At 39.9% G+C, this 57,350-nt stretch carries 61 protein-coding genes, 4 pseudogenes and 2 riboswitches (2 of these 67 running past the window's edge); of the genes and pseudogenes, 17 read left to right on the top strand and 48 right to left on the bottom strand.

What is annotated here, in order from left to right:
• The 3 genes in view from LBYS11_RS10645 to LBYS11_RS10635 are tightly spaced (at most 23 nt apart) and all read right to left on the bottom strand, a layout consistent with a single transcriptional unit that may run on beyond the window.
• Positions 1-601 carry the start of an ATP-binding protein gene (locus tag LBYS11_RS10645; RefSeq protein WP_103118090.1) on the bottom strand. Its footprint begins 2,192 nt before the window's first position, so only the first 601 of its 2,793 coding nucleotides appear in the window; its start codon is at positions 599-601; its stop codon lies beyond the left edge, outside the window.
• On the bottom strand, positions 594-956 hold the full coding sequence (locus LBYS11_RS10640; RefSeq protein ID WP_054548630.1) for a response regulator transcription factor: 363 nt from the start codon (positions 954-956) through the stop codon (positions 594-596). Before LBYS11_RS10640 ends, LBYS11_RS10645 begins: the two co-directional genes overlap by 8 nt.
• 23 nt (positions 957-979) lie before the next feature.
• Positions 980-2,611 carry a diguanylate cyclase gene (locus LBYS11_RS10635; protein ID WP_103118089.1) on the bottom strand — a complete coding sequence of 544 codons (1,632 nt, stop codon included), beginning with the start codon at positions 2,609-2,611 and terminating at the stop codon, positions 980-982.
• A 243-nt stretch (positions 2,612-2,854) separates the two neighbouring features.
• Here LBYS11_RS10635 and LBYS11_RS10630 point away from each other — a divergent pair, with 243 nt between their 5' ends.
• Together LBYS11_RS10630 and LBYS11_RS10625 are read left to right on the top strand one after the other, a co-directional pair.
• Positions 2,855-3,334: a DUF6530 family protein gene (locus LBYS11_RS10630; RefSeq protein ID WP_016994140.1), complete on the top strand. Its 480-nt coding sequence runs from the start codon at positions 2,855-2,857 to the stop codon at positions 3,332-3,334.
• A gap of 88 nt (positions 3,335-3,422) precedes the next feature.
• Positions 3,423-4,730, top strand: coding sequence for an MATE family efflux transporter (locus LBYS11_RS10625; RefSeq protein WP_103118088.1), 1,308 nt, complete (start codon positions 3,423-3,425; stop codon positions 4,728-4,730).
• 274 nt (positions 4,731-5,004) lie between these two features.
• Here the strand turns inward: LBYS11_RS10625 and LBYS11_RS10620 are convergent, their stop codons facing one another.
• Complete coding sequence (locus LBYS11_RS10620; protein ID WP_103118087.1) at positions 5,005-5,799, bottom strand: PhzF family phenazine biosynthesis protein; 795 nt, start codon at positions 5,797-5,799, stop codon at positions 5,005-5,007.
• 156 nt (positions 5,800-5,955) lie between these two features.
• Between LBYS11_RS10620 and LBYS11_RS10615 the strand changes: the two genes are divergently transcribed.
• Complete coding sequence (locus LBYS11_RS10615; RefSeq protein WP_103118086.1) at positions 5,956-7,113, top strand: Ger(x)C family spore germination protein; 1,158 nt, start codon at positions 5,956-5,958, stop codon at positions 7,111-7,113.
• Positions 7,114-7,145: 32 nt separating this feature from the next.
• Here LBYS11_RS10615 and LBYS11_RS10610 read toward each other — a convergent pair whose 3' ends face one another.
• A complete protein-coding gene (locus LBYS11_RS10610) occupies positions 7,146-7,670 on the bottom strand; it encodes a GNAT family N-acetyltransferase (protein ID WP_054548635.1) in 525 nt (174 codons plus the stop codon).
• Between the two features lie 283 nt (positions 7,671-7,953).
• Here LBYS11_RS10610 and LBYS11_RS10605 point away from each other — a divergent pair, with 283 nt between their 5' ends.
• Positions 7,954-8,259 carry a hypothetical protein gene (locus LBYS11_RS10605; protein ID WP_048392961.1) on the top strand — a complete coding sequence of 102 codons (306 nt, stop codon included), beginning with the start codon at positions 7,954-7,956 and terminating at the stop codon, positions 8,257-8,259.
• Positions 8,260-8,725: 466 nt separating this feature from the next.
• Positions 8,726-8,923 (top strand): hypothetical protein, encoded by a 198-nt coding sequence (locus tag LBYS11_RS10595; RefSeq protein ID WP_009371305.1) that lies wholly within the window; start codon positions 8,726-8,728, stop codon positions 8,921-8,923.
• A gap of 8 nt (positions 8,924-8,931) precedes the next feature.
• On the opposite strand, the gene LBYS11_RS10590 is transcribed toward LBYS11_RS10595, so the two are convergent.
• Complete coding sequence (locus LBYS11_RS10590; protein ID WP_054548636.1) at positions 8,932-9,417, bottom strand: hypothetical protein; 486 nt, start codon at positions 9,415-9,417, stop codon at positions 8,932-8,934.
• A gap of 134 nt (positions 9,418-9,551) precedes the next feature.
• Between LBYS11_RS10590 and LBYS11_RS10585 the strand changes: the two genes are divergently transcribed.
• Positions 9,552-10,229, top strand: coding sequence for a hypothetical protein (locus tag LBYS11_RS10585; protein WP_231595642.1), 678 nt, complete (start codon positions 9,552-9,554; stop codon positions 10,227-10,229).
• A 52-nt stretch (positions 10,230-10,281) separates the two neighbouring features.
• Here the strand turns inward: LBYS11_RS10585 and LBYS11_RS10580 are convergent, their stop codons facing one another.
• Positions 10,282-11,301 (bottom strand): serine hydrolase domain-containing protein, encoded by a 1,020-nt coding sequence (locus tag LBYS11_RS10580; RefSeq protein WP_103118085.1) that lies wholly within the window; start codon positions 11,299-11,301, stop codon positions 10,282-10,284.
• Between the two features lie 160 nt (positions 11,302-11,461).
• Here LBYS11_RS10580 and LBYS11_RS10575 point away from each other — a divergent pair, with 160 nt between their 5' ends.
• Positions 11,462-12,160: a DUF421 domain-containing protein gene (locus LBYS11_RS10575; RefSeq protein WP_103118084.1), complete on the top strand. Its 699-nt coding sequence runs from the start codon at positions 11,462-11,464 to the stop codon at positions 12,158-12,160.
• Positions 12,161-12,196: 36 nt separating this feature from the next.
• On the opposite strand, the gene LBYS11_RS10570 is transcribed toward LBYS11_RS10575, so the two are convergent.
• The 4 genes from LBYS11_RS10570 to LBYS11_RS10550 all read right to left on the bottom strand — a co-directional run bounded on the left by LBYS11_RS10570 (position 12,197) and on the right by LBYS11_RS10550 (position 16,551).
• Positions 12,197-13,951 (bottom strand): collagen-like domain-containing protein, encoded by a 1,755-nt coding sequence (locus tag LBYS11_RS10570; protein WP_103119078.1) that lies wholly within the window; start codon positions 13,949-13,951, stop codon positions 12,197-12,199.
• Positions 13,952-14,194: 243 nt separating this feature from the next.
• Positions 14,195-14,827: a DUF2306 domain-containing protein gene (locus LBYS11_RS10565; protein ID WP_048395672.1), complete on the bottom strand. Its 633-nt coding sequence runs from the start codon at positions 14,825-14,827 to the stop codon at positions 14,195-14,197.
• Between the two features lie 120 nt (positions 14,828-14,947).
• Positions 14,948-15,361, bottom strand: coding sequence for a GNAT family N-acetyltransferase (locus tag LBYS11_RS10560; RefSeq protein ID WP_103118083.1), 414 nt, complete (start codon positions 15,359-15,361; stop codon positions 14,948-14,950).
• Between the two features lie 608 nt (positions 15,362-15,969).
• Positions 15,970-16,551 carry a group-specific protein gene (locus LBYS11_RS10550; protein ID WP_103118081.1) on the bottom strand — a complete coding sequence of 194 codons (582 nt, stop codon included), beginning with the start codon at positions 16,549-16,551 and terminating at the stop codon, positions 15,970-15,972.
• Positions 16,552-16,634: 83 nt separating this feature from the next.
• Between LBYS11_RS10550 and LBYS11_RS23235 the strand changes: the two genes are divergently transcribed.
• The gene (locus LBYS11_RS23235) at positions 16,635-16,778 is read left to right on the top strand and encodes a hypothetical protein (RefSeq protein WP_167444844.1); all 144 of its coding nucleotides are present in this window, start codon (positions 16,635-16,637) and stop codon (positions 16,776-16,778) included.
• Between the two features lie 5 nt (positions 16,779-16,783).
• Here LBYS11_RS23235 and LBYS11_RS10545 read toward each other — a convergent pair whose 3' ends face one another.
• The 5 genes from LBYS11_RS10545 to LBYS11_RS10525 form a co-directional block, all read right to left on the bottom strand.
• Positions 16,784-17,338, bottom strand: a complete 555-nt coding sequence (locus LBYS11_RS10545; RefSeq protein ID WP_103118080.1) for a hypothetical protein — start codon at positions 17,336-17,338, stop codon at positions 16,784-16,786.
• A gap of 69 nt (positions 17,339-17,407) precedes the next feature.
• Positions 17,408-17,923 (bottom strand): NUDIX hydrolase, encoded by a 516-nt coding sequence (locus LBYS11_RS10540; RefSeq protein WP_233732709.1) that lies wholly within the window; start codon positions 17,921-17,923, stop codon positions 17,408-17,410.
• A complete protein-coding gene (locus LBYS11_RS10535; protein ID WP_103118078.1) occupies positions 17,920-18,294 on the bottom strand; it encodes a hypothetical protein in 375 nt (124 codons plus the stop codon). Before LBYS11_RS10535 ends, LBYS11_RS10540 begins: the two co-directional genes overlap by 4 nt.
• 172 nt (positions 18,295-18,466) lie before the next feature.
• The gene (locus LBYS11_RS10530) at positions 18,467-18,976 is read right to left on the bottom strand and encodes an O-methyltransferase (protein WP_103118077.1); all 510 of its coding nucleotides are present in this window, start codon (positions 18,974-18,976) and stop codon (positions 18,467-18,469) included.
• Positions 18,977-19,138: 162 nt separating this feature from the next.
• Positions 19,139-19,648 (bottom strand): GNAT family N-acetyltransferase, encoded by a 510-nt coding sequence (locus LBYS11_RS10525; RefSeq protein ID WP_233732707.1) that lies wholly within the window; start codon positions 19,646-19,648, stop codon positions 19,139-19,141.
• A 148-nt stretch (positions 19,649-19,796) separates the two neighbouring features.
• Between LBYS11_RS10525 and LBYS11_RS23070 the strand changes: the two genes are divergently transcribed.
• A complete protein-coding gene (locus LBYS11_RS23070; protein WP_158651948.1) occupies positions 19,797-19,943 on the top strand; it encodes a hypothetical protein in 147 nt (48 codons plus the stop codon).
• A pseudogene (locus LBYS11_RS10520) lies at positions 19,871-20,830 on the top strand (beta-propeller fold lactonase family protein); the annotation flags it as partial. The gene LBYS11_RS23070 and the pseudogene LBYS11_RS10520, both read left to right, overlap by 73 nt.
• Positions 20,831-20,936: 106 nt before the next feature.
• On the opposite strand, the gene deoD reads toward LBYS11_RS10520, so the two are convergent.
• Positions 20,937-21,644: a purine-nucleoside phosphorylase gene (gene deoD / locus LBYS11_RS10515; RefSeq protein WP_103118075.1), complete on the bottom strand. Its 708-nt coding sequence runs from the start codon at positions 21,642-21,644 to the stop codon at positions 20,937-20,939.
• A gap of 111 nt (positions 21,645-21,755) precedes the next feature.
• Entirely contained in the window at positions 21,756-21,974 is a 219-nt protein-coding gene (locus LBYS11_RS10510; protein WP_048395688.1) for a YozE family protein, read from the bottom strand.
• A 248-nt stretch (positions 21,975-22,222) separates the two neighbouring features.
• Here LBYS11_RS10510 and LBYS11_RS10505 point away from each other — a divergent pair, with 248 nt between their 5' ends.
• The gene (locus tag LBYS11_RS10505) at positions 22,223-24,064 is read left to right on the top strand and encodes a methyl-accepting chemotaxis protein (protein ID WP_103118074.1); all 1,842 of its coding nucleotides are present in this window, start codon (positions 22,223-22,225) and stop codon (positions 24,062-24,064) included.
• Between the two features lie 318 nt (positions 24,065-24,382).
• On the opposite strand, the gene msrB is transcribed toward LBYS11_RS10505, so the two are convergent.
• The 5 genes and pseudogenes from msrB to LBYS11_RS10480 form a co-directional block, all read right to left on the bottom strand.
• Entirely contained in the window at positions 24,383-24,811 is a 429-nt protein-coding gene (gene msrB / locus LBYS11_RS10500; protein WP_103118073.1) for a peptide-methionine (R)-S-oxide reductase MsrB, read from the bottom strand.
• A complete protein-coding gene (gene msrA / locus LBYS11_RS10495) occupies positions 24,804-25,337 on the bottom strand; it encodes a peptide-methionine (S)-S-oxide reductase MsrA (protein WP_103118072.1) in 534 nt (177 codons plus the stop codon). The genes msrB and msrA overlap by 8 nt, the downstream gene beginning before the upstream one ends.
• A 12-nt stretch (positions 25,338-25,349) precedes the next feature.
• Complete coding sequence (locus tag LBYS11_RS10490) at positions 25,350-25,931, bottom strand: YpmS family protein (RefSeq protein WP_048395694.1); 582 nt, start codon at positions 25,929-25,931, stop codon at positions 25,350-25,352.
• Positions 25,932-25,935: 4 nt separating this feature from the next.
• Complete coding sequence (locus LBYS11_RS10485) at positions 25,936-26,865, bottom strand: GDSL-type esterase/lipase family protein (RefSeq protein ID WP_233732703.1); 930 nt, start codon at positions 26,863-26,865, stop codon at positions 25,936-25,938.
• A gap of 400 nt (positions 26,866-27,265) precedes the next feature.
• Positions 27,266-28,107 (bottom strand): annotated as a pseudogene (locus LBYS11_RS10480) (DegV family protein).
• 275 nt (positions 28,108-28,382) lie between these two features.
• Here LBYS11_RS10480 and LBYS11_RS10475 point away from each other — a divergent pair.
• Positions 28,383-29,018 (top strand): PAQR family membrane homeostasis protein TrhA, encoded by a 636-nt coding sequence (locus tag LBYS11_RS10475; RefSeq protein WP_048395699.1) that lies wholly within the window; start codon positions 28,383-28,385, stop codon positions 29,016-29,018.
• A 43-nt stretch (positions 29,019-29,061) separates the two neighbouring features.
• Here LBYS11_RS10475 and LBYS11_RS10470 read toward each other — a convergent pair whose 3' ends face one another.
• Complete coding sequence (locus LBYS11_RS10470) at positions 29,062-29,538, bottom strand: dihydrofolate reductase (RefSeq protein WP_048395701.1); 477 nt, start codon at positions 29,536-29,538, stop codon at positions 29,062-29,064.
• Positions 29,539-29,698: 160 nt separating this feature from the next.
• Here LBYS11_RS10470 and LBYS11_RS10465 point away from each other — a divergent pair, with 160 nt between their 5' ends.
• Both LBYS11_RS10465 and LBYS11_RS10460 read left to right on the top strand, forming a co-directional pair.
• A complete protein-coding gene (locus LBYS11_RS10465; RefSeq protein ID WP_048395703.1) occupies positions 29,699-30,616 on the top strand; it encodes an alpha/beta hydrolase in 918 nt (305 codons plus the stop codon).
• A gap of 62 nt (positions 30,617-30,678) precedes the next feature.
• Positions 30,679-31,874 (top strand): annotated as a pseudogene (locus tag LBYS11_RS10460) (class I SAM-dependent rRNA methyltransferase).
• Between the two features lie 174 nt (positions 31,875-32,048).
• Here LBYS11_RS10460 and LBYS11_RS10455 read toward each other — a convergent pair.
• The 3 genes from LBYS11_RS10455 to LBYS11_RS10445 are packed head-to-tail and all read right to left on the bottom strand — an operon-like array spanning position 32,049 to position 35,829.
• Positions 32,049-34,037 carry a S9 family peptidase gene (locus tag LBYS11_RS10455; protein ID WP_103118070.1) on the bottom strand — a complete coding sequence of 663 codons (1,989 nt, stop codon included), beginning with the start codon at positions 34,035-34,037 and terminating at the stop codon, positions 32,049-32,051.
• Between the two features lie 55 nt (positions 34,038-34,092).
• Positions 34,093-34,785, bottom strand: a complete 693-nt coding sequence (locus LBYS11_RS10450; protein WP_103118069.1) for a precorrin-3B methylase — start codon at positions 34,783-34,785, stop codon at positions 34,093-34,095.
• Between the two features lie 51 nt (positions 34,786-34,836).
• Positions 34,837-35,829 carry an ABC transporter substrate-binding protein gene (locus LBYS11_RS10445; RefSeq protein ID WP_103118068.1) on the bottom strand — a complete coding sequence of 331 codons (993 nt, stop codon included), beginning with the start codon at positions 35,827-35,829 and terminating at the stop codon, positions 34,837-34,839.
• Positions 35,830-35,991: 162 nt separating this feature from the next.
• Positions 35,992-36,179: riboswitch (cobalamin riboswitch) on the bottom strand.
• A gap of 182 nt (positions 36,180-36,361) precedes the next feature.
• On the opposite strand from LBYS11_RS10445, the gene LBYS11_RS10440 reads away from it, so the two are divergent.
• A complete protein-coding gene (locus LBYS11_RS10440) occupies positions 36,362-38,299 on the top strand; it encodes an elongation factor G (RefSeq protein WP_103118067.1) in 1,938 nt (645 codons plus the stop codon).
• Positions 38,300-38,415: 116 nt separating this feature from the next.
• Here LBYS11_RS10440 and LBYS11_RS10435 read toward each other — a convergent pair whose 3' ends face one another.
• A complete protein-coding gene (locus tag LBYS11_RS10435) occupies positions 38,416-39,171 on the bottom strand; it encodes a hypothetical protein (protein ID WP_048395717.1) in 756 nt (251 codons plus the stop codon).
• 225 nt (positions 39,172-39,396) lie between these two features.
• A riboswitch (cobalamin riboswitch) is annotated at positions 39,397-39,581 on the bottom strand.
• A gap of 211 nt (positions 39,582-39,792) precedes the next feature.
• On the opposite strand from LBYS11_RS10435, the gene LBYS11_RS10430 reads away from it, so the two are divergent.
• Complete coding sequence (locus LBYS11_RS10430; protein ID WP_048395722.1) at positions 39,793-40,560, top strand: GNAT family N-acetyltransferase; 768 nt, start codon at positions 39,793-39,795, stop codon at positions 40,558-40,560.
• Between the two features lie 163 nt (positions 40,561-40,723).
• Here the strand turns inward: LBYS11_RS10430 and LBYS11_RS10425 are convergent, their stop codons facing one another.
• On the bottom strand, positions 40,724-41,104 hold the full coding sequence (locus LBYS11_RS10425) for a PH domain-containing protein (protein WP_048395723.1): 381 nt from the start codon (positions 41,102-41,104) through the stop codon (positions 40,724-40,726).
• A 110-nt stretch (positions 41,105-41,214) separates the two neighbouring features.
• On the opposite strand from LBYS11_RS10425, the gene LBYS11_RS10420 reads away from it, so the two are divergent.
• A complete protein-coding gene (locus LBYS11_RS10420) occupies positions 41,215-41,604 on the top strand; it encodes a YhfM domain-containing protein (protein WP_233732778.1) in 390 nt (129 codons plus the stop codon).
• A gap of 36 nt (positions 41,605-41,640) precedes the next feature.
• Here LBYS11_RS10420 and LBYS11_RS10415 read toward each other — a convergent pair whose 3' ends face one another.
• From LBYS11_RS10415 to LBYS11_RS10325, 19 genes and pseudogenes are all read right to left on the bottom strand, one after another.
• Complete coding sequence (locus LBYS11_RS10415) at positions 41,641-42,375, bottom strand: ABC transporter ATP-binding protein (protein ID WP_233732699.1); 735 nt, start codon at positions 42,373-42,375, stop codon at positions 41,641-41,643.
• A gap of 6 nt (positions 42,376-42,381) precedes the next feature.
• The gene (locus tag LBYS11_RS10410) at positions 42,382-43,131 is read right to left on the bottom strand and encodes an ATP-binding cassette domain-containing protein (protein WP_103118064.1); all 750 of its coding nucleotides are present in this window, start codon (positions 43,129-43,131) and stop codon (positions 42,382-42,384) included.
• Positions 43,124-43,936, bottom strand: a complete 813-nt coding sequence (locus tag LBYS11_RS10405) for an ABC transporter permease (protein ID WP_054549248.1) — start codon at positions 43,934-43,936, stop codon at positions 43,124-43,126. The genes LBYS11_RS10410 and LBYS11_RS10405 overlap by 8 nt, the downstream gene beginning before the upstream one ends.
• Complete coding sequence (locus tag LBYS11_RS10400; RefSeq protein ID WP_103118063.1) at positions 43,933-44,901, bottom strand: ABC transporter permease; 969 nt, start codon at positions 44,899-44,901, stop codon at positions 43,933-43,935. The genes LBYS11_RS10405 and LBYS11_RS10400 overlap by 4 nt, the downstream gene beginning before the upstream one ends.
• Positions 44,891-46,477, bottom strand: a complete 1,587-nt coding sequence (locus LBYS11_RS10395) for an ABC transporter substrate-binding protein (protein ID WP_233732696.1) — start codon at positions 46,475-46,477, stop codon at positions 44,891-44,893. The genes LBYS11_RS10400 and LBYS11_RS10395 overlap by 11 nt, the downstream gene beginning before the upstream one ends.
• Before the next feature lie 28 nt (positions 46,478-46,505).
• Complete coding sequence (locus LBYS11_RS10390) at positions 46,506-47,312, bottom strand: urease accessory protein UreD (RefSeq protein ID WP_103118062.1); 807 nt, start codon at positions 47,310-47,312, stop codon at positions 46,506-46,508.
• Positions 47,305-47,934 carry an urease accessory protein UreG gene (ureG, locus tag LBYS11_RS10385; RefSeq protein WP_103118061.1) on the bottom strand — a complete coding sequence of 210 codons (630 nt, stop codon included), beginning with the start codon at positions 47,932-47,934 and terminating at the stop codon, positions 47,305-47,307. The genes LBYS11_RS10390 and ureG overlap by 8 nt, the downstream gene beginning before the upstream one ends.
• A gap of 17 nt (positions 47,935-47,951) precedes the next feature.
• A complete protein-coding gene (locus tag LBYS11_RS10380) occupies positions 47,952-48,692 on the bottom strand; it encodes an urease accessory protein UreF (RefSeq protein ID WP_233732693.1) in 741 nt (246 codons plus the stop codon).
• Complete coding sequence (locus tag LBYS11_RS10375) at positions 48,634-49,080, bottom strand: urease accessory protein UreE (protein WP_103118059.1); 447 nt, start codon at positions 49,078-49,080, stop codon at positions 48,634-48,636. Before LBYS11_RS10375 ends, LBYS11_RS10380 begins: the two co-directional genes overlap by 59 nt.
• A 53-nt stretch (positions 49,081-49,133) precedes the next feature.
• Entirely contained in the window at positions 49,134-50,849 is a 1,716-nt protein-coding gene (ureC, locus tag LBYS11_RS10370) for an urease subunit alpha (RefSeq protein WP_036080661.1), read from the bottom strand.
• Positions 50,846-51,214: an urease subunit beta gene (locus tag LBYS11_RS10365; protein ID WP_054549253.1), complete on the bottom strand. Its 369-nt coding sequence runs from the start codon at positions 51,212-51,214 to the stop codon at positions 50,846-50,848. Before LBYS11_RS10365 ends, ureC begins: the two co-directional genes overlap by 4 nt.
• A gap of 15 nt (positions 51,215-51,229) precedes the next feature.
• The gene (gene ureA, locus LBYS11_RS10360; protein WP_036080666.1) at positions 51,230-51,532 is read right to left on the bottom strand and encodes an urease subunit gamma; all 303 of its coding nucleotides are present in this window, start codon (positions 51,530-51,532) and stop codon (positions 51,230-51,232) included.
• A 468-nt stretch (positions 51,533-52,000) separates the two neighbouring features.
• On the bottom strand, positions 52,001-53,245 hold the full coding sequence (locus LBYS11_RS10355; protein ID WP_048394485.1) for a methyl-accepting chemotaxis protein: 1,245 nt from the start codon (positions 53,243-53,245) through the stop codon (positions 52,001-52,003).
• Between the two features lie 159 nt (positions 53,246-53,404).
• On the bottom strand, positions 53,405-54,823 hold the full coding sequence (gene aspA, locus LBYS11_RS10350; RefSeq protein WP_004230240.1) for an aspartate ammonia-lyase: 1,419 nt from the start codon (positions 54,821-54,823) through the stop codon (positions 53,405-53,407).
• 155 nt (positions 54,824-54,978) lie between these two features.
• Positions 54,979-55,608 carry an NAD(P)-dependent oxidoreductase gene (locus LBYS11_RS10345; protein ID WP_103118058.1) on the bottom strand — a complete coding sequence of 210 codons (630 nt, stop codon included), beginning with the start codon at positions 55,606-55,608 and terminating at the stop codon, positions 54,979-54,981.
• A gap of 70 nt (positions 55,609-55,678) precedes the next feature.
• A pseudogene (locus LBYS11_RS10340) lies at positions 55,679-56,091 on the bottom strand (Rrf2 family transcriptional regulator).
• A 105-nt stretch (positions 56,092-56,196) separates the two neighbouring features.
• Positions 56,197-56,403 (bottom strand): hypothetical protein, encoded by a 207-nt coding sequence (locus LBYS11_RS10335; protein WP_036080672.1) that lies wholly within the window; start codon positions 56,401-56,403, stop codon positions 56,197-56,199.
• 45 nt (positions 56,404-56,448) lie between these two features.
• Positions 56,449-56,670: a hypothetical protein gene (locus LBYS11_RS10330; protein WP_233732688.1), complete on the bottom strand. Its 222-nt coding sequence runs from the start codon at positions 56,668-56,670 to the stop codon at positions 56,449-56,451.
• 148 nt (positions 56,671-56,818) lie between these two features.
• Positions 56,819-57,350, bottom strand: partial view of a thymidylate synthase gene (locus LBYS11_RS10325; protein ID WP_048394494.1) — the 3' portion only. 446 nt of this gene lie beyond the right edge of the window; only the last 532 of its 978 coding nucleotides appear in the window; its start codon lies beyond the right edge, outside the window; its stop codon occupies positions 56,819-56,821.

Raw genomic sequence — 57,350 nt, 5'->3', positions numbered from 1 at the left:
AAATGAGACCGCTAATCATGAGCGAAATAAAAGTAAATAATTGCCCCTGCTCCACTGTCTTGCTAAAAATTTGGTTTAAGGAGTGGTCTGTTTTTTTCTTATAGGATTTTGTATAGGCAATAAATTTATTGACAAGGTCATTTGCGCCACTATTCGAAAGCTCTCGCAAAGCCTCATAATCCCCCATCTTCGCAAAGCTTAACCCTTTTGGGAGAGTAACCGTTTTATAATTATAATGAAAATCAACTAGCTCATTATAGAGCCCTCGTTCTTCTTCCGTTAAATCCAGTTGCGAAAACTTCTGTAATAGAACTTCGAAATTCTCCAAATTTTCATACAATAACTTTAATTCCTGCTCATTTTGAAAGGCATAGTAGCCCCTTGCTCGAAAAAATATGCCATTAAAATTTTCTTCCAATTCATCCACAAGCATTGATTTTTCATACATTTGCTCTCTCTTCTGCTGTAAGGCATTTTGACTTGCATTGACTACGACAAGAAAGGCAGCAATGATGATTAAAAAGCTAACAACTAGAAAAAGCAGCATTTTAAAGAATTGGCTGCGTATACTTTTATTCAGCAAGGGTGTCGACTTAATCATTTAAGATGTCCTCCACCAGGTTCATTAGCTTAATGGGACTAAACGGTTTGGACATAAAGTAATCTACCCCTAAGTCAAATACCTTTTGACGATCACTTTCCTGTGATTTTGCTGTCAGCATGAGAATAGGCATTGACATTTTAATCTCTTGTGGGAGAAGCTCGATCACCTCAATTCCTGTTAAATTCGGCATCATATAGTCGAGTATCATTAAATCATAGGAGCTTTCCATCATTTTTTTGAGGGCTTCTTCGCCATCCTCTGCCTCATCAATATCAAATTCTAAATCTTCTAATGTTTCACGTATTAACATGCGTAATATTTCTTCATCATCTACTACTAAAATTCTAGCCATCCTGTCTTTTTCTCCCTTTCCCATTAAAGAAACATTTGATGAATTAAACGAACAATACGTTCCGATACTTCAGCCACATTAAACGGCTTCACAATATAATCATCCGCCCCATTAATGAAAGCCTTCATGACGTATTCTTCCCCCACACGTGAAGTTAGCATGGAGACGATTACATTACTTGAAGCATGCTGCTCTCTTATCTTACTCAGCACCTCGATGCCGTCCATTTGCGGCAATATCCAATCTAATAAGATAATGTATTTGCATGCAGGGTCATACCAATTGGATTCCAGAAAACTAATGCCATCAGGAAATGATAATGTTTCAATCCTATAATCGTCATTTTCCTCCAAATGCTTAAAATGATTGGTAATCAGATCACGAATAATATACACATCATCAATGACAACGACCTTAATTTTCACCTTTCTTTTCTCCACAGCAGCTACGTTATCAAAGATGATCGTTTGATTTCTCCCTAATTGCTTGGCCGTATAAAGTGCTTGATCTGCCTCTTCTAGCATCTTTTTAGGATGTAAATTGGTAGAAGTGGCTTCCGCAATTCCACTCGAAAATGTAACATGGAAGCTAGTTCCATTTGCTGTAAATGTCTTTTTCTCCATGGAGGTACGAAGTTTTTCAATAAAAATAAATGCCTCTTTTTTAGTTGTACGAGGCATTAAAATTACAAATTCTTCTCCACCATAGCGACAAGCAATTTCTTCAGCTCCTTTTAGCTCCTTCACCAATGAAGCGAAACCCTTAAGCACCTCATCCCCCACTAGGTGACCATATGTATCATTTACTTTTTTAAAATAATCTAAATCGATCATCGCAATTGAAAAATGTTCTTTGTTTTGCTGATGGTGTTTAATGAAAAGCTTCATTTGCGATTCCATAAATTTACGATTATAAATTTGGGTTAATTCGTCAATGACGATAGCCTGTTCTAATTCTCTTTTATAGGCTAAGCGATTGGAAACATAAGCGATTAATAGCTCTTCATCAATGGGCTTTGCCATAAAATCCATAGCACCCATTTCCAATGTGCGAATACGATTTTCTTTACAATCATTACTACTAATCACTGTCACAAACATGAGCTCTTTTTTCGTCTTTTTAATATTGTCTAAAATAGAAAAGCCATTAGAATCTGGAAGCATGATATCTAGAAATACGATGGATGGTTGCAATTCATAAATTAACGCTAATCCTCGTTTACCATTATGAGCTGCAATGACAGAGTAGCCCTTTTTCTCTAAAACATTTTTTAAATAGGAAATAAATACAACATCATCATCTATTATCAGAATAAAATCTTGTTTTGCTGGATTTTTAATGATGGTTGTAGGATGTTCCATATGTTGTGTCATTGAATCATTTTCTTTATAAAAATGAACGCTTTCAATAAATGGAGCAAGAAACTTTTTCCATTCTGATTGGGTCCATTGCTTGTTACTATCTTCATTCAAAAGCTCTAGCTTTTCACGAGCAATCGACGTTAATTCATGTAAACCGATTGATCCAGCGGTGCCTTTTAACGTATGTAAAAATGAATAGAGCTCGTCTTCTCTAACAAAGTCACTATTATCCCATTTTTGTAAATTTTCACATATACGTGTATAAACCATTCGGTGATATTTAGCTGTTTCCATCCTATTTCTCTCCAATCAATCATACTTCTATAAATTATAACTTACTATTTTGTAAAAACCACGGCAGATTTTGAACGTTTATTGTAATGAATCCCTTACTCTAAGCCCATCTTTAGCTGGTCTTAAAAGAAAGGGTTCAAACTTTGCTCTTTTGGATTGACTTATAGAAACGTTTAATGTTAAATTTACTAAAGCAGTAATTTACTAAATTACTAAATTCGAAATGATAAGGAGTACGGATACATGAAAATTCCAACACATTTAAAACATAAACCTGTCATCGTGGCAGAAAATTATGCCAATATTGATGGGCGCACGGCTTATCAAACAGATGCACAAGGGCTTTCCCTTGGTCTGGCACAATGGAATGATCGAGGAAAGGTTGATATTTCTGCGAAGGTTTGGCGGCATACAGGTGGCAAGTGGTCTCGCCAATCAGAAGAACTTCCCCTACACCGCGTACTTGATCTCGCTATTTTAGTGTGTGAAACGGAACTTTATTTTAAGGAGGCTTATCGTCATGAGCATTTATATGATGAAGAAAACCCTGTAATTAATCGTGTAGGCTTACAGGGAGATGCCATGACAGTGGAAGTTTGCACAGAAAATGAACAGATTAAAGAGGATATTCAGCTTTTTCAGCAAGCACTTAATAATGATGGTGAGCTAATTGGTGAACGCCTACGCACACTTTCAAGAATCTTAAAAGAAATGGGTTATTAAAACTCAAGAGGAACTTAATGATGAACGAACAAATGTTACAGGATGATCAACAGCTACGCAAAGCTTTTTTAATTTCTTAATTCCCGTGATGCTAGCGAATGTGCTGCAATCTGTTGGCCAAGTTTTTGCTATGTTTATCGTCGGACGCAATTTAGGGGTCGATGCCCTAGCAGCCATTTCGGCATTTTTTCCATTTTTCTTCTTTTTAATGGCCTTTGCAATTGGCATTGGTTCAGGAAGCTCTATTTTAGTCGGGCAAACATTTGGGGCTGGTAATCATGCCAAAATGAAAGAGGTTGTTGGTGTAACACTCGCCTTTACAACTATTTTATCCATCGCTGTCGCGATTTTTGGTGGCTTTTTCATCGAATGGATTTTACGTTTTATGCAGACACCTGCGAATATTTTAGACATGAGTATTAGTTATGCCCAAATACTTTTCTTCACGTTACCGATTATGTTTTGGTATTTGGTGTATACAACCTTTATGCGAGGAGTCGGCGATTCCAAAACACCTTTTCTATTTTTAGTAATTAGTGTTGTGTTAAATATCGCCTTCCTCCCCCCTTTAGTATTCGGATGGTTGGGGTTGCCTGCGTTCGGCTTAAATGGGGCTGCCTATGCTTCTGTGTTATCAAACCTGGTGACAATGATTCTGTTGTTAGCCTATTTGCATAAGACAAAGCATTTACTACGTTTTGATAAAATAATCTTACAGCATTTTAAATTAAAGAAAGATATTTTAACGTCCTTATTAAAGCTAGCCATTCCATCCAGTATTAGCATGGTTGCCATTTCAGTAGCCGAAATTGCCGTTATTGGCTTTGTGAATGGCTATGGTTCGGATGCTACTGCCGCTTATGGCGTTGTCAATCAGGTAGCTAGCTATGCACAAGTCCCAGCAATGAGTATTGCCATTGCAACATCTGTCTTTGTAGCACAGGCGTTAGGGGCTAATTCTACAGAGATGATTAAAAAAATCCGTCAAATGGGTGTGCGCATTAATTATCTTCTAGGTGGCGCGATCATACTCATTATGTATCTGTTTGCAGAGCCTATTTTGGCTTTCTTTATCGATTCACATGAGACTGTGCTTATTGCCAAGAATTATTTATATATCGCCTTTTGGAGCTATTTAATTTTCGGACACACACAAACTGTTTCTGCTACAATGCGTGCCACTGGTGTCGTATTATGGCCAACTATCTTCTTAGTCATTACGATTTGGGTTGTACAGGTACCATTAGCGTTCCTATTATCTCACCATACGTCACTAGAACTAAATGGCGTTTGGTTAGCCTATCCAATCACCTTCTGCGTCCACTTCATTATGCAATATGCATACTTCAAGCTAGGCTGGCAAAAACGAACATTAAAAGCTATGCTGAGCGAATAAAATGGAAGAGGGCATGCCATATGTGCGTGCCCTCTTTTTATTATGGCAACAAAATAACCAGGCACTCAAAATTGAGCCCTGGTGATTTTGTGAAAAGTGAATGTTACTACTTGCTTTAGTTCTTTTGTATTCTACTAATAGAGTAGTCGTTTAACATTGAAAAAGGTTACAACCAATTTCAATTTTTTTCTCGCTTTTTAGCAGTTACCAAAATAAGGCGAAATATAGAAAACGAACTGTATACTTTGAATACAAATCTCCTTCTAAACCGTATCTAGATGTTTAATTCTCCTTGCAATGCTGTAACTGCTGCGCCTGCAATCAATACCTTGTTGTGATGAGGGGCCACATAGATTACACCTCCACGTTTAGAAAGCTGCTTGCTGACAAGCTGTTGTTTAGATAATTTCTCACACCAATAAGGGCCTAGTGCGCCATGACTTGATCCATTTACCTGATCCTCATCAATGCCTTGTGCTGGAGAAAAAAAGCGAGATACGATATCGATGTCTTCTTCCTTCGATTGACTAGTTAGGCATATACCTCGAACAGGAAACTGCTTCATCGCAGAAAAGTCAGGTTCAAACTGTACAATTAGGTCTTCATTGCCTACTTCCACGATATAATCCAATTCGGTCCTCCCTACAAAGATGGGCTTACATCCTAACCAGTCCTCCAATGCTGAAGGACATTCCATTTCAGCAATTGTATACGTTTTGATGGCGATTTCCACTCGTTCATGTTGCCACTTGGCATGTAAAGGACCACTTGCTGTATGAAATGTAATTGTGTGCTCCTTTGGCACAATTCCTTGTTGCCAAAGGACAAAGGCACTAGCAAGGGTGCCGTGACCACAAATGGGTATTTGCCTATTTGGCGTAAACCATTTCAGCGTAAATTCAACCTGTCTTTTTTCAATAAATGCTGTTGTCGGGACAGGTATCTCCTGTGCAATTTTTTGCATGGTCTCCTCAGAAACTTCTTCATCTAATAGACATATTGCTGCAGGATTCCCTTTATATAGCTCATTCGTAAATGTATTAATTAGCCAATATGAAATACTAGTCACCGTTCTCCCCTCCTTGCCTCATCATACCTGAAAATTGTTTCATTGGATATAATTTTCCAAATACTATTTCCTCAGCTAGCACTTTATAAAAAAGCCATCTTTTGTCTAAGCTAACACTATAAAATACAACTGAAGAGCAATTCGAGTGGAGAAACCATGAAAACTTATTTCAAATTTTTATTGATCATCGGATTGACGACATTACTCGCAGGATGCTGGGATATTACGGAGCCGCAAAGAATGTACTATATAAATGCAGTAGGTGTAGACTACGAAAACGACGAGTATATTGTCTATTTACAAGTGATTAATTTCGCTGATGTCGCGAAATCTATACAACCTAGCGCAACGGTGGCGCCTGCTGAAGTAGGACGTGCCACTGGTAAAACAATAGAAGAGGCAATTTACAAATTATATCGCTCCTCGGATCAAGAAATTTTTTGGGGGCATATGCGATATATGATTTTTTCAGAGCAGGCTATGGAAAATGAACACATTATTCCTGTCATCGATACATTCATACGCTTTCGTGATACTAGGTATCAAATCTGGGTGTATTGTACAAAAAACCCAGTTGAAGATATATTGCTTGTCACACCAATCTTAAGAAATTCGTTATCCTCATCAAAATTAAGTAACCCAATCAACCCAACAGAACAGGAAACATTTATCGAACCAAAAGACTTAAGAGATGTTGTCATTGGCTTAAATGAGCCAAGTTATGAAGTAACAATTCCTTATGTGTCCATTAAAGACGATTGGGAAACAGATGAGGAGCAAGTTGAGGAAACCTATTTTTCAGGGGTTGGTGTCCTATCGAAAGATGGCTTTAAGGGGTTCGTGCAAGACACTGCGGCTCGCGGCAGTCAATGGATGCATAACTATACTAATCGCGGGGAGATTACCTTTCAATTAAACACAAGTGACCAGGAAGAACTAACGGTTAGTATTGAGAAAATACATGTCGATGTGGAACCACTTGTCAAACAAGAGGCTGTTACATTTGAAGTCAAATTGAGAATCAATGCGACCATCAATGGTTTTAAAGGAAAAGTAACCGAACAGGAGCTGAAAGAGCTTATTGTTAAAGAAGTGAAAAAGGAAATCCAGGAAACCTATAAAGAAGGCCTAAAATTAGATGTGGATATCTATCGATTGTCAGAATATCTCTACCGCGATAACGTCAAGGCTTGGAAAAAGCTTGAGAAAGATGGAAAAATCCCATTATCAGAGGATTCAATTAGTAAAATTGATGTGGATGTAGCCAAAATCAATCCAGGTCGAAAAACTTTTACAGAAACAATAAAAAAATGACCAGATGTCCTCATAGGAATCTGGTCTCCCTATTATTTTATAAGTGAGTATATATAAGTATCATGGGGCACATTATGTTGATGCATATATTTTTTTAATAATCCTTCTTGTTCGAAGCCTATTTTTTGCAATAGTAGATTGGAAGCTTCATTTTCTTTAAATACAATGGCTCCAATACGTACTAAATCCATTTCTTCAAAACCATAGGAAATAGCTCGTTTAACAGCTTCCTGAGCATAGCCATTTCCCCAATATTCAGGAAAAAGGGCGTAGCTGATTTCCGCTCTTCGATGCTCTATTGACCACTCTTGAAAGCCGATTGTACCAATAATTCCTTCTTGATCCTTTAATGCAATGCCCCATTTAATACCACGTTTTTCAGCAAAATTGTTGGCAAAATTTTGAATGATTTGCTGCACTTGAACTAAGCTGGTTAAAGGTTGTTGGCCATAATGGCGCAAAACTTCAGGATTCGAAAAGCACGCAAGAAGAGCTTGTCCATCAGAACTCGTCAATTCCCTTAACACTAATCGTTCAGTATGTAAAATTGGAAACATCATATACCTCTTTTATTGTAGATTTATTAATCAAATTTTACATTTGTCAACTAGCTATTGCAATCCCTATTTCCATTTGATGCCACTTTGTTAAAAGGACAAGGCTAGTTGCCCTGTCCTTTTTGTGCGTGTTAGTTTGCTTGTGCATCCCGACAGAGTAAGTCTACCAGAGCTATCTATACATTCTCTCTACAAATCCTCCATGATTTCTCAATACACTACTGCATAAAATTTTCCTTTATGTCCACAATAAGTTCTAAATAGTCAATGAGAGGTGAATGGAATGGAACACTTTCCACTCATACATACAAATTTTTGGGATGCCGTCGTTGCAGTACCTGTAGTTATGATGATTACCCAACTCATTAAGAAAATGTGTCATATAAAGCCTTTTTGGGTTCCAACCATTGCACTAGTTGTCGGCTTATTCATTTCTATTTTCATCAGCCACCGACATAATCTTCTTGCAGGACTATTCATGGGCTGGTTTTATGGCTATGCAGCAATTGGAAGTTATGCTTCCTTAAAAACTTCTTATCTTACCTATAAGCAAAAGAAGAGAAGAAAACAGAAGTATACTGCTCCTTAATGGTGACTATTACACCTACATGTACAAAAGCTTATACTAAATTTCAACAAAAATACTTTATAAATTTCATACTTGTTACATTACCTTTTGACAAACAATGAATTGGAGAGGAGGAAAAAATATTTCTGAACGAGATCTTACACCTAAAGAAAACAATGCTATTTGAGCTAGACAGAAAAAATTCAAGCGCCCTGCAAGCCAATTAGATATACTAAATATGACGGCAGCAATCACTCTTGAACTAGCAAAAGAACAAAAGCTGAAACACCGAATGAACAAATAATCTAACCGTTAAAACAATTGCTAGAAAATTATGCTACTTACACTGTCTCTATTCATGATAATTCAGCCGACAGCATTTTCTATTCTTTTTACCCAAAGATAAATAATTTACAAATATCAACGACATTCAATTTCTAATAATTGGCTCATAAATGTACACGCTAGAAAACGGAGGAAAATCAACGTGTCTAAACTCATTACGTTTACCTTTAATACGAAATATACCGATCAAATTCAGGAAACATTTTCGTTTGAACAATTAGGGATTAATGAGCAATTACCTAGCGATGAAATAAAAAAACAAATTGATCATCTATTTAAAAATTGGGTATGTGATCGTCTCAACCTATCCTATAGCATCGTTGTAGAAGAGAATGAATGACCGTTGTATCACCTTTTACTTTTGAATTTCTTTACTTGTTCTCGCAAAGTGGTAATGAAGACTCGGATTTGTTCCATCGTCACAATAATACATAATGCAGGCCCACATTCTCTTGCACCATGATGATTCTTCTCATAAGCATCTAGTACAAACACTAATTTATAACGTTGCTCTGCTTCCTCCCTCTCCTCTTCAGGAATTTGAAAGATACCGTATCCAGGAAAAAAATATTCACCATAATGAGGGATATGATAGATGCATAGGCCAGGATCATGCGGCTCCAGCATACTTAAATAAGCAGGCTCCAATTGTGTTATGTCTTCTAATAATTGAAGGAAATCTCTTTTTAAACAATAAATCTCAGTATTTATCGCTGGGAAAGCTGGCCCAAAGCGAAATTCAATACGAAACTTTACACTTTCCTCGTTCACCATTAAAATATCTAGCTCTACCTCACAACTCGGATGACTCGAATCATCTTTTAAAATTGCCACTATACCGCCCCTTACACTTGCTTAATCGTTGTTCTCTCTACAATATACTAGGAAATTATCATTTTACCAAAAAAACGAAATTATACATATTTATGTATGGTATAATAGATTTTATTCATTTTTGGGAGGTGAAGGTGTTGAAAAGATATTTGGTGACAAGCATTGTAGTAGGAGCCATCTTCCTAACAGGCTGTGAAAAGGATGACAAAGCAGCCTCACCACTATCTACATCAGTAGATAAACAAATAATAGCAATGGAATCTGTCATGGCACCTGTTCCATTAGTTTTAACGCTACCACAGAAAGAATACTACTATAAAGAATATTCGGCTATTGTCAATAAACTAAATGAAGAATATGGTACAGGCTTTAAGCTAGATCCCATTACAACATTTTCAGCAAATTATTGGCTTGAATTAAAAGATTTTGAAGACATGTTAAAAGGCAGAATAGACACTTCTTATGTCGTGGCCGATAATAAGGAAGTTTTTTCTCCAGTTAAAGTACCAAAATTCGTTGAATTACATATGGGGGCACATCGAACAATCATTCGAGTTGATGGTTCATTTGACACCCAACTAAGCATGGACATTCCTGGTGGAAGACAGTTATTTTCGGTTATGCATTCCTTGTCTTCTAAAATTGAACAGGGTAAAGGCTACTGGACGCAAACGGGGTATGACCCTTCCATTAAAGATCATGGCAGTGCTTACAATATTGCAATCGGTGGTTACTATTCATATAATGGTGTATCCTCACCTCATATTATTGAGATCGAGTATTATTGTAATATACATGGTGGCATTACTTAATAACTAGCAATAGGCTTGCCTGTAATCTTTTTCACAGACAAGCCTTATTCTTTTATAGGATAGCCTCTATTCCTTTCATCATATCAAGAGCGCCCTTAGATTTATTGGAACATACGACAACTTTGATGGAAGAAGCAGGATAATAGGCTGAATGGAAGCACACGCCAGGATCATACCCCATCACATGGTATTTCAGTATTGCTTGTTCACTATTCTTCTTAATCCATACACCATAGCCATAACAATCATTTTCATTCAGTTCGACATGAGGCATTAACAGTTGATTCGTTAACTCTTCATTTAAAAGTTCGAAATTCATAAGTGCACTCCAGAACTTTGCCATATCCTTCCCTGTTACGAATGCTCCCCCATCAGAACCCCCTTTTACAGGTAAAGAATAGATATTTGTTTTCCAAGTTCCATCTGGGTTATCTATGTACCCTAATGCTGTATTAGCTGGCAAAGAATCTAACGAAAAATAGCCTGATTCCGTCATATTCACCTGATCGAAAAGATGTTGTTGAATGTAAGCGGAAAAATCCATACCAGTTGCATGCTCTACAATTAACCCTAATACAATATATCCTGCATTATTATAGTGAAATCGCTCACCAACTTTATACTTCATTGGACGATTCTGAAATAATGGTAAAAAATCTCGCAATGTTCGAAGCTGGTACATCGGATTTTCAACCCATAACGCTTCAAAATTCTCCATTTCTTCCTCATCAAAATAATCGGGTATTCCTGACGTATGTGTTAGCAGATGAGCGATGGTTACTTGCTTATCAAAGTGCTTAAATAGTTGAGGCAAACAATCGCATAATTTCGTATCAAATGCTAGCTTCCCTTTTTCAATAAGCTGACAAATAGCGACTGCAGTAAAAATTTTACAGCCAGAGGCAATGCCAAAACGAGTTTTGGCATGATTGTCGATTTGTTCTGAGCGATTCGCATAGCCAAAACTTTGGCTGACTAAGGCAACCTTCTCCTGATTTTCCACTAGCACCGTTCCTGAAAAATTAACCTTCTCTTGTATGTCGATAAGAATATTTTGTAATTTTGTTTGCATAGATATTCTCCTGATTTTCTTAAAATTACTAAATAATAGTTTTTTTATTTTAACAATATCGTTTTGAACATATTTTTACAAGTCTATTTCGTTTCAATCCAGAAGATCCGCATAATCATGTAACGGAAGGAAACAATAAGAAAAAAGGAGATGTGTCGCTGTGGAATTTTTTCATAGTCAAGAATCACTTACTGCTACTCAATGGATTCTCCGAGCCATTGTCGCTTTTTTCTTCCTACTTTTCGCAACAAAAATTATGGGACAGCGCTCTATTTCTCAGTTAAGAATGCTGGATTTTGCAATGGCTATCACACTTGGGAATATTATCGCACATCCCTTATCTGATGAAGGGTTAGGAATGAAGGGTTCCATGATTACCATGGCCGTTTTAGTTGCGCTCTACCTCATCGGTGTTTTTTTGAGCCTAAAATGGGTTGCCTTTCGTCATTTAATAGACTCCCCGCCGATTCCCCTGATTAAAAATGGGCAAATTATTAGCGCCAACTTACAAAAGGCTAGAATATCTGTTGATTTACTTTTATCAGAGTTAAGAAAAGAAAAAATTGAAGAAGTTCAAAATGTAGCACTCGCTTTATGGGAACCAGACGGATCGATCTCTAGTTTTTTGCATACACCCTACCAAACACCAACACGAGCAGATATAAGTGTACAGTCTAATCCTTTTTTTCTTCCCACGGTTCTTATTAAAGAGGGAAAAATTGATTACCGTGAGTTGAATAAAACAACGCTAACCGAGAGTTGGTTAAAAGACCAACTATCAACTTATAACATTGATGTAAAGGATGTCCTATTAGCAACAATCAACCAGAATAATAAATTGCATATCTTTCCTTATTAACTTCCCCTCAAAAAACTCACAAATTAAAACGCGTAATTAAACTGTATTAAAAAGTATCGTTGCTGAAACACCGTTTGAAAATGCTCCTCCCGTTGTACTTACTTGTACAGAAAGAAGTGTACAACTATTAACTGGGTAATTTGCAATCACTTTTGCACAACAATTGGGTGTTGTAGATGAATTTGGTCCTGATACGCTCGCAATGATACCTGTAGCAACGCTAGTAGATCCGCAATTTGTGCTGATAAATATTTGTGCTGAAGCCGTTTGACCTGCACTTAAAGCATGGTCGCGAATATTCAATGTTAAGCTTCTAATTGTAGCATTTTCAGGAATAACAATTGAACTTCTCACGAATGAAGCTGACGAATTACCAGTACCAAGAAAATCATTATTACCAACTGATTGATCTGTAGAGAGGAAAACTTCCATCAAACCTGAACCACTTGGACCTGTTGTTCCAGTAACACCTGTAGTCCCTCTAGCGCCAGTCGCTCCTGTGCTTCCTGTTACGCCTTGGGCTCCTGTCGCCCCTGTTATTCCCTGTGAACCTGTTGCTCCTGTACTTCCTGTTACGCCTTGGGCTCCTGTTGCCCCTGTTATTCCCTGTGAACCAGTCACTCCTGTGCTTCCTGTTACGCCTTGGGCTCCTGTTACCCCTGTTATTCCCTGTGAACCAGTTGCGCCTGTGCTTCCTGTTACGCCTTGGACTCCTGTCGCCCCTGTTATTCCCTGTGAACCAGTTGCTCCTGTACTTCCTGTTACGCCTTGGGCTCCTGTTGCCCCTGTCATTCCTGCTAGTCCCCGTTCTCCTGTTGCTCCTGTTATTCCCGCAAGTCCTCGAAGTCCAGTGGCCCCTATTATTCCCTGTGGACCCGTTGCTCCCGTTACTCCTGCTACTCCTTGGAGACCCATTTCTCCCTGTGGACCTGTTGCCCCCGTCACTCCTGCTACTCCTTGGAGACCCATTTCTCCCTGTGGACCCGTTGCTCCCGTTACTCCTGCTACTCCTTGAGGTCCTATTTCTCCCTGTGGACCCGTTGCTCCCGTTACTCCTGCTACTCCTTGGAGACCCATTTCTCCCTGTGGACCTGTTGCCCCCGTCACTCCTGCTACTCCTTGGAGACCCATTTCTCCCTGTGGACCTGTTGCTCCCGTTACTCCTGCTACTCCTTGAGGGCCTATTTCTCCCTGTGGACCCGTTGCTCCCGTTACTCCTGCTACTCCTTGGAGACCCATTTCTCCCTGTGGACCTGTTGCCCCCGTCACTCCAGCTACTCCCTGAGGGCCTATTTCTCCCTGCGGACCTGTTGCCCCCGTTACTCCTGCTACTCCTTGGAGACCCATTTCTCCCTGTGGACCCGTTGCTCCCGTTACTCCTGCTACTCCCTGAGGGCCTATTTCTCCCTGCGGACCTGTTGCCCCCGTTACTCCTGCTACTCCCTGAGGGCCTATTTCTCCCTGTGGACCTGTTGCCCCCGTCACTCCAGCTACTCCCTGAGGGCCTATTTCTCCCTGCGGACCTGGTGCTCCCGTTACTCCTGCTACTCCTTGAGGGCCTATTTCTCCCTGCGGACCTGGTGCTCCCGTTATTCCTGTTACTCCTTGGGGACCCATTTCTCCCTGTGGACCCGTTACTCCTGCTACTCCTTGAGGTCCTGGTGCTCCTGGGGGACCTTGTGCTCCTGTAGCACCAGTAGCTCCTGTTGCTCCTGTTACACCGATTGGATCCTCAATACCATAAACATATGGGTAGCCATTACACCCAAATTCATTACATTTATATTTCATTGGATAATTACATTTTGCATCACATTTAAAATTATCAAAATTACGATTGTAACTAAACCTCAATGCGACTTCACCTCCTGTCCCTTTTTATCATATTCAAAAGTCTACTTATTGAGATAATTAATGTACCTAGAATATTAGAATGAATTAACTATGTATCTTAAAATAAAAAGAACATTAGGCCATGTAGAACCCAATGCTCAATAATATGTTTCAACATTATCCATTTGTCTTTGCCATTTCTCAGTAAGCTGCAAATTTAGGGAGTTTCTGCTGGATATACCATTCCATCACGATTAAATTTGGCACCCAACATAGCCAAGCGATAGAGGCATAACTATACTCAAAATTATCAAAGCCAAATACTACCGTAAACAAAGGGAGCCAAATTCGCAATGTGACAGCTGCGAAGGTTAAAGCATAATTTCTTAGCATCCATTTCTGATGGCCTTGGATATTTCTTTTTTTAATATGGACCAGCGCTTGAAACATGGTGAAGAGCCACCCTATGGCTAATAAAGCAAAGCCTAGCTGTGCTACCCATCCCCCTGTTGCGTTCAGCGCTAAATAAAGTCCTGCCAAGCCACCAAACAAAATACTAACCATATAGATATTGCCTAGTAGTCTATGGCGTTTCACATTTTTCTCTCGTAACTTTGATGACAACGTAAAAGGACCGATGACGAGGGCTAATATACCGAATACAATATGTATATAGAGCATGATATACCAAAATGAATGCAATGTTGCACTAAGCATAAGCTTTAATTGAACAAATCCCGCCTGCCGTGCATCGAATAGTAAATATTGAACAACCGAATAGCCTGCTATGAACAATGCCAAGCCACATACAATCCACCACAATTTTTGTTTCATTTTTATAGCTCCTTTCTATGTTAGCGTACCATTCAAATCTCCGATCTTTTAACACAGACAAATAACAGGGCGTAAAAAGCATATAAGTGGACGTTTATCGACAGTACAACGAATTGACCATTAGATAGTGCAGGTTAATAGACAGCCAAAACGCTCCACTCCAGGGTATTTTTCTCCTAAACTTGTAATGTGAAAGCCGAGATTTTTATAAAAGAGGACGGCTTCTTGATCTGTTTCTGCATAAATGGAAGAAAAAGCATGATGTTCTTCTACATACCGAATCATCTCACGTCCAATGCCTTTTCCACGATAAGCAGGCGATACGGCTATATGTATAATTTCACATTGATTTGCCTCTCTTTTAACAATCCCTATACAACCGATAGTGTCTTGTGCAAAGGTATAGCCATACAATACTCTTTCTGGACATGCAATGTACAATGGGTATTCCTTCTCCACTTTCTTTTCGGATGTGGCATAGGATAATAATGTTTTCACATCGGGATGTATCTTGCTTGAATGGATCATTTTCATGGACTTCTACCTTTCTGGACATCATCTCAACTTACTAATAATACCTTTAAATTACTATAATTGTAAATAACGCATTCGTATTATCACTAAATATTTCCATAATATACTAAAATATTTTCTTTTATGTTATGATGGCTAAAAAAATGGGGAGGGTGTACCTTGCTGGTGAAAGGCTATAAATTTAGTTTACCCCGCTTTTATTGGTTACTTTTCATCCCTATCTTTTTGGGGACGAGTTACAAAGCATTATTTTTTGATTGGCACATACAAAAATATACTTTTCATGAGTTAGAAGATTTCGGTCGTTATGTAATGATACTAGCAACAAGCTTTATTGAGGCCTTTTTCTATCTACTTATATTTCGATTGATTGTCTATTTGCTTCATCTCGTTTTTCAAAAGTTTACTAGGAACAATAGCTAATGAGCTGAAGAAAGAAGCGTGTTTGCTCCATTGAAAGAATCCTTTGGTATGCTGATAGAATGATTTTTTTAGGGCAGTGTTCAACAAATTTTCCAGAATAACGATGTATGATTTTTCCATTACTATTCAATTTGCGACAAAAAAGGGTAGCCAGCTACTCAGCAAACCCTTTTTCTTTTCCCACCTCAATTAGTATTCATGCTAGGATTATGTGGATTCCATGAAATAATTTTCGCCTCGTCTACGTTGACATTGCCTAAGCTGAAGAGATGCGGAACATACGCAAAAAGCCCAAAGTTCTTCCCTTTTTCTTTCTCCGTTTGGAAATAGTCTACTGTTGCTGATGGTAGCTGTTCTAGTTCTCTATAATCAGGTAACGACAGTAGTTTTATATCCTCTGCAGCAATTGCCCCTGCTGGCCCTTTATAGTGTTCCTTGGAATACAGGTACATCGCATTACGATTAACCGCTAGTTTTTGGATTGGAATTTGATAAAACATTAGGCTTTCTCTCGTTGCAATACCAAGCTCTGTTAAAGCCTTATATAGATGACTAGGATGGATTGGTAGGAAATGAACAACATCATTCCACAAGCAATTTAAGTGAGGAATTTCTTTCATGAATAATTTCGGTCTCTCAGGATGATCAAAATATTTTTTCGAATATCGTTCATATAAATGTGGAAATAATGCCCCTAACCTATTTAATGGCATAAGCTCAAGACCCACCATTTCCCTTGGAACCATATGATAAACATATCTCTGCATGACAAGCACCTCCACCTAACTAATTCTTCGAACATTTGGAAATTCCTGTTACAATCATTGTATAAATAGAAAGTAGGTGCACAATGGAATTATTAGTTATCATTCTTATTTTTGCCGGGATTTTTGCTATATATGATTCGATTAGACGAGTTAACAATTCTATTTTGGAGCAAACGGAGGAACTAAAGAAATTACGAGAAGAGCTGAAAGGTAAGAATAAAAATTAGAGGGGCTAATACTTTTGCTTTGGATAATCAATTGAATTAGCAATATCAATCAGGACTTCAGCCGTTACTTGATCTGCCACATCTCGATCAATACTAAAGACATATTGCCAATTGTCTCTTTCAAATACAAGTAGATGAAAACCAATTCGTGGATTTTCAATATAGGCTGCCTCACTGCCATTTTTCAACTTAAATACATCTGTTTTATATTTTTCAAATGACATTTTATGCTGAACTGGTCGAACCTTGATTTTGAAATGATTTTGTGGCAATTGATCACTGATCATTACCACCTCCAGCTGATCATTCATTTCTCCTTCTAAATCACTAAACCTTCCAAAGTGATGCGTAAAGCTGATTGGCGGTACTCGTAGGGGTAGCTTCAGCTCTTTATTATAGTGGTGTTCGAACTCTTTTACGGCTATTTCTACTGTTTTATAGCCGATTTCAGGAAGAAATTCTTCAAAAGGTTGTGGCGACTCACTGTCCTTTGCAAAAACCAAATTAAAAGTGGAAACATACGTAAATAAAGCTAGTCCAATAAGAATACGCTTAGTCATTTTACCGCTCCTCTAACCTATTTAGGTATAGGTTAACCTGCAGAATCAGAATTATGCTGACACATAACACTAACATGGCGTGGTCTTATCGTTAAAAATGGACGTAAAGTAGCGAAGTGTCGGTACTACGTTATTCGCGTGAAACATTTTTTCAAGCTCTAGCTTTGTGACCCATCGAATTGCTGTCACTTCTCCCTCTTGAAGGATGGTTTCACTAATTTCAAAGCTTTGGTCAAATAACCACACGTCGTAAAAATCATTGAAGCAATCACGACGTTCACTCTTTACTAATTGTCCATTGGTCCTCAATAATGGTATCCCTATTTCCTCTTCCACCTCACGAACAGCCCCATCCAAACTACTTTCACCAGTTACTATAGAGCCTCCTGGACATTCCCATAAATGAGGATAATGTTTATTGGGATGTCTTTTTGTTAAAAGGAATTCTCCTTTGTTATTGCGAATCCATACGTGCACAACGATATGGTAATCTTCAGCTGCTAATTTTGTCCCTCGCACATGACGCTTATTTGTTTTTTGGCGATTTTTATCGTAAATATCCCATACTTCCATAGAGCATCTCATTTCTGAATTTGAACAAGCACATACTGCTTCGTCCACATTTCCGTTGTCACAATGGAACGTTCCCCATTTTTTTCGAAAAATAACCCGCTCCCCTCTTTTTCAAGAAATGCCCATCCTTCATTAGCCATCATTTGCTGAATGTCCTCGTCCACCTTCTGTATGCCCCTAGCTGAAATGGCTGCGAGGTACCAAGTTGCCTTCTTATCATTGGAGAGCGCCACTAAATCAACGGGGGATGCATTTAATTTTTGGATGGCTTCCTTTGGTGTAAGGGAATCGATTGGCAAAGAAGGATATAATAATTTATTGCTATCAATAAAGACCCCACTTACTACGAAAAGAGCTACTATTAGTAAACCTATTTTTTTCAAGGTTCACCCTCCTCCTTGTCTGGTTAAGAATCGGCTGCTAAAATTTATCTGTAAAATAGAGCTTCTATTTTGAAGCGGTCATACTTTAATTTTTTCATTCTATATGAATTGGAAAATCTCCTAAAGCATCTTTCTAAATTTATTTTATCCTTGTAGCGAGTATAGCAGACGATTAAGTTGTTACGTATATCTCTGTAGCCATTAAATGAGGGTGATTTAACCAAAATTCTCGTACCTTATCGGGCTTTCCTTTCCACTCTTCAGGAAAATGCTCTTCAGGTGTAAAATCATCCATTAATAACATGCCACCCATGTCTAGGATGTCAAATAAGCGTTCAGCCTCAATCGTTTTGGCTGCTGCCACATCTGCAAAAATAAATTGAAAGGGACCACTTTGAATCATCTCTTTCCAATCCCCATAAACAAACTCTGCTTGGGCATGATGGATGTTTTGATTAATAAGCTCTATCTTATCCTTTGAATGATAGACGGATATAAAATGTATAGATCGAGGAATGCTAGAGAGTATCCATGAACTGCCTACACCATAACCAGTACCTATCTCCAATATTTTTCCTGTTTTTATTTGTCCAACAAGAACTGATAAGAGCCTGCCAACCTCATCTGTACAGGAATGTTCAAAATGATGTTTTTTTGCCAAAGCCTTACTCAATTGCACCAATTCAGGTATTTCCCTATTCGACAACTATGCTGCTCTGTTTGAATGGCAATGGGCTCTGTAGGAATGAGATCATTGGAAACGGCCCTGTCAGCATAACAGGACTTATTGTTCCTTCATCAGCTAGTAGCCTTGTATCCAAAAGTTCATAGGTGAGCATGCTATTCAATCCTCTCCTAATTTCTTCTCAAAGCTGAAGATTACTTTGCCTTCGTAAATTCTTTCATCAAATTGAATAAACCCAAGTGAAGTCCAGAAGGTTAATGCTTGCTGATTTGTGGAATGAACCGCTATTTGAATACAGTTAACTTTTTGCATTCTCATTAATTCTTCATAGGTCAAATATATTTTTTTAGCATAGCCTAATCCTTGGTATTTTTTGTGCATAGCAAGTAAACTTAACCAAGGTTTTTGATAACGCGGACTTGACATGCCGTAATCCAATATGGCTAGATATTCTTCCCCTTTTTTTACTATGTATCTCTCAATCTGTAATTCCTCAGCGTCTTTAAATATATCTAATATATCCTCAGTTCCAAGTGCTTCTTTATCATATGCGATTAAATTATAGTCCCTATTTGAATTTATAATCTCTTTTTCAATTTCAATGAATCTTATATCATTTTTAATCAAGCTAAACATCTTCATGTCTCCTATGCTTTTTAGTTTCATCATACTGCATTTTTTAGAAGAACCGTACTCAGAAGTTTAGAACTATTCCAATAACAAGTAAAAATGGTAAAAGAGAATGGCTAGGTAAACGTACAACAAGCCTAGCTCTTTACGCATAAAGTAGCCATATATGACTGAAAGGATGTCCTGTGTGGGGAAAGAACATAAATATTTTCAAAATTCAAGTTTACGTCAAATCCAAATTGTCATTGTCGCTGTTGTTGTCCTTGTTGTCGTTGTAAATGTAAGCCGCCATTTTTACCCATACCACCAAGTTGTCATTATCTCGTCTATGTGACAGATGCTGGACAGCTCGCAACGCCTGATAATAGAGTTTCTGTAATCGATACCGCAACAAACACAATCGTCGCTACCATTCCAGTAGGATCTGCTCCGCTAGAAGTAGCGATTACACCTAATGGCGCTTTTGGCTATGTTCCAGCGCTCTTCTCGGATAATGTAACGGTTTTTAGCACTGCCACAAACTTGCCAATCGCTACCATTCCTGTAGGCATTGACCCCCTTGGTGTCGCCATTTCACCAAATGGAACACTTGCTTATGTATCCAATCACGGATCGAACACTATATCGGTTATTAATACAGCCACCAATACCGTAACAGCCACTATTCCAGTAGGGCTACAACCTCAAGGTATTGCCTTTACGCCAAATAGTGCGTTTGCTTATGTTGCCAACGAGAATTCCAATTCAGTATCTGTTATTAATACTGCAACCAATACGGTGATTGCTACAATCCCTGTGGGAATTCGTCCTAGATCCATTGTTTTGACTCCAAGCGGGCAATTTGCTTATGTGACAAATGAAAATAGCAATTCGGTATCGGTTATTAATACCACTACCAATACAGTAGTGGCTACCATTCCTGTTGGTACAGGACCTGTAGGAACAGCGATTACCCCTGATGGAACGCTTGTTTACATTGTGAATAAAGGCAATAATACCGTATCTGTCATCAATACAGCCACCAATACGGTGATTGCAACTATTCCTGTAGGTGCATCTCCAGACCAAGTAACCATCTTGCCAGATGGTACTTTTGCCTATGTAACAAATCAAGTAGACAATACGGTGTCTGTCATCGACATAGCAACAAACATGGTAATTGCCACAATCCCAGGATTTAACGGGCCTACTGGTATCAAAACTGGAACAATCTGTCTATAATTACACCAAAAAAAGCAACCGACTACTTCCACCCCATCTTAGAAAATGGGCTGTTTTTTGTCGGTTGCCTGCATTCTTTATAAAGTTAATTATGGCTACAGTTAGCTTAGTCTTGAATCGCTGCGTCTAAAGCGACCACGATCATGTCATTGAATGTTGTTTGACGTTCTTCAGCTGTCGTTACTTCACCAGTGATGATATGGTCACTTACTGTTAGAACAGCAAGTGCTTTACGGCCGAATTTTGCCGCTAATGTGTAAAGAGCTGCTGATTCCATTTCTACCGCTAGTACGCCGTATTTAGCTAATTTTTCGTTTTGGTGCTCATCTGAGTAGAATAAATCTGCTGTGAAGATATTCCCTACTTGTAAGTTAAGACCTGCATCTTTACCTGCATTGTATGCTTTTAATAAAAGATCAAAGTCAGCGATTGGTGCGAAATCGATAGCACCGCCCCAGATGATTTGGTTCATACGTGTATCAGATGTTGCTCCTTGTGCTAAAATCACGTCACGTACTTTTACATCTTTTTGAATTGCACCACAAGTACCTACACGGATTAATTTTTGAACATCATATTCTTGCATTAATTCTGTTGCGTAGATTGAAATAGATGGCACACCCATACCAGTTCCTTGTACAGAAATACGTTTCCCTTTATACGTACCAGTGTATCCGAACATATTACGTACTTCGTTGTAGCAAATTACATCTTCTAAAAATGTTTCCGCAATGTATTTTGCACGCAATGGATCTCCTGGAAGTAAAATTGTGTCAGCGATTTCACCTTTTTTTGCATTAATATGAATACTCATACTGCAATCCCTCTTTTCTGTCAGTTATCACTATAAATAATACTGTGTTTCTGTCATTTACGCAATGCTAGACGTCTAGCAACTACAAAATTATTTATAGTTTTCGTACAATTATGCTTGTTCCTCATAAAGTGTCCACAAAGTATCAAAGGTCTGGATTGTTAGGTTTTCCGTTGCATAGGTTTCTATATAGTCGGACAACTCATTAAAGTCTGTGCTCTGCTTTGGAAAATTATGCTCATGAAACACTTCCTCTGCAAAGCGTACTTTAGGGTCAGACCAATCGCCACCTCGATAGGTTAGGACATATAAATAAAAACTTTTCTTCATCGAACAAATTCCCCTTTTTATGCATTGGCTTTTCGCTAGTGTATCAAAAAAAATAGCATTCGTCATAAATTCCACTACTACTATATTTTACCCACTTATGATTTTAGAACTATTTTCATGGTCGATCCTGACTTTTGTCATAGTTATTTTATCTGAAAAATTTTAATTTTTAGAAATAAAGATAGAAAAATCTAGCAAAATAAGATAAAATTGAAATCGATTATTTAAAAAATAGGAAGGTGATGGCGATGAAAAAGACTAAAAAAACCCATGGTACAGCGAAAAAACGCCCGTCTCTCTTTACTTTTAGCTTTTTTAAGAAGAGGAAAGCTTCTACACAAGGGGAAACTGGGAAAAATCCCCCTCCTATTAAAGAAAAACGACAACGTTTTTACCATTTAATTCGGGGTAAAGTGCTTATTATGTTTGCACTTCTTATTGTAATTAACGGTATTATGGGTATATTGTCCTATGTCAATATACAAAACTTGCAGCACCAAATGGAAGATTTCACAAAGAAAAATGTGCAGGAGCAACTAACGGTGAATCAACTTGCCTATGAGATTGCTAGACTGACCAATTTAGAACAATCGTATTTAATTACGGGTAACGGCATTTATTCTACTTCTTATCATTTAAAAATAGATACCATTAATAAAAAGCTAGCCGCTTTGAAAGATCAATTTCAAGATCGCCAAGTGGAACTCGGACATATGCAGGCAATCGAGCAATATTATAAAAATTACCTTGATTATTCAGATAAAGTCATGACAATGCGTGATGAGCTCGGTCTTGAGCAGGCTCGTAAACTGATGATGGGTGCTACTGGGGAAACAATGAAAACACATATCGATCAAAACATTGAGACTATTAATACTGTCATGGACGATTCCAATAAAACAAAATTAGACAAGCTTAACCAGCAGGTAAATATTTCCATAACTACATTCTTTCTCGTTTCAATCGTTGGCTTTTTAGCGATTGTAATTTTTGGCTTTATGCTATTTAAATCATTAAAACGTAATACACAAGCGATTAATGACTCTATCCTTGATATTGCACAAGCAGGAGGCGATTTGACAAGACGTGTAAATGTGCGTAATCGTGATGAATTTTCGATTATTGCAGCCTCGACAAATACGTTAATTGAGTCGATTTCTAACTTAATTCGACGCGTAAGTGAGTTGGCGGATCATGTATCAAGCAGCAGTCAGGAGCTAATGTCCTTAGCAGATGAAAATGCGCGTACAATTCAGGATATTGCGGATGCGACAGCAGATATTGCGAGTGATAGTGACAATACGATTTCCAGTATGAATAGTGCGCAGCAAAAAATGAGCGACTTAGAGCATTCAATGCATCAATTAAATGAGCAAGCGAGTGCTGTCCATCGTGCCTCTATCGCCATGCAGCAAGCAGCCGATGAAGGTAGCCGCTCTGTGGAGCAATCATCACTCGTCATGCAATCCATTGAAGAAACAATGGCTTCTACAACATCTACTGTGGAGGCGTTAGGTCGTAAATCTGCGGATATTACCTCTATTATTGGTACAATCACGGCCATTTCTGAGCAAACGAATCTCCTCGCTTTAAATGCGGCGATTGAAGCGGCAAGGGCTGGTGAGCATGGACGAGGCTTTGCTGTCGTAGCCGATGAAGTTCGCAAACTGGCAGAGCAATCCCAAAGTGCAGCGAAAGAGGTGACATCGATTGTCACATCTATCCAAGATGAGGTCACATCCATCATTGCTCAAAATCACGAGGGTGTGACAACGGTCATCCGAGGCGTTGAAGTAACAAACGAAACAAATCAATCCTTAGCCAACATTTTATCGCATACCGAAGAAACAACGTCAATCATCGCGGCCATGGTGGATAAAATTGCAACAACGCTTGAAAATAGCAATGCGGTGGCAAGTGACTTCATTCATGTCAATGCCTACGCAGAACAATCTGCGGCCAACACTGTGACATCTGCGGCAGCAGCCACTCAAGGCTCCGCCTCTATGCAGGAAATCAACGCTGCAGCCACTGAGCTTGCCCAACAAGCAGATAGCCTACGCAACCTCGTGAGCGAGTTTAAAGTTTAAGCGAACTGAAAGAGAGAGGGAGAACCAATTTTTTATTGGTTCTCCCTTAACTTTGCGGGGCTATCCTTCTAATTTGCAGGGCTATCCCTCACTTTCAGCAATCTATCCGCTACTTTTTCAGGTTTATCCTCCACCTTCAGATTTCTATCCAATTATTTGAGGGCTATCCCCCTAATTTGCGGGGCTATCCTTCACTTTGAGCAATCTATCCGCTACTTTTTCAGGTTTATCCTCCACTTTCAGATTTCTATCCTTCTAACCTGCTGTGTCTCATGACCATAAAAAAACCTAGCAAGGAGCTACCTTGCTAGGTTTTTACTATTTAAATAGTGCTAGGTATTCGCCATAGCCTTCCTTTTCTAAATCTTCTTTTGCGATAAATCGAAGCGCTGCTGAGTTAATGCAGTAGCGTAAGCCACCTTGCTCACTTGGGCCGTCTGGGAAGACATGTCCTAGATGCGAATCCGCTTCTTTGCTGCGTACCTCCACACGACGCATACCGTGAGATGTATCGAAATGCTCGGTTACCTGTTCTTTTTCAATCGGCTTTGTGAAGGCTGGCCAGCCACAGCCTGAGTTGTATTTATCGAGTGAGCTGAATAAAGGCTTGCCAGACACAATGTCTACGTAGATGCCTTCTGCAAAATGGTCATCAAACTCATTACGGAATGGAGGCTCTGTGCCATTTTCCTGTGTGACATAGTATTGCATCTCTGTTAGTTCTTTTAAACGTTCTTCCTTATTCATGTTTGTTCCCCCAGTGTTGCTCCTGAAACGCTCGACGACCTGATCCAATCGAATAGCGCTCATAGTGCATTGGATTTTTCTTATAATACTGTTGATGATAATCCTCAGCCGGATAAAACGTAGTGGCTGGTAAAATTTTTACCATAATTGGTTTATCAAACTTGCCAGACGCTTGTAAATCTGACTTTGAACGTTCAGCTAGCTCACGCTGTTCTTCGTTATGATAAAAAATGGCCGTTGTGTAGGATTCTCCACGGTCGTAAAATTGACCCCCTGCATCTGTTGGGTCAATTAAAGTCCAATAAATCCCAAGTAGCTGCTCGTAGCTATATAACTCATCATCAAATGTGATTTGTACAGCTTCCACATGCCCTGTTGTTTCCGAGCAAACCTGTTCATAGGTAGGATTTACAACATGTCCACCTGTATAGCCTGAGATTACGGAATCAATCCCAGGTGTTTCGTCAAAGGGCTTGACCATACACCAAAAACAGCCTCCCGCAAATGTTGCATATTGCTTTGTCATTTATTTCACTCCTTATTCACCAGGAACAATAATTTCCAATAAGATTTTATCCTTTGGTAAGTCCAACTCTTTAGCACGTACACGTGAACCAGAGGCAATGTTAATGCGCGATAAATCAATATATATTTCTGCTTTATTCGGATTCACGGTAATCCATGAGGGAAATTCCACCGAATCGCGCATGATTTTCATTGTCGTTTCTGGTGGAATGTTTAATAACCCTACATTCATGCCTGTCTGTTTTAAAATAATATTCCCCTTGTCATCCACAATAGGATCAAAATTCATGGAAATGGGGATTTCCGTATAGAATACCGTCAGTGTGCTACGTAGTTGAATATCATCCCCAATTGTGAAATCAAGTGGTAAAGGTGAGCCTTTCGCAGCATCCTTTAGGTATTTTTTTGAGATCGATTCTAATTCCTTTGTTGTGGTTTGCACCACGAGTACATTTCCTTTGCTTTCACTTTCACCTGCTGAACTCTTCGCAACATGGACGCCATCCACTGGTCTAGTTGCTAAAAAAACGACGAGGAGGATTGCAAAAAGCACTGTGCCCGCTAAGGCGAAAAACGCGACTTTCCATTTATTCATTTTGTCACTCCTCGAAGCCTATTGCCTTGTTAATCTTTTTTTCCATACCACACTGCTCCATTGCTGCTAGTATACGCTCTGTCATTTTTTCATACCCCTTTGCATTCGGGTGGAAAAAGTCTGTATGATAGACGAGCTCTTCATTTGAATCAAACAAATCTTCTACTGATACGTAACAAGCATTGGAATCCTTGCTGGCTACTTCCTCTATCACATTATTCCATTCTGTGATAATCGTATCAAATTCATTCGCCTCATTGGTTACAATCGAAAATGGATTGTAAAAACCAATGAGTAATAAGGGCACTGTCGGATTTTTAGCACGAATGCCTTCTACGATTTTGCTGTAACGTTCCTTGTATGCTAGTAATTCCTTATCAAAAGCATCACGTTTCAGGTTAAATAAATCCTGCCTGACGACCTTCATGACATCATTGCCACCCATTGTTAAGGAAATTAGCTGTGCTTCTTGCAGCTCCTCATCATAATGCCCTTTTTTCACTAATTTTAGTAGCTGATCGCTGCGTCTGCCACGTTTGCCCCGATTATCAACCTCTACTTCCGAAATCGAAGGCCATGCGAGCAATGAATCTGCTAATCTTCCAACATAACCGTCTTGACTATACTCATCACCGACACCATCTGTCAACGAATCTCCCAGTGCCAAGTAATGTAGTTGCTTTGCTTGTTCTTCATCAATTTGCGATAAATCCTCTGCTGATGGCTCAAAAAAATGTTCAAAAATTTGCGTCAACATATTCTTAGATGTTTTTTCCTCATCTTCTGTTTGTTGCTCATCCTGCGGTATATCTTGCTCCGTTCCTGCTTGCTCACCTTCAGGTTCTGCTTGCGGATTCGGTTCATCGATTGATATTGCACAACCACTTAGTACAAAGACGGTCAAACATGACAACATAAATCGCCAAATGTCCATTTGACCACCTTCCATCCCTTTCTATTACTTCTATTATAGAATAGTTCATGCCGCAATGAAAAGTGACTTCCCCTTAGTTCTCCATAATTTTGTGTGCTTGCCAAATTTCCTCAGGTGTATGTATGGAAAAATGTGTGTTTATACAGTGTGCCTTTATGCAGAAGGGGTGATAATTAGTAGAACGTCTGATTATTTTTGATGGCAACGTGATCACTGTTTGATTGAAGCTACTGTTCAAAACGATTACTATTTAATTGAAGCCGCTCAAGCTCATAGTTAGTTGAAAACTGATCACAGCTAAACAAAAACTGCTCATCTTTGAATAATCCGCTCATCCTGCTAGGTGATCCACGCATAATAAAAAAGCCACTACATTTACTTATGTAGTAGCTCCTTCCTGTTATTCTGCAAAATAAATAAAACCAATTGCTCCTGGACCTGTGTGTGTCGAGATGATTGGAGATGTAAAGGCAATTTCAACATCGTTAAAGCCAGTTTCTTCGATTAGCGCTTTTAATGGGTTGCCCATCGTTACTAGGCCATCTGCATGGGAAATGCCGACTGCCTTAACTGTTTTTCCAGCTGTATCTGCTTGGAATTGTTTAAATAAAAATTGACTACTTGTTTATGACTACGTACCTTTGACACAGGATTGTATACGCCACCTTCAAGGTTGGCAATGACTTTGATGTTTAGGAGGGAACCGATAAAGCCTGTGCCTTTACCAATTCGACCGCCTTTGATTAAGTTTTCGAGCGTGTCTACAATAACGTATAAATGTGTATTGTCTCGTACCTTTTCTAAACGTGCTACGATGTCCTCCACAGTGGCGCCTTCATCTCGCATGCGGATGGCCTCTCGTAGTTGGATAGCTAAACCAATCGCGATAAAGCGTGAGTCAATGACTGTCACATCGGCATCTGTCATTTGAGCTGCTTGACGAGCTGATTCTACTGTGCCACTCATACCACCAGTCATATGGATGGAGATAATTTGATCGCCATCTTTACCGAGCTCATCATATATTTCCTTAAATTTACCTGGTGCTGGTTGTGAACTTTTCGGTAAATTTTTTGCATTTTTCATTAAGCCTAAAAAAGATTGTGGCTCTAAGTCCACTCCATCTGTATATGTTTGACCATCAATTTGAATCGTTAAAGGCACGATATGTATGCCATGTTGTGCTACTTCTTCTTTTGTTAAATCACAAGTTGAGTCCGTTACTATATGAATTCGTCTCACTTCGACACATCCTTTTACTTCATTAAAATTTATTATATAGACTAATGAATCATTATGTAAACATGACATTTGTCATTAGGCAAAGCTCTGTCCTAGCTAGCATGTAAACGCTACCTTGGATACTATAGCGTTTTCACCTACCTCTTGTCTATCAATGCCCCTCAAAGAATATGACAGGCTTATGACATTTTTGATATGAACTATATGACAAATGTAAATGTTCATCTATAAATTATTGGGGTATAGTAAATGTATGAACGAAAGGAGTGTTTCAAATGGTTGATTCATTTGACTATAAATCATGGAGGGAAGAGCTGTGGAATGCCATAACACACGGTATTGGTTTCATTGCTAGTATTCCAGCACTGGTTGTTCTACTGTTAGCAGCCGTACAAACAGGAAATGCCCTACATATTACAACCTTCAGCATTTTCGGTGCGTCTGTCATCATTCTGTTTTTAATGTCTACATTACTACACAGTATGCCAGAAAAATATAAACACTTTTTCGCTATTTTGGACCATTCGTCCATTTATATTTTAATTGCCGGCACCTATACGCCATTTTTATTAATTGCCGTTGGTGGTTCCCTTGGATTGACGCTACTATGTATTATTTGGTCATTGGCTGTGCTTGGTGTATTGTTTAAATGTTTCTTTATTAATCGCTTTGAAGTACTTTCATTAATTTTTTATATTGGCATGGGCTGGTTAATTATTTTTGCCATTAAGCCCGTTTATCTGTATTTAGGTTTACATGGCTTTGCTTTACTGCTAGCAGGTGGGCTATTCTATACGATTGGAGCCATCTTTTATGCATGGCGCTCTCTGCCCTTTAACCATGCAATCTGGCATCTCTTTGTGCTAGCTGGCTGTGCCTCCATGTATGCGTGTGTTTATTTTTATCTATAATAAAAGCAATCGCTCATTGTGAAGGGAGCGATTGCTTTTTCGTCTATTTACGTTCAAAAATTTGATATTGGAATGTATAACCTTCTGGTGCTGTTTCAGGCTCCTCTGAAGAGACTTGAACAAAATCATGCTCATAGCTCGGGAAATAGGTGTCTCCCTGAAAGGCATGATTAATTTTTGTGATATACAAGCGATCAGCCATCTCCATCACTAAACGGAAAATTTGCTCGCCGCCAATAATCATCACCTCAGGTACATCTCCAGCTAGCGCTAAAGCACCTTCCAAGCTAGTCACAATTTCAATGCCTTCTGCCTGATAGTTTTCGTCACGTGTAATGACGATGTTGCGTCGCCCTGGAAGTGGTCGACCGATGGATTCAAATGTTTTACGTCCCATAATCATAGGCTTGCCCATTGTTTTTTGTTTAAAATACTGCAGATCCCCAGGTAAATGCCAAGGCATCCCATTGTTATATCCGATGACGTGATTGTCATCATGTGCCACAATTAAAGAAATCATACTGTCCCTCCAAATACTTTCGTCCCTTTTATTATAAACATAATGCGCTTATTTCACCTATTTTTAAATAAATAAACATTTGTTACACCTAAATCCTAGTAAAATTATATGAATAGTTTATAATAGGAATAACAAACCTCTCTATAAAGGAATGATGAAGATGATAACTTTAAGAAAAGAAGCTGTTCAATATCTAGAAGCTCAGCGTACTGGTACACCTTATTACAAAGTTTCACCTCAGGAAGCGAGAGCCATGCGGACGGTTACACAATGGCAATCTGCACACAAACCGAAGCTAGCATCCATTGAGGATCACAAAATTACAGTGCGAGATGGCGAACAAATTAAAGTTCGGCTTTATACGCCCGTCCTCGGCAAAACTTTACCTGTTATTGTTTATTATCATGGTGGAGGCTGGGTCTATGGCAATCTAGAATCTGTCGATGCAGGCTGCCAGTTATTAGCAGACCAGGCACAGGCGATTGTGGTATCAGTGGATTACCGCTTAGCACCTGAATATCCTTTCCCAACACCCTTACATGATGCCTACGATAGCTTAGTATGGGTGCACGATCATATGGAAGCCTTAGGTGGCGATGCAAGTCGATTATCAGTTGCTGGGGACAGTGCTGGCGGAAATTTGGCTACTGTAGTTGCATACTTAGCTACTGCACTCGAGGGACCATCGTTACACGCTCAAACACTCATCTATCCTGTCACAAATGTCGATTTTTCAACAGTATCTTATCTGGCATATGGTGAAGATTACGGCTTAGATACACAAGCCATGCAGTGGTTCTCTCATCACTATACAGAGGAAGCAAACTTCACAAATCCACTTGTGTCCCCTCTTCAGCTAGAGGAAGTCCGTAACATGCCGAAAACATTCATTATAGCTGCAGAGGCAGATGTTCTCTTTGATGAGGGTCTAAGCTATGCACAAAAGTTAAAGGCTGCTGGTGTGGTAGTGGAACATATTACAATGCCAGGTTTAATCCATAGTTATTTCAGTAAAATGAATTATTTTGAAGAAGCAACAATTGAAACCGTGACAAAAATTGCGCAATTCCTGAAATAAGTTTGGCTATCCCGCGCAAACAGTGCGATAATAGAGCAAAACGTTTTTTAAAGGATGACACTATGACACAAACAATAGCTCTACAAATACAACAGCCCTTTTCTGATCAATTAAAAAAAGGCTTCCCACTTATTTCAAAGGATGCGGTTGATGCACGACGTTTACCTGCTGAGCAAGGAACACTCCTCAGGCTCATGGATCATCATAACCGTTTTATTGGAACAGGTTACTACGGCATCCAAAACAAAGGGATTGGCTGGGTGCTAACGACCGATACGAATGAAACAATTGATAAAGCTTTTTTTATAAAAAATTTAAAAAAGCCATCGACAATCGTGCTGCATTTTTTAGCAATGAAAACACAACAGCCTTTCGTGTGTTTAATGGTGAAGGAGATGGCATCGGCGGTCTTACGATTGATTTTTTTAACAGCTACTACATGGTAAGCTGGTATAGTGAGGGCATTTATTCATTTAAAGAAGTGGTGTATGAGGCGCTTGCTGAGACAGTAGACTACCAAGCGATTTATGAGAAAAAACGCTTTGATAGCAAAGGACAATATATCGAGCAAGATGATTTTGTAATGGGCACGCCAGGAGAATTTCCTATCATGGTGAAGGAAAATGGTATGACCTATGCGGTGCATTTAAACGATGGCGCCATGACAGGGATTTTCCTCGATCAACGTGAGGTACGATTGGCTATTCGAGAGCGTTATGCCAACAATACAGACATGCTGAATACGTTTTCCTATACAGGAGCATTTTCTGTGGCTGCCGCTCTAGGAGGAGCCATCAAGACAACGAGTGTAGATGTGGCAAAGCGTAGTTTAGCCAAAACGATTGAGCAATTTAGTGTCAATCATATTGATTATGAGGCACAGGATATAAAAGTCATGGATGTCTTCCATTATTTTAAATATGCACAACGCCATGCTTTACAGTTTGACCTTGTCGTATTAGACCCACCTAGCTTTGCACGTACGAAGCAAATGACCTTTTCAACGGCAAAGGACTACCCTAAATTACTAAAGGACACGATTGCCATTACCGCTAAAAACGGCATCATCGTGGCTTCCACAAATAATGCCAGCTTTGGCATGAAAAAGTTCAAAGGCTTTATTGACCAAGCATTTAAAGAGACTCGTACACGCTATAAAATTGTCGAGGAATACGGTTTACCGAAGGATTTCCGTGTACCACGTGAATACCCTGAATTTAATTATCTGAAGGTCGTGTTCATCCAGAAAATCGACTAACCAATTGAGAATCACACCAAGGTGTGATTCTTTTTATGTAAGGAAAAGTTGATTCTACCTAAGGAGGTTCGGTACCTCTACAATAAAGGTTCCAAAAGATTGAAACGTTATAAACAAACAGAGCCTTTCTATTAAAAGTAGCCTAAGAAGATGTTCTCTTCTTAGGCCACCCGATTATAGATATTTCACAAACCAATCACGGATATATTCAAGTCGATTAATTCGTAATGTGGGTTTTCCACTTCTTGAAAGTTCATGATTCGCCTCAGGGAAACGCACGAACTTTGTTTGTTTTTTATGATATTTTAAGGCGATAAACAATTGCTCTGCCTGCTCAATTGGACAACGATAGTCTTTTTCACCATGTAAAATCAATAATGGTGTCTCCACTTTGTCTACATACTTCAGTGGCGAATGATGCCATAGCTTCTCTATATCATCGAGTCCTGCTTGAATTTGCCAGTCTGTAAAGTAATAGCCGATATCACTGACACCAGCAAAGCTAATCCAGTTCGAAATGGAGCGCTGCGTCACAGCTGCTTTAAAGCGATTTGTATGGCCCACAATCCAGTTGGTCATAAAACCACCGTAGCTTCCACCAGTTACACCTAGACGATCTTGATCAATAAAATCATAGTGCTCCAGAGCGTAGTCTATCGCTGCCATTAAGTCCGCATAATCATTACCACCATAATCGCCACGTACTGCATCAACAAATTTTTGGCCATAGCCATGACTACCACGCGGATTAGTATAAAGCACTGCAAAGCCTTGTGCAGCAAGGATTTGGAATTCATTAAAGTAGGTATTGCCATACATAGCATGCGGACCACCATGGATTTCAAGAATGAGAGGATATTTCTTCCCTGCTTCATAGCCAACTGGCCTCATAATCCAGCCATTGACCTTCCAGCCTTCTGCACCTTCAAATTCGATACTCTCTGGAACAGCTAATGTTTTGGTTTTTAAAAAATCTTCATTAATGGACGTCAACTGTTCTTTGTCACCTGTTTTTAGGTTCACATAAAACAGATCGCCTGGATTGGTCGTTGTGCTAATAGCCGCAATAGCCTGATCGTTTTGCGCATCAAGTGAGAAGCCATAGACATATTGATCATCATGGATAGCTGGGTAAATTTCGCCATCTACATTTCCGTAATAAATCGCCGCATTGCCGTGATCTGTGACTTGGAAGTAGAAGCTATGATTATCATTCATCCATTGCACACGTGGTGACGCTACACCTTGCAGGAAATCACCGATGACATAATCACCAACAGGCGCATCAAATTCACTTGTTACACAGTTTAGTAGTTTTTGCTCCATGTCATAAATCCAAAGCTTTGCTTGTGTGGCATTTTCAAATTCACGTTCTCCACCTACAAAAGAAAGATAGCGACTATTCGGAGACCAAGCTGTTTGGTAATATGCACCCGAACCTTCTGTTAGCTTGTGACTCTGCTTAGATTCTAACTCCAATAAATAGATATCCACATTAAATGAGAAATCTAAATCCTCCGCTTTATCTGCTAAGTACGTAAGGTATTTGCCATCTGGCGACCAAGTACCCAGATGGCAGTACTCTTTGCCTTCTGTCACTTGTTCTAGCTCTCCTGATGCCACATTGACAATGGCAATATGGGTAAACTGCTCCATATCAATAAATCCACCAGCATCCGATTTGTGTTTCATTTTCTCGATTTCTAGTGGCTTTAGTTCTTTGTCCTTTTTCTTCTCATCCTCCGCTTTATCTAGGATGGTTTCATCTTTCCCTAGCACGACTGAAAAAGCAATTTTCTTGCCACACGGTGACCAGACAGGGGAGGTCGCTCCATTTTTACAATGTGTCACCTGTTTTGCCTCTCCACCTGCTTTCGAAAGAACATAAATTTGCGACTTACCTGTTCTCGTTGACAAAAATGCAATTTGACTGCCATCTGGTGACCAAACAGGGGAACTCGTTCTATCTTCACCAAATGTCCATTGCTGTGGTGTTTTGTCCTTCAAGTTTATGTAAAACAAATTCGATATATAGTCATTTTTCTTCTCGTCCATACGAGTCTCTACATAAACTACCTCTGTCCCATCTGGTGAAAGCTGTGGATCTGCTAATGATTTTAAGTGATAAAGATCTTCTGGTTGAATCCCTTGTTTCGATGTCATGTTCTTGCTCCTTTGTATTGTAATTTTCTGTGCCTTACTACAATACTTCGACACCCTAAGTAATATTCCTGCTATTTATTGAATTTTTTACTAGTTCCCAATATTCTGCTGACTTTGTTCTGCGATAAAATTTATAAAAGGGCTCATTTGGGCGAGCATGCTCCTTATAAAGGTTTATCAGGTGCAGTAAAAAATCTTCAATTTGTGTGACGTCTACCCTCTTAGCGAATAACGTGCCAGCCTGTGCCTTTGCTCCCATCGGTACTGCCCCTAAATAGACATCAAAGCTTTCTTGTTGGTAAACGAGTCCAATATCATCATAGACTGCATTGTAGCAAGCTGATGCACAGCCATTAATATTGACACGCACTCTTGCAGGTACCTTCATCCCCTCTATGGCATGATAGAGCTGTTCGGTTATCGGAGCAGCCTCCATTTTCTCCCCATCACAAAAATCGCAGGCCTTCATGGCTATGATTGAACCAGAGGGAGCAACATAAAGACCTGCTTCCTGTAAGGCTTGCACCGCTTCCGTGGCATCGCACGTTGGTATGGATACGAGTATACTATAGGAAGCAGAATATTTTATCGCCCCCTTTTCGCCAGCAATTTCGGCTATTTTTTGGAATTGTGCAGGAGTATAATGCTTATTAATAATGCCAGGGCTAACGGCTAGACGGGTAAACTCACCATGACGGTTCAGTGTTTCAAATGTTTGATCTGGTACATTTTTTTGAAATGCGTTCATTTTTATCGCTCCTTATAAAAAAGGAGCTAGCAAAACGCTAGCTCGAATGAATTAAAAGTTTTCAGGATAGAAGCCCTTTGCTAAAATTCCAATGGCCTCTGCCGCACGAACCCCTTCAGACGCTGCTGAAAGTGGCAGGATAACAAAGCGCTCATTTTTGACCGCTTCCATCTCCTTTAAGGCTGGATCATTTTTTAAGAATTGGATCTTTTGGTCTGCCGTTGTTTCACCGTAATCAATCACGACAACTACCTCTGGGTTGCGGTCTACTGCATCTTCCTTCGACACAGTTGTCCAGCCTGATTCCACATCACCAAAGATATTTTGTCCACCCGCGATTGTCACAAGCTCATTCATAAAGTTTTGACCAGCTGTAAATACATCCTTTTCACCGCTATCAAACACAAGAACACGTAATTTTTCGCTATCTTTTGGTAATTTAGCTTGTACTGCCTCTACATCTTTCGTCATTTGCTCAATTAAAGCTTCGCCACGATCCTCAATACGGAAAATCTTCGCGATATTGCGAATATCAGTGAAAATATCCTCTATGGTTGGCTTTGTCATGTTGGAAGCCGTATGTAAATACGTATGGATGCCTAATTCTTCAAGCTCTTCTGGTGTGCCTACACCCTTTTCGCCAAAGCCACTTTTCCAGCCAGCATATAGGAAATCTGCCTCGGCATCGATGACTTGCTCCTTCGTTGGGTATTGATCGGAAAGAACAGGGACCTTATCGTATGCCTCTTGCAGTGGTTCATAGATTTTATCATCTAAGTAAGCTGTCCCTACCATAGAATCCTCTAAACCAAGTGCTAACATAATTTCTGTCACATGTTGATTTAAGCTAATCGCTTTTGTTGGTGCTTCCGTATATGTTTGAGTTGTGTCATTATTTTTAATGGTTACTTCTGCTGCCGCCTCAGATGGCTCAACCTTTTCACCTTGTGCAGCTGATTCCGTTTTGTCCTTTGCGTTACAAGCCCCTAAAACAGCGACCAAGGCAATGATCATCATCAGCCATATACTTTTCCATTTCTTCATGTCCTTTTCTCCTTTGCTTTTAAAATATAGAAAGAAATCAGAGACTTCTTTACTACTAAGGTAGTTGGAAGGGCATAAAAAAACCCTCTTGTCGCCAAGAGAGTAGCATAGTGAAATAACGGTATCATTACCTTCATCACTATCCCCATCCTCGTGGTTCTTAGTCAAAAAATACATACTGGCAGGTATCCTGGCTTAGGTTCATCATCTATACGCCTTCCCATAGTTTCACTACAGTGGCATGCTGTATAGACTCCCCATTTACAGTTGCGGGACAGCATCGGAATTGCACCGATTTCCCTTTTAAGCAAATGACAAATGCCATTTGCACCAATACGTTCTATAATGGTCAATACTATTGATAGACTAGCAGAAGAAAATTTATCGCGCAATCAGTAGTATGACACTAAAAGTATAATCATCATTATATTAGCACTATTTCGACATAAAGACGAACTATTTTACAAGAAATATAGAAGCTAGTATTCTGTTACAATAAAAAGATAGCATTCTATAGAAACGAGGATTTCTTATGTACAAAACGATCGGTGTACTTGCGCACGTGGATGCAGGAAAAACGACCTTCTCTGAGCAAGTGCTTTTTCATACAAATAGTATTCAAGCACGGGGGCGTGTTGATCATCAGGATACCTTTCTTGATCATCATGAGCTAGAGCGCAGACGAGGCATTACGATATTTGCCGAGCAAGGGCGCATGAATATTGGCGATGATACATACACATTGATTGATACGCCAGGGCATGTCGATTTCTCCCCTGAGATGGAGCGTGCCATTCGTGTGATGGATTATGCCATTATTATCATTAGCGCTGTCGAAGGGATACAGGGCCATACAGAAACAGTGTGGCAACTTTTACGTCAATACCATGTCCCTACCTTCTTCTTTATCAACAAAATGGATCGTGAGGGTGCCAATATGGAGGCTGTCATCAGCCAGCTTCGCAAAGATTGCTCTCAGCATGTATTGTTCATCGATGAGCCACTGCGAGCAGACTATGTATCAAATAATATCATGGAATGGCTGGCGGAGCGCGACGAAAAATTGCTTGATGCCTTTCTAAATGAGTCATTGGAGCATGAACAGTGTCTTGCTCAATTAAAGGAAATGATTAAAAATGAAGGTGCCTTCCCTTGCTTTGCTGGCTCGGCCTTAAAGGATGAGGGCATTCAGGAATTTCTTGACCAGCTCCCGCTGTTAACGGCTACCCATTTTGACAAGGATGCCCCGTTTGAGGGCGAGGTTTTTAAGATTCGTCATGATGGGCACCAGCGTTTAACCTTTATGAAGGCAACCAAGGGCTCGTTGCATGTACGAGATGAATTTTCATTTGACGAAGTAACAGAAAAAGTGACCGAAATTCGCCTTTATAACGGCAGTCGCTTTGAGACCGTTCAACAGGTAGAGGCAGGAGAAATTTTCGCTGTCAAAGGACTGAGCCAGGCAAACATTGGGGATCGAATCGGTACAACGATGCTATCACAGCCCTATGAGCTTGTCCCAACCTTACAGGCAAAGGTTCAATATGAGGGTGATCAGCATATCAAGGAAGTGCTACAGATTTTCCGTTTACTCGAAGCAGAAGAACCGTCCTTGCGTGTGGTCTGGCAGGAAAAATTTCAGGAAATCCATGTGCATATTATGGGTGCTATTCAATTGGAGGTCCTGACAGAGGTATTAATGACGCGTTTTTCATTAGCTGTCTCCTTTGGTGAGCCGCAAATTTTATACATGGAAACCATTGCGACGACCGTAACGGGCTATGGTCATTTCGAGCCCCTCAAGCATTATGCAGAAGTTCATTTATTAATGGAGCCAAATCCACGTGGAACAGGTAATACCTTCACCAATGCCTGTCATGCCGATCATTTATCTGTAGGCAATCAGCGCCTTGTTGAAAAGCATCTGTTTGAGCGTGACCATCATGGGCTACTGACAGGCTTCCCTGTAACAGATATTCATTTTACACTTCTAACAGGTCGCGGGCACAATGAACATACATCGGGGGGAGATTTCCGTGAAGCCAGTTTCCGTGCCCTGCGTCAGGGGCTGGAGCAGGCACAAAATGTCCTACTTGAACCCTATTATCGCTTTAAAATGAAAGCTTCAAATGACTTTATCGGTCGTATGATGACTGATATTCAGCAAGCAGCTGGCACGTTCGATGACCCGATTTTATCCGAAACGGATGTTATCCTAACAGGTCGTGCACCTGTTGCCACTTTAATGAGCTACAGCACAACCTTTGCCGCCTATACAAATGGGAAAGGTGCACTCACACTCCAATTTGATGGCTATGATGTGTGCCATAATACAGAGGATGTGATTGCACAGATTGGCTACGATAAAAATGCCGACCCTGAGTATAGTTCCTCTAGTATCTTTTGTGCTAAGGGCAAAGGATATTCGGTTCCATGGCAAGAAGCACAGGCAGCCATGCATTGCCTGTAGGGTGGGATGAGCCTGCTCGCTTCGGGTAATCCGCGGGTATTTCTTTCTTGGGCATCAATATATCTCTACCCTACCATAAGATATTACAAGCCCTCCAAAAAATGGAGGGCTTGTTTTTATAGTGCACCGACAGCTTTCTTTGTTGGATTGTCCAACAAATATGCGGGTTCAACTATTACATAGTCATGCTTGTTCGTAAAATCAATTAGTACCTTACCAGGTTGACTTTTTAATAGTTGTAGATGATCAATTAATTGCAGTAAAAGCTCGTGACCGTTGCCACGTGGATGCCAGTTGAAATGATAATCATTTAACGCTTGCACCGCTTCAATAAATTGGGCATATTCCTGCTGCACAAATGCAATGAGTTTGTCATGATGAGATGCTAAATCATATAAATATGTTTCGTAAAAGCGCATGACAATCGAGCATAATAAGTCATTGACACGAGCGGCACTTAAAACAGGCTTTGGCTCCAATGATAGACGGTCAAGGTTGGGCTTTGCGCGTGTAGAATCAATGCGCGTAATTAAGTGATACGCTTCTCCGTTGACCTCATAGACAATCGGATTGGTCGGCATGTACATCATAAAACTATTCGTCTTTGTTTTTAGTTCATCTGCTATGGCTGCTTTCGCTAAAAGATGACCGTCCACATCCCCATTTTGTATCCAAATAATTTCTTTATTATATAAGATTTGCTCAAAGAAGCGATCATTGCGAATCAGCTTCGTTGCTAATAATTGATCGATCAGAGACTCGACCACCATTCTTGTTTTCGCTTTCTTGGCAACTTCTGTTCGTGGTTGCTTACAAATGTTCAGATCTTCATAAGGCGTTTCCAACGTTGTCGTTACATGAATATTTGTCATACGTGCATCCCCTTTGCGTACATATTTTCAAAACAAAAAGGACTCCCTACTTTTGAGGAAATCCTTCATTTTATCTTCTTTCATCACACAATGCCAAACAAACCCTAAGTATGTGTGAACGAGTTCGATTATGAACCCTTTCATTTACTATGGGCGTTTGACGTACTGTGACGAACAGAGCATTCTGTTTTGTCAACATGCCACCTCCTATTCCTCGTAGGTTTATGGTGTGTACTCGTAACAGGCAGGTATCCTGACTCATGATCATCGCTTCTTTTCTCCTTCCCGTCCAAAGACAGTGGATACTGAAAAGTCGCTCACATTTACAGTTGCGGGACAGTGTCGGATTCGCACCGACTTCCCTTTTAAGCAAATTGCACGCAATTTACACCTCTTACTACACGCTATTCAGTTGTCATAGGAATGAGTATAAGCACATTCCTATTAGATTACTAAAATCAATTGTAAAGTAGTGTTTTTCCAAAGTCAAATATCACAATATTTTCCAAACTACTAATAAAGTTAGAGGGGGATATAAAAAAGGTGAACTGCGTATTTTTTATCTTTCATTGACTTTATAATGAAAGATAGTGTACTTCTAATAGTGGAAGGATGAAAAATATGAAAACAAGTCAACAATTAGTGACGAGTAATTTAGAGGAAAAAATGAAACTATTTACTCGAGCCGTTTCTGGACAAATTATAGAGGAAGCTCATTTTGTCATAGCCAATACGAATATTCCAACTGATACATTTAATTTGTTAGTAGCGAAATCGCCTATAATTCATAAGGAAAATCATCTTAAACAAAGGATTAATCATTTCATTGTGAATAAACTTCCCTTCAGTACGTGGGTGGATGCCAACTATCTAAGCGATGATTGGCTACAGCTGATAAAAGACTGCAATTTACAGGAAGCTGAACGAAATATGATGATGAAGCTTGACCATACACTTCACACAGGTCCACGAATTTCCAATTATCTTACCATCACAGAAGTAAGTAACAAGGAAGAGCTTCTACAATATAAGGAAGTTTTTCTAAGTTTATTTGGAGAAACAGCAGAAAGAGATGCATTAGAAATTTACTTTCATCAATTCTCACAGGAAAAACTAGCATCAAATGCTCGCATGTTTATTGGTTGTATAAAGGAAGTACCTATCGCTACGGGATTATTAATCGACAGTAAACATAGCTATGGGATTTATGATGTGATGACAAAAGATGCGTATAGGGGCAACGGCTATGGCAGTGAGATGTTTCAATTCCTACTCAGTCAAACAATCAATAAGCAAAAGCCCGTAGTCTTACAGGCATCAGAGGATGGAAAAAATATTTATAAACGCTTCGGGTTTAAAGAAGTCGGAGAAATGATTGTATTTGAATAAGGTCTCGGCAAGGCGCTCTTATTTACACTTGACAGTATTTTCGAGCTTACCGTAATCATGAAGCCGACTTAAAATCCGTTACACCGACCCCTTCCCGGCACGACAAAAAAGCCTCGCAAATCTGCGGGCTTTTGGTTGTGCACATGTACTATTAGCACCTTCATTACGTCCCCAAAACATACTGTGCTAAGACGCTTTGCACCTTATAAATATTTGTCGCCTTATTGAAGTTTTTTTGAATCGGTAATGGACTGCCAGACACCCATATTTTAAGCTCTGCATCTAAATCAAATGTTCCAGCTGTTTCGACTGAAAAATGAACGATATTTTTATAGGGAATGGAATGATACTCTGTTTTCTTGCCAGTCACTCCTTGCTTATCAATGAGGATTAATCGTTTATTGGTAAAAATAAACGTGTCTCTAATAATTTTATAGGCGTTCTTGACTGTCTCGTTTGGAATTAATAAATTATGGACCTCCTCCTGTAGTTTTTCTAAATTCACCTCGCTTGCATTGCCGATCAATCCATCAAATAAGCCCACTATCTGTCCCCTTTCGCTCTCGTTTATTTAATGTATTACAAAGAAGTGAGAGCTACGACAGGAAATGGTGGTATTATTTAGCCTATAAAAGGGGTGAGTGGTTGCGAATAATGATAGCTGCCTTAGTGTCTCTACTAGCCGTTGTTTTACTAGGATGTAATGAAAAACCAGATGATGAATTAGCTAAGGTCAGCATTTCTATTGGTGCTAAATTTAACAAGGTGAACACTGATTTTTTTAAAGAATATACGGATGAAGAATCACTTACACTATTCCAACAAGCCATTGCAACAACAGTCAAAAACGAGGGTGTTGTCAATATGGCTTCGCCAGAATATGATGTACAAATAGTGGACAAGGCAGGAAACAAATATGGCTATCATCTTTGGTTAGGTGATAAAGGGCAAAACAGTAGTTTGATGCATGTCAAGGATACGCATACGATCTACACAATATCTGAGGAGTTCACTGAAAAATTAGCTGCGCTAGTTCACTCATAAAAAAACACTTCCCATTCAAGGAAGTGTTTTGCCAAATCAATGATCCATTGCCTGAAACAGCATTTTTGCATAGCTGTCCGTGAAGGTAAAGCCGTTATTCTCTTTGTTGCTCTCATCAACAATGGTTCCAGCCTTCATCACATAAATGCGATCGCATAAATAGGAAACAGCCTTTAAGTCATGAGAGATAAAGAGAATGGCCATTGCCCTTTCTTTATTCAAGGTCTTTAATAAATCAACGATTTCTCGTTGAATCAAGCGATCTAGGCTTGAAATAATTTCATCACATACGATTAATTGTGGCTCGACCAAAAGGGATCGTAATAAATTAACTCGCTGTTTTTCTCCGCCACTTAGCTCAGAGGGCAAGGCATGTAAGATATCTGTGGGTAGCTTGACCTTCTCCAGCATGGTCTGTAAATAGGTGTCCGTTATAGGTTGCTTATGCTGAAGCGGCTCTCTTAATAGGTCCCTTACAGTCCACACGGGATTTAAAGCGGCTGTTGCATTTTGAAAAATAATCTGGCAGCTGTCATAAAAAGCTGCGCGACGATGCTTGGTTATTGGTTGCTGTTGAAAGTATACTGCCCCTTTTTCAGGAGCTTCTAGCTGCATAATTACTTTGGCCAATGTGCTTTTGCCACTGCCACTTTCTCCTACTAAGCCGACTATTTCCCCTTTTCCTACAGTAAGATGAATATGATTTAATATTGGGCGTCCCTTTCGATAGCTTTTACAAATATTGTGAACCTGAAGTAACAAAGCCCACACCTCCTCCTAAAAATGATGCGCAACTAGCTGCCTAGTGTATGGATGCTTAGGCTGCTCAAAGATTTCTGTTACTCGCCCTCGCTCCACAATTTCTCCATTTTTCATGACGAGGATAAAATCTGCGATGGAAGCAGCTACATCTAAATCATGGGTAATTAAGAGTACGGTTGTTTCTAGCTGTGTATGAAGCCTTTTCAATTGTTGAATAAATTCCTGTTGATGCAGCATATCTAAGGAAGAGGTTGGTTCATCCGCTAATAAAACAGCTGGCGCCAGATAGAGAGCACAGGCAAGCATACAGCGTTGTAGCATCCCTCCTGAAAGCTCGAAGGGATAGCGCTCCAACACATCTGCTGGTAAATGTAAATCCTGTACAATATGCTTCATTTTAGCTAGAAATACTGCCTTTGTCTGCCCCATCCGTAAGGCAGTTAATCCATACAATTGCTGTTTCATTTTTTGCGTTGGCGAAAAGCTATTAGCAGCATCTTGAAAAATCGTAAAGAAGTGCCTTTGGCGTAGTACAGCTTGATCCTGTTTTGCTAATTCCACTATATTTCTTCCATTAAAAAAGATTGAGCCTTCAACTGTTGCTTGCGCTGGAAGCATGCCTAGAATGGCAGAGAGCATGGTGCTTTTTCCACTACCGCTTTCACCTATCATCACGGTAATCTGACCTTTTGGCACCGTAAACGAGAGATCGTTCAATATAAATTTTTCGTTTATTCGAACAGTAACATGCTCCATTTTAAACATGTGTCTGTCCCCCTCTCTGCTTAAATCTACTACCAATAGCTTGCACGCATAAAATCGTTACGAAAATGAACATCCCAGGAAAAAGGCCCATCCACCAAGCCCCGACAAGTAAATCATTTTGTGCCGTATAGAGCATCGTCCCCCACGATGGAATGGACGGTGGAACACCGATACCTAAAAAGCTTAAGGATACTTCCGTAAAAATAGCACCAGCAAAATTAAATATCGTCACGACAAAAATGGCGGGAAGACTATTACGCAATAGATGACGAAAAAGAATCTTCCACAGCGGAGTGCGGAACATCTTCGCCATGTGGATAAACTCTAATTCCTTCAACCGGATAAATTCAGAGCGCACGATACGGGCAGTGACAAACCAGCCTGTGCACCCCATAATCATTGCCATGCGCCATACACTTCCTTGCATAATCGCTTGAAGAGCTAGCACAATCACTAAAGATGGAATTGTTAAAAATGCCTCTAGTATACGCATCATCACTGCATCAATAGCTCCACCGAAATAGCCACTTATACCGCCATAGATAATGCCAATTATGCTGGATAGAACAACCGATAACGTAGCGATAAAAAGGGTCACTCTACCACCAACGAGTAGGCGGGAAAGAACATCTCTACCTAGCTGATCTGTGCCAAGGAGGTGTGTTCCATTAGGTGCTTCATAAATATGATTCATATCCATCGCGTTTGGCTCAAAAGGCACTAACCATGAGGAGAATAGGGTGAAGCCTACTAAAAGACCAAGAATCACTAGCCAAAAGATGAGCATTTTTTGCTCTTTTCTCATACGATTCCCCCTCTTCTTAAGCGGGGATTGAGACAAATCATGAGGACATCAATCACAAATAAACAGATAACGACTACTACGCCAGTGATTAAAATGGCACCCATCAGCACAGGAAAGTCCTTTACCATCACTGCTTTCACTAAAAGCTGACCTAAGCCTGACCAGCCAAATAATGTTTCAACCACGATGGATCCTCCAAAAAATGATGGGATGGTCACACCGACATAATTGATATATGGAATAATGGCATTGCGTAAAATCATCTTACGAATAGCTCGCTCTGGTACTCCGTTGGCACGTGCCACCTCTACATAATAACGATGCTTCTCTGCCTTCACATTTTCCTGTAAAAAACGTGCGAATACCCCGACATGTGCCAGTACAAGGACCGATAATGGAAGAACCATATGGTGTAGTCGGTCCACAAGGCCGCCATCCCCTCGTACATCCTTCATCCCCGATGAAGGAAACCAGCCTAGTTGTACAGAGAACACCATGATGAATAAAATGCCAAGCCAAAATGGAGGAATGGCTGAGCTAGCAATACTTACAAAGGAAAGTCCGCGATCTAATAACGAACCCTCCTTCATGCCTGCCTGTAAGCCGAGCCATGTTGAGGCAATGGCTACGATGCCTAAAGTTCCAACAACGAGCTGTAATGTATTTGGTAAACGTTCTTGTATAATTGTCGCTACTGGTCTGCCTTCTTTTGCCGAGTAGCCTAAATTTCCTTGCATCGCTTCACGGAGCCACACACCATATTGATAGAGTATCGGTTGATCCAGACCAAAAGCTGTTTCAATGCGTTCTTTCTCCGCTGTCGATAACGTTTGGGCATTGCCACCATAATACGCTGCAGCTGGATTACCAGGTGCCGCATGCATCAGGAAAAAAGAGAGGAAGCTCACGATAATGAGGACAATTGTCCCCATTATCACGCGCTTCCCGATCCATTTAGCGATCATGCCATTTCCACTCCTCGACATTCCAGAGGAAGCCTGCCCCATGATGACCTAAAATGCGCTCTTTGACGCCACTAATCTGCTGATTAATACCATACACAGCATCCACATAGGCAAAGTAGGCGAATGGTGGATCTTGTGCTAGCTCCTCCTGTAATGCCCCATAGACTTCCTTACGTTTTTCAGGATCAACGGTTGTACGCCCCTCCTCTAGCAAGGCATCCACTTTCGGATTGTTATAGCTACCGTAATTGTAGCCAGCACTTGTGAGACTGGATTCACCAGAATGGAAGAGACTATACGTATGATGGTCAGCATCATATGGGCTTCCCCAGCCAACCATAAAGGCTTCTGTTTCTTCAATGACAATATTGCTCCAATCGAGTGCAGCTACTTGCACATCTGCCCCAATCTCTTTATAGCCTTCTGCCACATAATTAGCCATGTTCACACGCACTGTGTCAGTAATAGGTGCCGTAATAGTAAATGCTAATTTTTGATCATTCTTATAGCGGAAACCATCCTCAGCTAGTTGCCAGCCCGCTTGGTCGAGTAGCTCGTTTGCTTTATCAAGGTCATATTTATAATGCTCAATGTTGGCGTTTACAAAGGCATGCTTTTGTAGCGGTGAGTATGCTTCTGTACCGTATCCATGTAAAATGCCTTTGACAATACCTGCACGATCTGTCCCATAGCTAATGGCCTTGCGAACAGCAACGTCTTGCCAAATAGGATACTTCATATTAAAGAGAACACCACGATAATCTGCTGATTCCACCTCGTATAGCTTTAAATGCTCAACCTTCGATAGCTCCTCTACCTGATTCGGGTCTAGTAACGCTATATCGACCTCACCCGATTTTAGCTGGAGCGCACGCACATTACTATCGGGGATAAATTTAAAAATTACTTTCTCGATAGAAGCTTTTGTGCCAAAGAAAGATGGATATGCCTTTAGTGTCAGGCTTGTCCCTTTGTCCCATTGTTCAAACATATACGGACCCGCACCGATTGGCTGCTGGTTAAATGTAGCGGTTCTCATCTCTTGCCCCTCAAAGGCATGCTTTGGTAAAATTGGCACCGTTAATTTGTCTAATAGCGGTGTAAATGGCTCGTCTAATTGGATAGTCATCGTCATGTCATTGACCTTTTCCATTGACACAACATGGCTAAAATCAGACTTTAAATAAGAACCGTTTGCATCATCCAAAATACTGTTAATGGTAAACATAATATCGTCCACCGTTAATGGATGCCCATCATGGAAGGTTACATCCCTGTGAATCGAAATGGTATAAGTCATCTGGTCATCTGATATTTTAATACTTTGAGCAATATCATTGATGGGTACATTATGCTCATCAAAGCGCATCAGACCTCTAAATAAAAAGGCATCTAAATTGGTTTCCTCCAAAAGAGGATTTAAGCCTGCAAACTCAGACTCTGAGGCAAAAACAAGCTCATTTGCCTGGGCAGATGATGTAGCTGTCGGTTGTTTCTCTCCTCCTTGATTAGACGAGCAGCCCACAAAAACTACCGCTAGCACCATCAAAAGTATCAATACGGAAAACTTTTTCAATTTACTATCTCCTTTATCACAACAGAAATTACAGCAATGCTGCGATGTACTCGAACATGCGGTTTATTTCTTTGTGAAGTGTTCGTTGCTCCTTGGCAAGCCATCTACAATGAATGGCTTGATCTGTCAATTTTGTCACACTCGCCTGAAGGGACTTTTCCTGTTGGATTTGATCCTGTAAATCCCTTATTTGAAGATTGTTAACCGATGGAGAGACAATCCACAAAGAACCAATATAGCGTGCCTTTTCAAGCAAGCCGATTTTGGCAAAATTCATCTCCTGCGGCTTAAACTGCAACGAGTCATAAGCTATCAAAGTATCCTCTACATAGATCTTGTATTTGGCTTGGAATGTTTGATAGTCAAAGATTTCTCCTCGCATTTCTCTACCTGGAGCAACAATTTCTCCCCAGACCAATGTCGAGCTTTCCTTCATACGAATGGTTGTATGTACCTGAAATTTTGCTCGTTCAAATGGAATCGTCACTTCAGGGAGCCATTCTAATCTCGCCTGCTCTGCAAGTTCAACCGTTATAGCTTGTGTACAAAACTCACCATTGTGAGAAGGGTAAATTTTTAATGCTGATTGTTGCTTTAACTTCACCTGACTATCTGGCGCTAGTGTAACCGTAATTTCATTGCGATCTCCTGCAACCATGCCTCCTGAGGATTCCATGATAAAAACGGTGGCTGCTGGATGATTGCCTTCGTATAGTTCACGACTAGCCTTTAATGGGGGTTGCTGGTACACATGAACAAGTCGTGTATAGCCCCGTCTCGGTTCAAAGGCCATCTCTAATTTGCCAAAATGATTAACTTTGCTAGGGTTAAACATCTTCTTCAACTGCTTCGGCACCTTCAAGTAACAAATGGTGCTGAATCCATTCAACCACCTTATCTACATTTGTTTGGGAGCGAACATCCGCAAAAATATATGGACGTCCACTACGCATTTTTTTCACGTCCTGATCCATGAGCTCCAGATCAACCCCAACATGAGGAGCTAGCGAAGTTTTATTAATTAGCAATAAATCTGAACGTGTTAGCGCTGGACCACCCTTACGTGGGATGTCCTGTCCTTCTGCCACATCAATGACATAAATATAGCCATGCACGAGCTCAGGACTAAATGTTGCCGATAGATTATCGCCACCGCTTTCAATAAATATAATATCTAAATCTGGAAAGCTTTTATTCAAATCATCAATCGCAGCAAAATTCATCGAGGCATCCTCTCGAATGGCTGTATGTGGACAACCACCTGTTTCTACTCCAATAATTCGCTCCTCTGCTAACACACCGTTTGTGATTAAATACTGCGCATCTTCTCTTGTATAAATATCGTTGGTAATGACAGCTACGTTGTAGTGTTCATGCATTACCCGTGTTAATTGATCGACTAAAGATGTTTTGCCTGATCCAACAGGCCCACCGATACCAATACGTACTGGTTTCATGTATATCCTCTCGCTTTCTATGAAATAAATAATCTCGAAAATAAAAACTCATGCTTCATGGACGCCAGTTCAATACCTAGTGCATTATTGGCTAGATCATCCATTGTTAACGTCAACACCGTTTCGGCTGCTTCCTCCACAGAGGCTAATAGCTCATGTAATGCTTGCACACCTGTATTTTGACCAAACGGTACAGCACGGACAGCATTTTGCACTAAACCACTAATTGATGCGTACATAAAGGTCATAATTGCATGAAAAACGTTCACACCTAGTGCTTCACAATAAATCCCATAGAGAACTGCATAATGGCCTTTTACTTCTTCATGGTCAATCTTCTCTTTCCATTGCAATAAAAAAGGGCTCTCCATTAGAGGGGCTACTGTTCGCATAAATTGCTTCCCTACATTGACACTAGTATCTCTAGATTCTTTCGCTAGCTTCATTGCCCCACAAAGTTGGTCGAGCTCAATAAGATGAGCAACATCTCGTCTTTTAGCTGCATGGAATGCCTCTTGTATAAGAATTGCATCACCGTAAACTACATTGTGAAATAAATAGACCTGACAAAACTCAACTAATTGTTCCTTTGTGCGAATGATATCTTCCTGAATATACGTTTCCATACCATAGGAATGTGTATAGGAACCGATTGGAAATGCGGAGTCATGAATTTGCAATAATTGTAATAAGGATAAATTAGTGAGCGTGTCCACGGTATTTGAACGGTTGCTTGAAGCGTCGTTCAGTTGTTTCATAGTGCACCCCAATTTCATCTAATAATGGATTAATCGTATGATCTGCTCGTACGATGATTTCATTGTTTGCAATCAAGCTAGGAGTATGACGGTTGCCCAATTCAAAGGCAGCTTTCCCCATTTCATACATATCTTTTGGTGTAATGACGATAACTGGCTCCAATTTTGTACGAATTGCAATTCGTCGTTGCTCATCCTCGAATAATAGGTCACCATATTGTAGAGGCTCTTCACCCTCTATACGTATAGCGATATCTGTTCCTTGATCCGTTGCTGTGCGAAGAATGCGTTTGCTTAATTCCTCCCACTCTAGCTCAATCCATTCCGTTGCCTTTTGTGGATGTTCTTCTTCATTCGCTATATTGCCAATAATTTTTTCTATTAACATATGGTTTAGCTCCTCTTTTTCTTTGTATTCGCTGTTACACTCATATCATGTGCTTAGAATAAGAAATAGCGTTGTGCCATTGGAAGTACATCCACTGGCTCACATGTTGCTAGCTCCCCATCAATTTTCACTTCATAGGTTTCTGGATTAACATCAATCTGCGGAGTGGCATTATTAAGCTTCATGTCAGCTTTACGAATATTTCGGCAATTTGAAACCGTGCCAATCATTCGTTTTAGGCCTAATTTTTCTGGCAAGCCTTCTTCCACAGCAATTTTCGGTAAAAATGTCATGCCGCAATGCTGTGGCCCTTGACCGTAGAAGCCATATGTTCGACGGCCTTTCATTGGCTGTGGTGTAGGAATGGAAGCATTTGGATCACCTGTTATGCCATACACAGCAATACCAGCCTTAATGACAACTTCCGCCTTCACCCCAAAGAACGCTGGGTCCCATAAGACAATATCCGCTAATTTACCTTCTTCCAGCGAGCCTACTTCATGGCTTATGCCATGGGCAATAGCTGGGTTAATATTTAGTTTTGCTATATAACGCTTAACGCGATAATTATCGTGATCCTTGCCTTCATCCTGTGGTAATGGACCACGCTGTTTTTTCATTTTGTCTGCTGTTTGGAACGTTCGGATTGTGACCTCACCAACACGTCCCATCGCTTGTGAATCGGAAGACATGATGCTCAAAATCCCTAAATCCTGCATAATATCTTCTGCTGCAATTGTTTCTGGGCGTATGCGTGAATCTGCAAATGCCACATCCTCTGGTACATCATGCTTTAGATGGTGACAAACCATCAGCATATCTAAATGCTCATCAATCGTGTTTGTCGTAAACGGTTTCGTAGGATTCGTCGATGCTGGCAAAATATTAGGTAAGGATGCCATCACTAATTGGTCTGGAGCATGACCGCCACCCGCACCTTCCGTATGGAAAATATGAATGACACGGCCATCAATCGCATTGATTGTATCTTCTACAAACCCTGCTTCATTCAATGTATCGGAGTGGAGGGCAACTTGAATATCATATTCATCTGCCACCGATAGACTTTGATCGAGTGCAGCTGGTGTGGCACCCCAGTCCTCATGTATTTTCAACCCGATCGCACCTGCACGAACCTGCTCGATAATAGGCGCAGGATCAGATGCACTACCCTTTCCAAGCAAACCAACATTGATGGGGAATCCCTCTACAGCCTGTAGCATGCGATGCAGATGCCATTCACCAGCCGTTAAGCTTGTCGCTTTTGAGCCTGCTGCTGGACCTGTTCCACCGCCTATAAATGTCGTTGTCCCTGCTAATAATGCTGTTTCCACCTGATCAGGGCTGATGAAATGGATATGCGTGTCGATTGCTCCTGCTGTTGCAATAAGCCCTTCGCCTGCATAAACCTCTGTTCCCACACCTATGATCATATCCTGGTCCACACCATCCATACTGTTCGGATTGCCTGCTTTCCCTATACCGATAATACGACCATCTTTGATACCGATATCTGCTTTTACAATCCCTGTATAGTCGATAATCATAACATTGGTAATAACTGTATCCAGCACACCTTCATTACGTGTATTTTTACCATTTTGCCCCATTGAGACACGTAGTGATTTACCACCACCAAAGACCCCCTCATCACCGTATGAAGTATAGTCCTTCTCAATTTCAATCCATAAATCCGTATCGGCTAAACGGACTTTATCACCAACAGTGGGACCAAACATTTTTGCGTAAGCTTCATGTGTTACCTTCATTTTTCTTCCGCTCCTTTAAAGCCACCTTCAATTGCCTTGTCCAAAATTTCGTCCTTATGGTGGGTAGAGCCCTCTGTTAGCATATTTAAGCCAAAGACATGTTGTTTACCACCAAATTCGACAAGCTCCACCTCTTTTTCTTCCCCAGGTTCAAAACGCACGGCTGTTCCTGATGGAATATTGAGGTGCATACCAATCGCATCTTGTCGATTAAACGCTAGAAATCTATTAACCTCAATAAAATGAAAATGGGAACCTACTTGTATCGGGCGGTCACCTGTGTTCGCCACCAATACCTTTTTCGTCGCTCGACCCACATTGATCTCAATCTTTCCGCTTTTCGGTCGAATTTCTCCAGGAATCATTCACAAACACCCCTTTTACTGAATTGGACGGTGAACTGTGACCAGTTTCGTCCCATCTGGGAATGTACATTCAACCTGCACATCTGAAATCATGTCCCCGACACCTTCCATCACATCTTCCGCTGTCAGTACATGCTTGGCATCACTCATAAGCTGTGCTACCGTTTTACCATCTCGAGCACCTTCCATAATAAAACTGCTAATTAGAGCGACAGCTTCTGGATAATTCAGCTTTAAGCCCCGAGCTTTTCTTTTCAGCGCAAGTTCTCCTGCCACATGGAGGAGTAATTTTTCTTGTTCAACTGGTGATAGCTTCAATCCAATCTCTCTCTTTCTTTTATTCAGAATTATCTTTCAATAATATTTTTTCGAGGCATGACTTCCTTTCAATTTTTTGTAATGGTCTTACGATTCAGTTTTAGTTACATTTAGTTGTTGTCTTACAAATTATAATTTCGCAAGGGATATGCGAAGAGAAATAGAAATGACTTGTTGACCCGGCGAGTGCGGGTTGCAATAGTTGAAGTGAGTAATAGAGGTAACAGCTAGTCCATTATAAGAAACTCGATTAGAAAATTCAACATTTTTATTTATCTGTTAATTTACAAGTTTACGAAATAAATAATAAAAAAAGAGGCATATTTTACAGAAAATTGGTCGTCTGTAAAAAAGCCTCTTCTCGAATGTGTGACAGGAAGATAAAAATTATACTAAAAAACTTATAAAATTATTAATATGTGATAGTTATTTCAGGGCTAAAAAATCTTGAAAATATCAATTTCTTACCTAGACATGAAATTGATTTGTTAACTTTTGTAAGTTATCCGCTTGGACACTTAAATCCTGTGTGACATGATTAACTGCTTGCATTGAGGCTGTTTGCTCATCCATTGAATGTAAAACAGCTTCTGTATAATTCGATAGCTTGCCCATGCCAGCTGCGATGGTTGTCACAGTGGATGCCACTTCATTGGCGCTACTTGAAAGCTGCTCAGCTGTCGTCGAAATATCCTCCAGCTGACTTGTCATCTGACTAACATGCTGTGAAATTGTGCCAAATGATTTTGTCGCTTCGTCAATGACATACACTCCTTGTTGAACATTTTTCAAATCATCTTCTACTGATGAGGCTACTTGTTTTGTATCACTTTCTATTCCTACAACTAAATCCACAATTTGCGTAGCAGAGTGCTTTGATTGTTCTGCTAATTGACGCACTTCTTCAGCTACAACGGCGAAGCCTTTACCATGCTCCCCAGCGCGTGCTGCTTCTATGGCCGCATTTAATGCTAGTAGATTTGTTTGATCTGTAATGGTAGTAATCATATCTGTCATTGATTTAATATCTGACATTTTAAGGGATAATTGCTGCATCAATCCACTTGTTTTTTCTGTTGAAGAGGAAATAAATTGCATTTGCTCTTTTGCCACATGTAAAATATTTGCACCATTTCCTGCTATCTCGCTAGCATCTTTCGCATGCACAAACACATCTTGTGTGGCTACTGTAATTCGCTCAATGCCATCAACGGTTTCTTGCATAGATTTAGCACTATCATTAGCCGATTGTGCTGCTTGCTTCAAGCCCTCTGACGTCTTCTCCATTTGTTGATCTACTTCTTCCACAGCAAGTGTAATTTCATTCGTACTCGCAGATAATTCTTCGATGCTTGCTGATAAATCTGTAGAGCTGTGCGCAATTTTTTGTGTCATTGTTCGTAATTGTTCCTGCATCTCTAAAAAGGATTGTGCTAGTTGAGAAATTTCACCATTATCACGAACCTCAATGACAACGGTATCTAATTGACCTGCCGTAATTCCTTGTGCAGCCTCTGTGATTTGTTTGATAGGCTGTATCACTTTGTAGTGGACATACACTGTGTAAGATAGTGTAATAGCGATGCCTACAATCGTTAACACGGTAGAAAACCAATCTAATGTCGTTACATTGGCTAAATCGATAAATAAAATAACGATCATTAAAACATTTAAAACGGAAAAGCCAAGTAAACTCTTTTTTCGTAAACTCATTACAAATTCCCCCAACTAAAATATGTCTTCCATACCATTATTATAGTTGAATAATCCTAAAATACATAAGGATACGCTCTATTTTATATGAGAAAAGGTCTACAAAAAAAGACTATAGACAGCCTTTTAGGGCATGTCTACAGTCCATAATTGCTCGTTTTATTTTAATTTCATGATACTAGAACCCGCAATACCTGGGTGTGTCATTTCATATGGATCTAAAATCAAGTCTAATTGTTCTTTTGTGAGGACGCCTTCTTCAATGCAAAGCTCACGAATTGAACGACCTGTTAAAATAGCTTCACGTGCTAGACGAGCAGCTACTTCATAACCGATGTGAGGGTTAACTGCTGTTAGCACGCCTACACTTTTTTCTACATATTCTTTCATGCGCTCTTCATTTGCTTCAATATCTTTTAAGCAGTTTTCTGTAAACGCACGGAATACATTATTCATAATGCTAATCGATTGGATTAGGTTGAACACTAATACAGGCTCCATTACGTTTAATTCTAATTGACCAGCTTCCGATGCTAGAGAAATTGTATGGTCATTCCCAATTACTTGGAAGGCTACTTGATTCAGCACCTCAGGCATAACTGGGTTAACTTTACCTGGCATAATTGAAGAACCTGGTTGACGAGCTGGTAACAGGATTTCTCCTAAGCCTGCGCGAGGACCAGAAGCCATTAAACGCAAGTCATTAGCAATTTTAGACATATTAATCATACAGATTTTTAAAGCGCCTGATACTTCTGTGTAGGCATCTGTATTTTGTGTTGCATCCACTAAATGCGTTGCACCTTTTAATGGTAAACCAGAAATTTCAGCAAGATGCTCATCAACAGATTTAATGTAGTCTGGGAAGGCATTTAAGCCTGTTCCAACAGCCGTTGCACCCATGTTCACATCATATAAATTCGGGCGAGTTTGACGAATGCGTACGATGTCACGGTTGATCACGCGGCAATAAGCTTCAAACTCTTGTCCTAAGCGGATTGGCACGGCATCCTGTAAATGCGTACGTCCCATTTTAATGACATGAGCAAATTGCTCTGCTTTTTGATGGAAAACGGATTGCATATAATCCATCGTTACTAATAATTCATCTATTAAATTTAACACAGCGATATGAATAGCTGTTGGGAAAGCATCATTTGTTGATTGTGACATATTGACATGACTGTTTGGGCTTACTGTGTGATAGTCACCTTTTTCTTTCCCTAAAATTTCTAGGGCACGGTTAGCGATGACTTCATTGGCATTCATATTGATGGATGTACCTGCACCACCTTGAATTGGGTCTACAATAAATTCAGCATCCCATTTGCCATCAATCACTTCTTGCGCTGCTTCGACAATTGCCTCACCAATTTCTTTTGATAATAGGTGTACTTCCATATTACTTAATGCAGCTGCCTTCTTCACAATCCCCATTGCTTTAATAAGTGAAGAGTGAATTGTGTAGCCTGTAATTGGGAAGTTTTCCGTAGCACGTAGTGTTTGAATTCCGTAATACGCCTCTGCTGGTAATACGCGCTCACCTAAAAAATCTTTTTCTATTCTTTGTGTTGACATTATTGTCGTCTCCTTTTATGTAATACTCACACTTGATAGTAGCTAATAAAAGTCGTATTGTAAACAGTCATTTTTCTGTAAACGAAAAAAATCCTTCAAAAAAGCAAAAAAATCACAAAAAACCGAGCGCATTTCCTACGCTCGGTTGCATTTTATTATTTATTTGACGTTACTGTGAAACGGCTATTAACGTGCTGAGGGTTTTCTAATTCATCGACGACAGCCACTGCGTAATCGGCATAGCTGACATAGCTTTCCCCCGCCTCATTTACTAATAAGTGGTCGACTCCTGCTGTATAGTGACCTGTACGTGGTCCTTCTGGATCGAAAAATGCAGATGGACTAATAAATGTCCAAGTAATGGATGATTGTTGTAAATCCTGTAGGTTTTGTCCTTGATTTTGCGCTGTTGCTAAATACATGGCTGGGAAATCTGGTGTATCCATCACACGTACTTTTTTCTCTGGGTCCACAAATAGACTGCCCGCTCCCCCTACAACCACTAATTTTGTAGGAATACCTTGGAAAATCGAGATCAAATGACGACCAGCTTTGACATGTAAATCTTCTTGTCCAGCTGGAGCACCGAATGCATTGACAATGACATCGAAGCCTTTTACATCATCTTGCGTCACATCAAACACATCTTTTTCAATTACTGGAATAGCAGCTGTCACTTTTGCTGCTGAACGAACGATGGCTGTGACCTCATGACCACGTTGTACCGCTTCCTCTACTATTTTTTGTCCAGCTTTTCCTGTTGCACCAATTACGGCAATTTTCATGATTTATTCCTCCTAAGGTTTAGTTGTAACCATTTTAGTTACAGGTTAGATACAAGAAGACCATCTCCGTCTAAGTACGAAGCTGATCTAGCACATCCTGTAGCGTCTGTGCTTGTAATTGCTCTTCCATTGCCAGCCACACAGTTGTATAGACACCCTCTAATGTATGCTTGATTTTTTGACCTACTGCACACGCTGGATTGGGCTCATCATGAATGGCAAATAGCTGCTCTGGCCCATCAATTGCCTGATAAATCGCTAGCAGTGTTAAATCCTTTGGCTCTACTAATAGCTCATAGCCAGCCATGCCAGAATGAGAAGAAAGTAAGCCAGCTTTTTTAGCACACCAATCATTCTTCTTACAACTACTGGATTGGTATTCACACTACCAGCTATAAAATCGGACGTAAGGATACTTTTATCAGAGGTTGTAGCAATGAGCGAAAGAATATGGATCGCCACCGAAAATCGACTGTTCACCATATGTATCACCACCTGTTGTAACTATTATAGTTACAGGTGCAGAAAAAAGTCAAGCCCTGTCACCTGTATATATTGTGCCCCGTTATGCTGTTGCTAATGTATCGCTTATATTTTTTTTACGTAAATGACTAATTCCTGTCGTATTTGACCGTTGTCCTCATAAAAATCTAAATTATGAAATTCATATTTAAAGTGACCTACAGGAAATGTCACACTTTCTCCTTGCGCTGCTGCCAAAATGCCTGCTACATCTTGTGACACCATATGTAGCAGCTCTTCCCCAGAATAAGAATCGATAAAAATAACGTTCATAAAAAAACACCTCCATAGCCATTATAGCTTAGGAGGCGCTTACATTTATAGTGTATCTTTATAACCTTTCAAACGAATCTCTTCGATGATTTGCATCATTTCTTGAATTTGCTGCTGCGACAATTCGATCTTGTTACAAGAATATGCATGTTGCACAGAACCCATGCTTTGTTCTGGCTTGCTTTGCTGTCGATCATATTCATCTACTAGAAGTACCATTGTATTTTTCACAACTATCACCCCTACAATATAATGGACTATTCCCATTATACCAAATAATGCTAATTATACCATAATAACTATAATCAAATTCTTTTCATCCAGTCATCCAACTAATTGCCTATTACGTAAAACAAATAGTTAGACCTAGATCTTTGTTTGAAAAAAACAGCAACCAAAATGGCTGCTGTTAGCATTATACGGCAATTGGTGCTTTAATCGCAGGATGTGGATCATATCCTTCAATCGATAAATCCTCAAGCTCTATATCAAAGATGGATGCTTTATTTGGATTGATGTGCAATGTTGGTAGGTTTCTTGGCTCACGTGATAGCTGTTCTTTCACTTGCTCCACATGGTTTGCATAAATATGTGCATCCCCAATGCTATGAATAAATTCGCCAACCTCTAGGCCACACTCATGTGCGATCAAATGTGTTAATAAGGCGTAAGACGCAATATTGAATGGACAGCCTAATAATGTATCAAGGCTTCTTTGCATTAACTGGCAGCTTAATTTACCATTTGCTACATAAAATTGGAACATCACATGGCACGGTGGTAATGCAGCTTTACTGCCCTTTGCGCCCGCATTAATGACATCCTCAGGATTCCATGCATTGACAATGATACGGCGTGAATCAGGTTGATGCTTAATCTGATGAATGACATCCTGTAGCTGATCAAGGCTATCGCCATCAGAGGTTGTCCAATGGCGCCATTGTTTG

Origin of the sequence: Lysinibacillus sp. YS11, from assembly GCF_002896375.1 — a bacterium.
Taxonomy (GTDB): Bacteria; Bacillota; Bacilli; order Bacillales_A; family Planococcaceae; genus Lysinibacillus; species Lysinibacillus capsici.
Note: the sequence above shows the minus strand (reverse complement) of the source record. Positions and strands in the feature narration are given on the sequence as shown.

What these genes read in the sequence shown, in the direction of transcription:
- LBYS11_RS10640 (WP_054548630.1), bottom strand. Translation starts at nt 956, where the DNA reads ATGGCTAGAATTTTAGTAGTAGATGATGAAGAAATATTACGCATGTTA.
- LBYS11_RS10635 (WP_103118089.1), bottom strand. Translation starts at nt 2,611, where the DNA reads ATGGAAACAGCTAAATATCACCGAATGGTTTATACACGTATATGTGAA.
- LBYS11_RS10630 (WP_016994140.1), top strand. Translation starts at nt 2,855, where the DNA reads ATGAAAATTCCAACACATTTAAAACATAAACCTGTCATCGTGGCAGAA.
- LBYS11_RS10625 (WP_103118088.1), top strand. Translation starts at nt 3,423, where the DNA reads ATGCTAGCGAATGTGCTGCAATCTGTTGGCCAAGTTTTTGCTATGTTT.
- LBYS11_RS10615 (WP_103118086.1), top strand. Translation starts at nt 5,956, where the DNA reads ATGAAAACTTATTTCAAATTTTTATTGATCATCGGATTGACGACATTA.
- LBYS11_RS10610 (WP_054548635.1), bottom strand. Translation starts at nt 7,670, where the DNA reads ATGTTTCCAATTTTACATACTGAACGATTAGTGTTAAGGGAATTGACG.
- LBYS11_RS10605 (WP_048392961.1), top strand. Translation starts at nt 7,954, where the DNA reads ATGGAACACTTTCCACTCATACATACAAATTTTTGGGATGCCGTCGTT.
- LBYS11_RS10580 (WP_103118085.1), bottom strand. Translation starts at nt 11,301, where the DNA reads ATGCAAACAAAATTACAAAATATTCTTATCGACATACAAGAGAAGGTT.
- LBYS11_RS10570 (WP_103119078.1), bottom strand. Translation starts at nt 13,951, where the DNA reads ATGAAATATAAATGTAATGAATTTGGGTGTAATGGCTACCCATATGTT.
- LBYS11_RS10565 (WP_048395672.1), bottom strand. Translation starts at nt 14,827, where the DNA reads ATGAAACAAAAATTGTGGTGGATTGTATGTGGCTTGGCATTGTTCATA.
- LBYS11_RS10560 (WP_103118083.1), bottom strand. Translation starts at nt 15,361, where the DNA reads ATGAAAATGATCCATTCAAGCAAGATACATCCCGATGTGAAAACATTA.
- LBYS11_RS10550 (WP_103118081.1), bottom strand. Translation starts at nt 16,551, where the DNA reads ATGCAGAGATATGTTTATCATATGGTTCCAAGGGAAATGGTGGGTCTT.
- LBYS11_RS23235 (WP_167444844.1), top strand. Translation starts at nt 16,635, where the DNA reads ATGGAATTATTAGTTATCATTCTTATTTTTGCCGGGATTTTTGCTATA.
- LBYS11_RS10545 (WP_103118080.1), bottom strand. Translation starts at nt 17,338, where the DNA reads ATGACTAAGCGTATTCTTATTGGACTAGCTTTATTTACGTATGTTTCC.
- LBYS11_RS10540 (WP_233732709.1), bottom strand. Translation starts at nt 17,923, where the DNA reads ATGAGATGCTCTATGGAAGTATGGGATATTTACGATAAAAATCGCCAA.
- LBYS11_RS10525 (WP_233732707.1), bottom strand. Translation starts at nt 19,648, where the DNA reads ATGATGAAACTAAAAAGCATAGGAGACATGAAGATGTTTAGCTTGATT.
- deoD (WP_103118075.1), bottom strand. Translation starts at nt 21,644, where the DNA reads ATGAGTATTCATATTAATGCAAAAAAAGGTGAAATCGCTGACACAATT.
- LBYS11_RS10510 (WP_048395688.1), bottom strand. Translation starts at nt 21,974, where the DNA reads ATGAAGAAAAGTTTTTATTTATATGTCCTAACCTATCGAGGTGGCGAT.
- LBYS11_RS10505 (WP_103118074.1), top strand. Translation starts at nt 22,223, where the DNA reads ATGAAAAAGACTAAAAAAACCCATGGTACAGCGAAAAAACGCCCGTCT.
- msrB (WP_103118073.1), bottom strand. Translation starts at nt 24,811, where the DNA reads ATGAATAAGGAAGAACGTTTAAAAGAACTAACAGAGATGCAATACTAT.
- msrA (WP_103118072.1), bottom strand. Translation starts at nt 25,337, where the DNA reads ATGACAAAGCAATATGCAACATTTGCGGGAGGCTGTTTTTGGTGTATG.
- LBYS11_RS10490 (WP_048395694.1), bottom strand. Translation starts at nt 25,931, where the DNA reads ATGAATAAATGGAAAGTCGCGTTTTTCGCCTTAGCGGGCACAGTGCTT.
- LBYS11_RS10485 (WP_233732703.1), bottom strand. Translation starts at nt 26,865, where the DNA reads ATGGACATTTGGCGATTTATGTTGTCATGTTTGACCGTCTTTGTACTA.
- LBYS11_RS10475 (WP_048395699.1), top strand. Translation starts at nt 28,383, where the DNA reads ATGGTTGATTCATTTGACTATAAATCATGGAGGGAAGAGCTGTGGAAT.
- LBYS11_RS10470 (WP_048395701.1), bottom strand. Translation starts at nt 29,538, where the DNA reads ATGATTTCTTTAATTGTGGCACATGATGACAATCACGTCATCGGATAT.
- LBYS11_RS10465 (WP_048395703.1), top strand. Translation starts at nt 29,699, where the DNA reads ATGATAACTTTAAGAAAAGAAGCTGTTCAATATCTAGAAGCTCAGCGT.
- LBYS11_RS10455 (WP_103118070.1), bottom strand. Translation starts at nt 34,037, where the DNA reads ATGACATCGAAACAAGGGATTCAACCAGAAGATCTTTATCACTTAAAA.
- LBYS11_RS10450 (WP_103118069.1), bottom strand. Translation starts at nt 34,785, where the DNA reads ATGAACGCATTTCAAAAAAATGTACCAGATCAAACATTTGAAACACTG.
- LBYS11_RS10445 (WP_103118068.1), bottom strand. Translation starts at nt 35,829, where the DNA reads ATGAAGAAATGGAAAAGTATATGGCTGATGATGATCATTGCCTTGGTC.
- LBYS11_RS10440 (WP_103118067.1), top strand. Translation starts at nt 36,362, where the DNA reads ATGTACAAAACGATCGGTGTACTTGCGCACGTGGATGCAGGAAAAACG.
- LBYS11_RS10435 (WP_048395717.1), bottom strand. Translation starts at nt 39,171, where the DNA reads ATGACAAATATTCATGTAACGACAACGTTGGAAACGCCTTATGAAGAT.
- LBYS11_RS10430 (WP_048395722.1), top strand. Translation starts at nt 39,793, where the DNA reads ATGAAAACAAGTCAACAATTAGTGACGAGTAATTTAGAGGAAAAAATG.
- LBYS11_RS10420 (WP_233732778.1), top strand. Translation starts at nt 41,215, where the DNA reads ATGATAGCTGCCTTAGTGTCTCTACTAGCCGTTGTTTTACTAGGATGT.
- LBYS11_RS10410 (WP_103118064.1), bottom strand. Translation starts at nt 43,131, where the DNA reads ATGTTTAAAATGGAGCATGTTACTGTTCGAATAAACGAAAAATTTATA.
- LBYS11_RS10405 (WP_054549248.1), bottom strand. Translation starts at nt 43,936, where the DNA reads ATGAGAAAAGAGCAAAAAATGCTCATCTTTTGGCTAGTGATTCTTGGT.
- LBYS11_RS10400 (WP_103118063.1), bottom strand. Translation starts at nt 44,901, where the DNA reads ATGATCGCTAAATGGATCGGGAAGCGCGTGATAATGGGGACAATTGTC.
- LBYS11_RS10390 (WP_103118062.1), bottom strand. Translation starts at nt 47,312, where the DNA reads ATGTTTAACCCTAGCAAAGTTAATCATTTTGGCAAATTAGAGATGGCC.
- ureG (WP_103118061.1), bottom strand. Translation starts at nt 47,934, where the DNA reads ATGAAACCAGTACGTATTGGTATCGGTGGGCCTGTTGGATCAGGCAAA.
- LBYS11_RS10380 (WP_233732693.1), bottom strand. Translation starts at nt 48,692, where the DNA reads ATGAAACAACTGAACGACGCTTCAAGCAACCGTTCAAATACCGTGGAC.
- LBYS11_RS10375 (WP_103118059.1), bottom strand. Translation starts at nt 49,080, where the DNA reads ATGTTAATAGAAAAAATTATTGGCAATATAGCGAATGAAGAAGAACAT.
- ureC (WP_036080661.1), bottom strand. Translation starts at nt 50,849, where the DNA reads ATGAAGGTAACACATGAAGCTTACGCAAAAATGTTTGGTCCCACTGTT.
- LBYS11_RS10365 (WP_054549253.1), bottom strand. Translation starts at nt 51,214, where the DNA reads ATGATTCCTGGAGAAATTCGACCGAAAAGCGGAAAGATTGAGATCAAT.
- LBYS11_RS10355 (WP_048394485.1), bottom strand. Translation starts at nt 53,245, where the DNA reads ATGAGTTTACGAAAAAAGAGTTTACTTGGCTTTTCCGTTTTAAATGTT.
- aspA (WP_004230240.1), bottom strand. Translation starts at nt 54,823, where the DNA reads ATGTCAACACAAAGAATAGAAAAAGATTTTTTAGGTGAGCGCGTATTA.
- LBYS11_RS10345 (WP_103118058.1), bottom strand. Translation starts at nt 55,608, where the DNA reads ATGAAAATTGCCGTAATTGGTGCAACAGGAAAAGCTGGACAAAAAATA.
- LBYS11_RS10335 (WP_036080672.1), bottom strand. Translation starts at nt 56,403, where the DNA reads ATGAACGTTATTTTTATCGATTCTTATTCTGGGGAAGAGCTGCTACAT.
- LBYS11_RS10330 (WP_233732688.1), bottom strand. Translation starts at nt 56,670, where the DNA reads ATGGGAATAGTCCATTATATTGTAGGGGTGATAGTTGTGAAAAATACA.